Below are 57671 nucleotides of genomic sequence, written 5' to 3' on the forward strand. Positions count from 1 at the left end.
GGCGAACACGCTGAACATTCCGGGCCCGCTGATGGACCGTATGGAAGTGATCCGCATTGCCGGTTACACGGAAGAGGAAAAGGTGGAAATCTGCCGCCGTCACCTCATCCCGAAAGCCGAGAAGGATCATGGCCTGCGCGAAGGTGAGTTCACCATCGAGGATGAAGCACTTCACTTCATCGTGCGCCGCTACACCCGCGAAGCCGGTGTGCGTAACCTTGAACGTGAAATGGCAACCCTGGCCCGTAAAGCGGTCAAGGACATCCTGATGAGCGACAAGGAAAGCATCACGGTGACCAGCGAGGTCGTTGAGAAATACCTTGGTGTGCCGCGGTATCGCTACGGCGAAGCCGAACTGGAAGACCAGGTCGGTGTGGTTACCGGCCTTGCCTGGACCGAAGTCGGCGGTGAGCTTCTCACCATCGAAGGCGTGATGATGCCCGGCAAGGGCAAGATGACCGTCACCGGCAACCTGAAGGACGTGATGAAGGAATCGATTTCTGCGGCGGCATCTTATGTCCGCTCGCGTGCGATCGATTACGGCATTGAACCGCCGACCTTCGAGAAGAAGGACATTCACGTTCACGTTCCGGAAGGGGCAACCCCGAAGGATGGTCCGTCCGCAGGTATCGCGATGGCTACGGCCGTGATCTCGACCATGACCGGCATTCCGGTTCGCCGGGACGTTGCCATGACCGGTGAAATCACCCTGCGCGGTCGCATCCTGCCGATCGGTGGTCTGAAGGAGAAGTTGCTTGCTGCCCTTCGTGGCGGAATCAAGCTGGTTATGATCCCGGAAGACAACGCCAAGGATCTGGCGGATATCCCGGACTCGGTCAAGAACTCGCTTGAGATCATCCCGGTTTCGGGCATGGAAGAAGTGCTGAAAAACGCTCTTGTCCGCTTGCCGGAGGCTATCGAATGGGATGAGTCAGCTCACGAAGCCGCAACCAAGGCGCGAGAAAAGGACGATGACACCTCCGGTGTTCTTGCCCACTAATCGCGACATTGCAGCGCACAAATTGGAAAGCCCCGGGAAAACCGGGGCTTTTCTTTTGAATAATCGGTCAAAATGGCTGTTTTCTGCGAAAAAACCACTTGCGTTTCAGTTCAATTCAACCGAATTTCGCGCAACGGCGCTGACAGGAATCGTCGGCACTCTGCCGTTTCTTAGAAAGGTATCTGCTATGAATAAGAACGATCTGATCGCAGCTGTTGCAGAAAAGACCGGCCTCACCAAGGCGCAGGCAGGCGAAGCAGTTGACGCAACTTTCGAAGCTGTCACCTCTACGCTGAAGAGCGGCGACGAAGTCCGCATCATCGGCTTTGGTAACTTCACCGTTTCCGAACGTGCAGCAACCGAAGGCCGTAACCCGCGGACTGGCGAAACGATCCAGATCCCGGCTTCTAAGACGCCGAAGTTCAAGGCCGGCAAAGGCCTGAAGGACGCCGTGAACGCCTAATAGCGCTCACGAGCGATTTCTTCGCTCAACCCCGTATCCGGAAACGGATGCGGGGTTTTTCCTTGTCTATTTTCTATTTTTGATTGAGCTCTGGCGAATTGCCATTGCCACATTATATTGCGTTTGTCGTGAGGTGATGCCAATTGCTCGACAGGAGTTGGAATGTCACTGCAAGCCTTGATCCGCAGGCGCCAACGCGCGCTATTTGATGCCTGGGTCCGTAACCCTCTGGTGCAGGTTCAGGTTGAACACCCCGAGGCGCTTGGACGCCTCGTGTTCCTCGATGATTTCGACGAGGACGTTCAAACAGCAAAAGCTGGCAGAAGCAGCCTGAAGAACGTCGCCATCGTGCAGAAACCCGGCAACGTGGACGAGAATGCCAGTGTGTGGGTGAGGGCAGGGTATTCGTCCTATCAGAAAGCCTGGCTGCGCTTTGTCGAGCAGGTCTACGGCATCAAGGCCGCACCGTCGGATCTTGCCGGTTACAATATCGACCACCTGCTCAACAAGGCGCGCAGTCCCAATCAAGCCGGGTTCATTCGCATCGAGGCCATCAACGATGCCGTCAATCAGGCGTGGGGCGGTTTGTTCGAGCGAGCAGCCAGCAATCCAGAATTCAGTGCCAATCAGAATCGCCTTCGCCGGACGATGTCCTGGATCATCGCCGCCAAGCTCATGGATCAGCCGCCGCCAAGAGGACCGAACGACCAGCAGGGCATTGCCCGTCTGGTGCAGTTCTTCAATCAGAACGGACTTGCCGCGGACAACCCGCAGCGCGGGCTCACCGACATGCTCCAGTTTGCCTACAAGTTCCAATAGACTTAGCGGGCAATTGCGATCACATCGCGCGCGGAGCGTTGGCCGGAAAGCCAGGCGCCGTGCACTGTTGCCGGAAAGTTCGGCGCGGTGGCTTCTCCGGCAAAGAAGACCCTGCCATTGAGGTCGGCAGCCAGTGCTTTTCTTGCTCGCGGCTCCACCCCGACAGGCAGGAACGAGTAGGATCCTCGCGTTCGTTCGTTCTGCTGCCAGGTGGAACTTATGCTGGCGTCAGGCGGCGGTATATCGCGACCGAACATGGTCTGAAGGGCTTCGAAGGCGACCTGTCTGCGGTTCTCTTCACCAAGTTTCTCAAGGTCCTGAGCAAATTCGCCGACGTTCAGAGCACACAGAATCGGTTTTCCGGTCACGGGCGAAAGATTCGGCCAGAAGGCAAAAGTGTCGGGCTTGCCGGATATGCGGCCGAAGTTGTGGACAGTTTCATCCCAGAATGTTTCCGGGAACGAGAGATAGATTTTATCAAGCAAGCCCATGCGCAGGGAACTGACGGCGTTGCGCTTGTTGTCGGGAAGACCAGGTGAAAAGACGATGTCGCCAGCCTTCAGGACACCCAGAGACACTGCGCAGATTGCAAATTCGGCCTCCAGTACCCCGTTCTCAGTTCTTACCGACACGCCCCTTTGGGAATGGTCGATTTGGTTCACGACGGTTTCGGTCTGGATGGTCAATCCATCCGCCACCCCAAATGCAATCTTGTCATAGCCCTGCGGAAGCACGGCGTCGGGTCCATCGAAGGCACCGCCTTCTGCAACGGCTGCAAGCGAAAGGTCGCTCGCTGGCGCCGCAAATTCCTGTTCCAGCAGAATATGCGCCATGAAGCCGAGTTCAGCGTCAGTGAGTGTCGACAGGGCCCGTTGCCGGCGTATCTTTTCAATGGCATTGGCTGCCGATATCCGGGTGAGGGAGGTTTCAGTGTCGTCCAGAAAATCTTCCAGGGCGTTCGCGAAAGTCTCGAAACGTTCGGCCGCTCTGCCACCGTTGCCGGTCAGGTCGAAGACCTCCTCGTTGTCGTAGTCCCACTCGAACATCGGCTGTGCGAAGCGCTGCGCGAGCGCTGCGATGGGGTTGGACCGTGTTCCATGGATCCAGCTTGCTCCAAGGTCGAGAGGTGCCCCCAACGATCTGTCCGTGTGCAGACGCCCGCCAATCCGGTTACCAGCCTCAAGCACGGTTACGGAGAAGCCTGCGTCTGCAAGTGTTCTTGCGGCCGCCAGACCGGCGATGCCGGCACCGACAACAACCACTCTCTGTCCGGCCACGGGTTGTGATGAGCTTGTTCTGGTCAACAGCGGCAGGCCGGTGAGGGCAGCCAGAATTCCAGTCAGAAACAACCGGCGGGATGTCACCATGAGTGCGGCTTTCTCACGCTTTTGAAGCGGTCAGTTTGCCTGTTTTCGGAGCCGTCATCCACAGGCTTTATCTTTGAAACGGAAATCTGAGATTTTGCTCTTGCCAAGCAGCAAACGAGCCCCTAAAACGCGTCTCACCTCGTTGAGGGCGATTAGCTCAGTTGGTAGAGCGCTTCGTTTACACCGAAGATGTCGGGAGTTCGAGTCTCTCATCGCCCACCATTCCCCTTATGAAATCCGCCACTTGTAACCAGGGTGTCTGCGCACCGGGGTGTTTTCTGCTGTTTGCTGCCGCTCTCACATTGCCCGGCGGTTCGCTGTTGCGGAATTTCGCACAATTACAGTCATTTCGCTTTGCCGCTGTTGCTGGGTATCCCGGTGGCGGGGTGATTTCGTTTGGCCTTCGAATGGTGAGTTTTCTTTTTCCTTTTTGTCCGATAAACTTCTGCGGCTAAATAAAAAACTCGTTTAAAGGTAGCTACTTGGCAAGATGGGAATCCTAGTTTTCATCAAGATGTTCGGGGCAGTCATGCTGCTCCTTTACGCGGTTCGCATGGTTCGGACAGGTTTTGAAAGGGCGGCCGGGCCAACGTTGAGACGCGCCATCGGCAAGGCATCCTCCGGACCGGTTGCCGGCGCCTTGTCTGGAACAGCGGTTGCCATTTTGCTGCAAAGTGCGACGGCGGTTGCGATCCTGGCGGCGGGATTTGCGACATCCGGCTTTATTTCCACTGCTGCCGGACTGGCGGTTCTGCTGGGAGCCGATCTCGGGTCGGCGCTTGTCGTGCAGTTTCTGGTGTTCGATCTCAGCTGGCTGGTGCCGTTGCTTCTGGGTGGAGGGGCGTGGCTGTTCCTGAAGCTCGACGCTCGGTCCGCGAAGCAGATCGGACGCATTCTTCTGGGAATCGCTTTCATTCTGATTGCGCTGCAAATGATCGGCGAAGCGACGACGCCGTTGAAGGAAGCGCGGTTCATGCCGCAGTTTGCCGGCTTCCTTGCGCAGGACACACCGACGGCGATGGCGGTTGGGGCGCTTCTGGCGTTTCTGGTGCATTCCAGCGTGGCAGCCGTGCTGATGATCGCAGCCCTGGTGCAAAAGACGGGTTTGCCACACGAGGCCGCCATCCCACTTGTTCTGGGGGCGAACATCGGCGCTGGTATTGTCGCGCTTTGGCTGACACGCGGAATGGATCGCAAGGCCAAACTTCTGCCGCTTGGCAATTTTATCTTCAGGTCTATCGGTGCTGTGCTGGTGATGCTGGCGCTAAAATTCTACGATCTGCCTCTGGCTTCGATCAGCAATGATCCGGCTCAGCAGATCGTTGCCGTTCATGTGCTTTTCAATCTCCTGCTTGTTCTCGTCTGCCTGCCACTGACAAGACCGGTTGCCTGGCTGGTCGAACGCCTGGTGCCTGACAGAGAGGAACAAGAAGAGGCGGACCGGCTGACACCGCAAAGTGCGCTGGACAAGCAACTGGTCGGCAACCCCAGGCTTGCCCTGGCCAGTGCAACGCGCGAACTCTTGCGTATGGGGGAACTGGTCGAGGTGATGGCAAGACCGGTTCTCATGATGCTGGAGAAGGGCAGTGAGCCTGAAATCAGGCGCTTGCAGCAGTTGGATAAGCAGGTCAATGCGATCCACTCCTCGGTGAAACTCTACATCGCGGAGGTGAATCGCGGGGAGCTGACCGGCGAACAGGCTGAGCGCAGCATGGAACTGGTGGGATTCGCGGTCAATCTGGAGCGCGCTGGAGATCTTGTGGCAAAGAACCTTCTCGAACTTGCGCTGGAGTTGCAGAAGAACAAGATCAGCTTTTCGCAGGAGGGGCTGAAGGAGCTTACCTGGATGCACGACCGTGTTCTGGCGAACATGGAGCTTGCCCTCAATGTGCTCGTTTCGGCGGATGTCGCATCCGCGCGCGAATTGATTGCAGAAAAGGACAAGATGCGCACGCTGGAACGCGAAAGTCATAACCGGCATCTGGAGCGGCTGAAATCGAAAACGCTTCAGAGCATGGAATCGAGCAACGCCCATCTGGAGGTCATGCGCAGCCTGAAGGAAATCAATTCGCTGTTCGCAGCTGCTGCGGTGCCTATTCTTGCCAGAGAGGGCCTGTTGCGCGATACGCGGCTGGTGCCGGCTGAATAAAACACGGCTGAAGAACGAGAATCTGCATGGCGCAGGTCGTATTTATGAGCTGCCGAATGTGTTTGAGGCTAAGCCCATCGGAAAACAGCCCGTGGCAATGCGGATAATTCCGTTACGAAACAGGAAGTTATCCACATTGATCGGCAAGGCGGCTCTGGGGAAAACCTGCGATTGGGGGCTTCTTTGTCAAAAAACGGCAATTCGGACGGAATAGGGTGCTTGACTTCCAAAACCAGCCGCCGTACATCAGCGCCACTTCAGGGCGACAACGCGTTGCCTGACGAAGCGGGTGTAGCTCAGTTGGTTAGAGTGCCGGCCTGTCACGCCGGAGGTCGCGGGTTCGAGCCCCGTCACTCGCGCCACTTCCCATAGAAGTGCTTTGGTACTTTCGGGAATTGGCGCATATACCGTGAATGTGCGGGTGTAGCTCAGTTGGTTAGAGTGCCGGCCTGTCACGCCGGAGGTCGCGGGTTCGAGCCCCGTCACTCGCGCCACTCACGGTACCTCTTGTTTTCCCAGACTGTTCAATCGAAAACATCAAGCCTCGCGCAAAGCGAGTGCTTTGCCGCGCAGACAGGCAACCCCTTGGCATTGTCGCCAAGATGGCTATCATGCGTTCAAGGCAGGGCGACGCAGTCCATTCAAATTTCAGCTCTTTTGGTGTTTGTCTGGCGTTTGCTTCGATTCTGCGAGGGGGGTGGAAAACGAACGCAGGTGCGGCATATTTCCTGAAGGGTTGTGCAAAGTTTTTGCCTTCCTGCAAACTGGCTGAAATTAAGGATTTGTCGGGGGTAGGTGCGAAACAGGTGCAAACATGGCAAGAGTTTGACCGCATGTGGGTCTTGCGTTGCACCAAGTCGTAAGCTAAGCGTGCGCTCGCATGTTGGTTTCATAACGCCGACGGGCACAGCGTGACCTGCCGGTATAATGAAGGCAACGGGGCGCGCAGCCCTGGCACCGGATCGCCTCCCGATCCGCCTCCATATGCAAGGACGCGAAAGACATGGAAGAACTCTTGCGGGAATATGTCCCGATCGTCGTGTTCATCGGCATTGCGCTGGTGATCGGCCTTGCGCTGCTGATTTCGCCTTTCATCCTGGCCTACAAGAATCCGGATCCGGAAAAGCTGTCGGCCTATGAGTGCGGCTTCAACGCTTTCGACGATGCACGCATGAAATTTGACGTGCGCTTTTATCTGGTCTCGATCCTCTTCATCATCTTCGACCTGGAAGTCGCGTTCCTGTTCCCCTGGGCAACCGTGTTCGGTGACCTGGGCTGGTACGGCTTCTGGTCCATGATGGTCTTCCTCGGTGTCCTGACCGTCGGCTTCATCTACGAATGGAAAAAGGGAGCGCTGGAATGGGATTGACCACGACCGAGCCGCTCGTCGCACCGCAGCCGCAGGGTATTATCGACCCGAATACGGGCAAGCCTGTCGGCGCGGATGACGCATTCTTCCTGGAAGTCAATAACGAGCTGGCCGACAAGGGCTTTCTCGTAACCTCCACCGACAACCTCATCCAGTGGGCCCGTACCGGCTCGCTGATGTGGATGACCTTCGGCCTGGCCTGCTGCGCCGTTGAAATGATGCAGATGTCGATGCCGCGCTATGACGCCGAGCGTTTTGGTTTCGCGCCGCGCGCTTCGCCGCGCCAGTCGGACGTGATGATCGTTGCCGGCACGCTGACGAACAAAATGGCACCTGCGCTGCGCAAGGTCTACGACCAGATGCCCGAGCCGCGGTACGTCATTTCCATGGGGTCCTGTGCCAATGGTGGCGGCTACTACCACTATTCCTATTCTGTGGTGCGCGGTTGCGACCGCGTGGTGCCGGTCGATATCTACGTGCCAGGCTGTCCTCCGACAGCCGAGGCGCTGCTCTACGGCGTGTTGATGCTTCAAAAGAAGATCCGCCGCACGGGCACTATCGAAAGATAAGGATCTGCCGCCGAAGAGGCGGCGGATTTTTGAGGGAGTGGGCGCCTGGCGCCCGTTCAACTGACTCTCCGGGTCGCGTCCAGCGGGGCGCAACAAAGACCCGGCAAACTGGATCGATCGGCAGTCGGCACTCAATCGGAACCGGTTGAACGCTGCAGATCTACGAGTGAGGTCGAACACGATGGACGAGACGTTGAAGGAACTCGCTGAGCATATCGAGCTCGGTCTGGGTGAGTCCCTTGTGTCCTGGAAGGTCGAATACGGTGAGCTGACGCTGACCGTAAACGCGACCGACATTCTCGATGCGATCCGCTTTCTGCGCGACAACAGCTCGTGCAAGTTCGTCAATCTGACGGATATCTGCGGTGTGGATTACCCTTCGCGCGAGAAGCGCTTTGACGTTGTCTACCACTTCCTGTCTCCCGTTCAGAACCAGCGCGTTCGTGTGAAGGTCGCAACCGATGAAAACACGCCGGTTGCTTCGCTGACCCCGCTGTTTCCCGGTGCTGAATGGTTCGAGCGTGAAGCCTACGACATGTACGGCATTCTGTTCTCCGGCCACCCGGACCTGCGCCGCATCCTGACCGACTATGGTTTTGACGGATATCCGCTGCGCAAGGACTTCCCGGTTACGGGCTTTGTCGAAGTTCGCTATGACGACGAGAAGAAACGCGTTGTCTACGAACCGGTACGCCTGAACCAGGAAATGCGCTCCTTCGACTTCCTCTCGCCCTGGGAAGGCACGGACTACGTGCTGCCCGGTGACGAGAAGGCAACGACCAACTGAAGGGCGGGGCAGGGATGAGCGAACGGCTTTCAGGTGGGTGTCTTTGCGGCGAGGTGCGGTTTGCCGCAACGCCCGTAGACGGCGAAATGGGAGTCTGCCACTGCGCCATGTGCCGCCGCTGGACCGGTGGTACCTATATGGCTGTCAGCTGCGGATCGATGGACAGTCTGGACGTTCAAGGCAAGGATGCACTCGGCGTCTACAAGTCATCCGACTACGGCGAGCGGGTATTCTGCAGCAAGTGCGGTTCCTCGCTGATGTGGCGCATGGCCGACGGCTCGCACGTGAGCGTTTCCGCGCAAGCCTTTGACGATCCGTCCGTTTTCAAATTCACGTCCGAAATTTTCGTTGACGAACAGCCGGCAAACTACGCTTTCGCTAATGAAACCCGCAGAATGACCGGTCCCGAAGTCATCGCCTATTTCACGCAAAAAATGCAGGAACCTCAAAATGGCTGAGGCTCAGGTTCGTAACTTCAACATCAACTTCGGTCCGCAGCACCCGGCGGCGCACGGCGTGCTGCGCCTCGTGCTTGAGCTCGACGGCGAAGTGGTAACACGTGTGGATCCGCACATCGGTCTGCTGCACCGTGGAACCGAAAAGCTGATCGAGCAGAAGACCTATCTGCAGGCTGTGCCTTACTTCGACCGCCTCGACTACGTGGCGCCGATGAACCAGGAACACGCTTTTGCGCTTGCAGTCGAACGTATGCTTGGTGTGGAAGTGCCCAAGCGCGGCCAGCTGATCCGTGTCCTTTATTCGGAAATCGGTCGTCTGCTGTCGCATCTTCTGAACGTGACGACGCAGGCCATGGACGTGGGCGCGCTGACACCGCCGCTCTGGGGCTTCGAACCCCGTGAAGAGCTGATGGTGTTCTACGAGCGTGCTTGCGGTGCCCGCATGCACGCAGCTTACGTACGTCCGGGCGGGGTTCACCAGGACCTGTCTCGTGACCTGCTCGACGACATCTGGGACTTCTGTGATCCGTTCCTGCAGACGCTTGACGATATCGAAGGTCTCCTGACCGACAACCGTATCTTCAAGCAGCGCAACGTGGATATCGGCGTTGTCGACCTTGACGACGCCTGGGCCTGGGGCTTCTCCGGCGTGATGGTTCGCGGATCCGGCGCACCTTGGGATCTGCGCAAGTCGCAGCCTTACGAATGCTATTCCGAACTTGATTTCGACATTCCGATCGGCAAGAACGGCGACTGTTACGACCGCTACCTGATCCGCATGGAAGAAATGCGCCAGTCGGTCCGGATCATGAAGCAGTGCCTGGAAAAGCTGACGGTCGAAACCGGTCCGGTCTCGTCCATCGACGGCAAGATCGTGCCGCCGAAGCGCGGTGAAATGAAGCGTTCGATGGAAGCGCTCATCCACCACTTCAAGCTCTACACCGAAGGCTATCACGTCCCGGCTGGTGAAGTTTACGCAGCCGTTGAAGCACCCAAGGGTGAGTTCGGTGTCTATCTGGTCGCGGACGGTACCAACAAGCCGTACCGTTGCAAGATCAAGGCGCCTGGCTACAGCCACCTTCAGGCCATGGACTTCCTGTGCCGCGGGCACATGCTTGCCGACGTTTCGGCAGTGCTGGGGTCTCTGGACATCGTGTTCGGTGAGGTCGACCGCTGATGCGGACGGCACGCAACCAATTTTCGACCCTGGCAGCCGCCCGTCCGGCTCCGGTCATTTTGACAGAACGGGGATAACACCATGGCAGTTCGCCGACTTGCCGCGGAACAACCAGAAAGCTTCGCGTTCACCGAGAAGAACCTCGACTGGGCAAAGAAGCTGATCGACCGTTATCCGGCAGGCCGCCAGGCCTCCGCGGTCATTCCGCTTTTGTGGCGTGCGCAGGAACAGAACGAAGGTTGGGTGAGTGAGCCGGCAATCCGCTATATCGCGGACCTGCTCGACATGCCGAAGATCCGCGTTCTGGAAGTGGCGACGTTCTACACCATGTTCCAGCTGCAGCCGGTCGGCAAGAAGGCCCATATTCAGGTCTGTGGCACGACGCCGTGTCAGCTGCGCGGGTCGGAAGACCTGATCAAGATCTGCAAAAGCCGCATTGCCAAGCACATGCACGAGATTTCCGAGGATGGCATGTTCTCCTGGGAAGAAGTCGAGTGTCTTGGTGCTTGTGTGAATGCGCCGATGGTTCAGATCTTCAAGGATACCTATGAAGACCTCACGGAAGACAGCTTCAACCAGCTGATCGACGATATCGCCGCCGGCAAGGAAGTAACGCCGGGTCCGCAGAACGGCCGCCGTTTTGCAATGGCCGAAGGCGGTCAGACGTCGCTCACCGAAATCGATGACAACACGAAGGGCGAGCTGCCGGTTCCCCACCTGGTCGACGGTGCGGAAAAGGCGTCTCATGCTTTTGCCGGCGCACCGATCAATGCAGGTGGCAACGACTATGATGGCGTGCCGACACCTGCAGAAGATGCTGTTGCCAAGGTAAAGGCGGCGCATGCAGCCAAATCCGCCAAGGCGAGCGCAGCTCCGGCGGCAGCCGCGCCCAAGAAGGCTGAGGCAAAGGCTGAACCGGCCAAGAAAGCCAAGGCGGAAAAAGCAGCTACGCCTGCTGCGCGCAGTCAGAACAAGGGCAAGCCTGATTCCGACGACCGTGCCGAAGTTGAAGTTGCCCGCACAGCCGACACCAGTGGAAGCACCGACGGTCAGGAAAAAGAACCTGAACTTCTGAAGGAAGCGCGCGGCGGCAAGCCGGACGACCTGAAGAAGCTGAAGGGTGTCGGTCCGAAACTGGAAGCGACACTCAACGAACTCGGGTTTTTCCACTTCGATCAGGTCGCCTCATGGGGGCCGCAGGAAGTTGCCTGGGTCGACAGCCGCCTGAAGTTCAAGGGCCGTATCGAACGTGATGGCTGGATAGAGCAGGCCAAGGTTTTGGCATCCGGTGGTGAAACAGATTTTTCCAAGCGCGTGGAAGCCGGTGAAGTGGCCTCCTCCAAGAGCGAAGACTAGGGGGAAGAGATGCTGAAGGATCAGGATCGGATCTTCACCAATATCTACGGTCTCCACGACTGGGGCCTGGAAGGCGCCAAGAAGCGCGGACAGTGGGACAATACCAAGGGCCTCATCGACAAGGGGCGCGACTGGATCGTTCAGGAAATGAAGGATTCAGGTCTGCGTGGCCGCGGCGGTGCCGGTTTCCCGACCGGCCTGAAATGGTCGTTCATGCCCAAGGAATCAGATGGCCGCCCGGCATATCTCGTCGTCAACGCCGACGAATCCGAGCCGGGCACCTGCAAGGACCGCGAGATACTGCGCCATGACCCGCATACGCTGGTCGAGGGGTGCCTTGTTGCCGGTTATGCGATGGGTGCCATTGCTGCCTACATCTATGTTCGCGGTGAATTCATCCGCGAGCGCGAGCGTTTGCAGGCTGCGATCGACCAGGCTTATGACGCCGGTCTGATCGGCAAGAACAACAAGAACGGCTACGACTTCGACATTTATGTCCACCATGGAGCCGGCGCTTACATCTGCGGCGAGGAAACCGCGCTGCTGGAAAGTCTGGAAGGCAAAAAGGGCCAGCCGCGCCTGAAGCCGCCGTTCCCGGCAAACGTCGGTCTTTACGGTTGCCCGACCACGGTGAACAACGTTGAATCGATCGCGGTTGCTCCGACCATCCTGCGCCGCGGTGCTGCATGGTTCTCGGCGCTCGGCCGTCCGAACAACACCGGCACCAAGCTTTTCTGTGTTTCCGGCCACGTCAACAAGCCGTCGACCTTCGAGGAAGAGCTGGGCATTCCGTTTGCCGGAATGATCGACAAGCATTGCGGCGGTATCCGCGGTGGCTGGGACAACCTTCTCGCGGTTATTCCGGGTGGTTCGTCTGTTCCGTGCCTGACGGCAGAGCAGATCAAGGACGCGCCGATGGACTTCGACACGCTGCGCGGCCTTGGCTCCGGCCTGGGGACTGCAGCCGTGATCGTGATGGACAAGTCGACGGATATCATCAAGGCCATTGCCCGCCTGTCCTACTTCTACAAGCACGAGAGCTGCGGCCAGTGCACACCGTGCCGCGAAGGCACGGGCTGGATGTGGCGTGTGATGGAACGAATGGTCAAGGGCGAGTCCTCCTATGAGGAAATCGACATGCTGTTCAAGGTAACCAAGCAGGTCGAAGGCCACACGATTTGTGCACTCGGGGACGCGGCCGCCTGGCCGATCCAGGGTTTGATCAAGAATTTCCGGCCTGTTATCGAGCAACGCATCGATGACTATGTCGCCAAGTCGAAGTCTTCTTCGACCATGGTGGCGGCTGAGTAAGCGGAACGGGATTTGGAGAGCAACGGATGACGAAGCTCATCATCGACGGCAAGGAAGTGGATGTCCCGGCGGACTACACGCTGCTTCAGGCCTGTGAAGAGGCGGGCGCCGAGGTTCCGCGGTTTTGTTACCACGACCGGTTGTCTATCGCCGGCAACTGCCGCATGTGCCTGGTGGAAGTGAAGGGCGGACCGCCCAAGCCGACCGCCTCCTGTGCCATGGGCGTGAAGGACCTACGTCCGGGCCCGAACGGCGAGCCGCCGGTGGTCGAAACCAAGTCCGAGATGGTCAAGAAGGCCCGCGAAGGCGTGATGGAGTTCCTGCTCATCAACCACCCGCTGGATTGCCCGATCTGCGACCAGGGCGGCGAGTGTGATCTGCAGGACCAGGCGATGGCCTATGGCGTCGACGGTTCCAGGTTCCACGAGAACAAGCGCGCCGTTGAGAACAAGGAAATCGGTCCGCTGATCAAGACGATCATGACCCGCTGCATTCACTGCACGCGTTGTGTGCGGTTCACCACCGAAGTGTGTGGTGTCACTGACATGGGTCTGGTCGGCCGTGGCGAAGATGCGGAAATCACCACCTATCTCGAGGCAGCCCTGTCGTCGGAAATGCAGGGCAACGTGGCAGATCTTTGCCCGGTTGGTGCCTTGACCCACAAGCCTTACGAATTCCACGCCCGTCCGTGGGAACTGACCAAGACCGAAAGCATCGACGTGATGGACGCGGTCGGTTCCGCTATCCGTGTCGACACACGCGGCAAGGAAGTCATGCGGGTGATGCCGCGGCTCAACGAAGAGGTCAACGAGGAGTGGATTTCCGACAAGTCCCGTTACATCTGGGACGGTCTGAAGACCCAGCGCCTTGACCGGCCTTATGCCAAGAAGGACGGCAAGCTGCAGCCCGTTTCCTGGGGTGAAGCGTTCCAGATCATCGCGGAAAAGGTAAAAGGCGCGAGCGCCGACAAAATCGGTGCTCTGGCTGGACAGATGGCAGGCGTTGAGGACATGTTCGCGCTGAAGGCGCTGATGGACAAACTCGGCGTTGCCAACATCGACAGCCGTTTCCCGGGGTCTCCGCTGCATCCGAAGAACGGCCGCGCAAGCTATCTCTTCAACAGCACGATCCAGGGCATTGAAGACGCTGACGCGATCATGCTGATCGGCACAAATCCGCGTCAGGAAGCTCCGGTTCTGAACGCTCGCATCCGCAAGCGTTGGGTCCAAGGCGACGTGACCATCGGCCTGATTGGTGAAAATGCCGACCTGACCTATCCGGTAACTTATCTGGGTGCCGGTCCGGACAGCCTGAAGGAATTCGTGAACCACGCTCCGGCAAAGGCCGAACGCCCGATGTTCATCATCGGCCAGGGCGCGCTGAACCGTCCGGATGGGGCTGAAGTGCTCGCGACGCTTGCTGCAGCCGCCAAGGCGCTTGGTGTCGTCAAGGACGGCTGGAACGGTTTCAACATCCTGCATACCGAAGCGTCCCAGGTTGGCGCTCTCGATCTCGGTTTTGTACCGGGTGAGGGCGGCAAGGACACAGGCTCCATGCTGGAGCCGGGTGCGCTTGACGTGCTGTTCCTGCTGGGTGTCGATGAAGTTGAAGTCCCGGAAGGCGCATTCGTTGTCTACCAGGGAACGCATGGCGACCGCGGCGCGCACCGCGCCGACGTTATCCTGCCAGGCGCTGCCTATACGGAGAAATCCGCGATCTACGTCAACACCGAAGGTCGCGTCCAGATGGCCGACCGGGCTGCTTTCCCTCCGGGGGATGCCCGCGAAGACTGGGCGATCCTTCGCGCATTGTCCGCGGTGCTTGGCCAGACGCTTGAGTTCAACTCTCTTGCCGAATTGCGCTCAAAGTTGTTCGAAGCTGTTCCGCACATGACGGGCATCGATGCGATCGAGGCAGGTGATGCTGGCGATATCGCCAAGCTTGGCAACGCCAAGGCCAAGATGGATAGCGCGGGCTTTGCCAACGTGATCCGCGACTTTTACCTGACCAACCCGATCGCTCGCGCGTCCAAGACGATGGCCGAGTGCTCGGCGCTCGCCAAGACGCGAGCGGCAGAAGCAGCAGAATAAGGGGTAGGGGACCGATATGGCTGAGTTCATGACGACCTACGGTTGGCCGTTCCTCTGGATGGCATTCCAGAGCATTCTGCTGATGGTCGTGCTTCTGGTGATTGTCGCCTACGTGCTTTACGCGGATCGCAAGATCTGGGCTGCCGTGCAGATTCGCCGCGGCCCGAACGTGGTTGGTCCCTGGGGCTTGCTGCAAAGTTTCGCCGATCTATTGAAGTTCGTTCTGAAAGAACCGGTGATCCCGTCTGGATCCAACAAGGTTCTGTTCCTGCTGGCTCCACTGGTATCCGTGCTTTTGGCGCTGGCGGCCTGGGCCGTTATTCCGGTTGCCGACGGTTGGGTGATTGCCAACATCAATCTCGGTGTACTATTCGTCTTCGCAGTGTCGTCGCTGGAAGTCTACGGTGTGATTATCGGTGGTTGGGCTTCCAACTCCAAATACCCGTTCCTGTCAGCGCTGCGTTCGGCCGCTCAGATGGTCTCCTATGAGGTTTCCATCGGTTTCGTCATCGTGACAGTGCTGCTTTGTGCCGGCACCTTGAACCTGACCGGTATCGTGCAGGCACAGGAAACCGGCCTCGCCAACATGCTGGGTGTGCCGTGGCTATCGTTCCTGAACTGGTACTGGTTGCCGCTGTTCCCGATGTTCGTGGTGTTCTTCATCTCTGCACTGGCTGAAACCAACCGTCCGCCGTTCGATCTTGCGGAAGCGGAATCGGAACTGGTTGCCGGCTTCATGGTGGAATACGGCTCAACTCCGTACATGATGTTCATGCTCGGTGAATATGTCGCCATCTGCCTGATGTGCGCGCTTATGAGCATCTTCTTCATGGGCGGATGGCTGCCACCGTTCGATTTTGCACCGTTCACCTGGGTGCCGGGCATCGTCTGGTTCCTGCTGAAGTGTTTCCTTGGCTTCTTCATGTTCGCCATGGTGAAGGCAATGGTTCCGCGTTATCGCTATGACCAACTGATGCGCCTGGGCTGGAAAGTGTTCCTGCCGCTGTCGCTGGCCATGGTCGTGGTCGTCGCCGCAGTCCTGATGATCATGGGCTGGGCACCGGGCGCAGCGTGACGATCTCGCTCGCCGGTGCAATCGGTGCCGCCGTCGGTCTTTATGTCGGCTGGCTCGATTGGAAGATCCTGAAGGGGATGCTTCAGGCGGCGGAGACGAAAAACAGACAAGCTGGCGGCGACGGTGGTGTCGCGGCCAGACACAAGGCGCTCCTGGGCGCACTGGTTTTTGGAGTTCCGGTGTTCGGCTTCCCGATCATCGGCTATTGGGCCGCCAGTCAGCTGGCTGGTTGAGGAAAGAGAGGCTAAAAGCGATGGGACTTAGTCAAGCCGTCAAATCGCTGTTTCTGCAGGAGTTCGTGTCGGCCTTCGTTCTGGCGATGCGTTACTTCTTCAAGCCGAAACCAACGGTCAATTATCCGTTCGAGAAGGGCCCGGTGAGCCCGCGTTTCCGGGGTGAGCATGCCCTGCGCCGTTATCCGAACGGCGAAGAACGCTGCATTGCCTGCAAGCTGTGCGAAGCCATCTGCCCGGCACAGGCAATCACCATCGAGGCCGGACCGCGGCGCAACGACGGCACGCGCCGTACCACGCGCTACGACATCGACATGGTCAAATGCATCTATTGCGGCTTCTGTCAGGAAGCTTGCCCTGTGGATGCAATCGTCGAGGGCCCGAATTTCGAATTCGCCACGGAAACCCGCGAAGAGCTTTACTACGACAAGGAAAAGCTGCTTGCGAACGGCGACCGTTGGGAACGCGAAATTGCCCGTAACATTGAAATGGATGCTCCTTACCGTTAGGAGCATACCCAACAATGGTTTCCAGCCCGGCAATCCGGCCGGGCACCGCACTTCCGGCCGCAAGGCCACACGACAGGCAGGTCTTCGAAATGATCCTGAAAGCCCTCTTTTTCTACCTGTTTGCCGGCGTCACCCTGGCGTCAGCATTCATGGTGATCGCGTCGCGCAATCCGGTGACGTCGGTACTGTTCCTGATCCTGGCGTTTGTGAATTCCGCAGGTCTTTTCATTCTGCTGGGCGCCGAATACCTGGCCCTGCTGCTGGTGGTCGTCTATGTCGGCGCGGTGGCTGTGCTGTTCCTGTTCGTCGTCATGATGCTTGATGTGGACTTCGTCGAACTGCGACAGGGCTTCCTGCAGTATCTGCCGGTCGGCGCGCTGGTCGGCGTGATCCTGATGGTCGAGCTGCTGATGGGGCTGGGGGCCTGGATCATTGCACCGGGTGTTCTTGGACACGGCGCGGAGCCGATGCCGGCACTTAGCGACGTGAGCAACATCCAGGCGATCGGGTCTGTGCTCTACACCAAATACATCTACTTCTTCCAGGTCGCTGGCCTGGTTCTTCTGGTGGCCATGATCGGGGCAATCGTCCTGACCCTGCGCCACAAGCCGAATGTCAAACGTCAAAGCATTCCGGACCAGGTTGCGCGAAACCGCGAAGCCTCAGTTGAGGTCCGCAAGGTGGAAACGGGCAAGGGTATCTGACGCAACCTGGTTGCGTTTTCGAGAAAGTCCGGGAACCTGCACGCTCCTCCGTGCTGTTTCCGGTTGGGGTAAACGAGGGGAGCACGGCGAGGCGCCCATGGAAATCGGTCTGTCGCACTATCTGTCGGTCGCGGCGATCCTGTTCACGATCGGGATCTTCGGGATCTTCCTGAACAGGAAAAACGTGATTGTTATCTTGATGTCTATCGAACTGCTGCTGCTGTCGGTGAACATCAACTTTGTCGCCTTTTCGTCGTTCCTCGGCGACATGATGGGCCAGATCTTCACCATGCTGGTTCTTACCGTGGCTGCCGCAGAGGCCGCCATCGGCCTTGCGATCCTGGTGGTCTTCCACCGGAACCGCGGCTCCATCGCCGTGGAAGACGTCAACGTGATGAAAGGGTAGGAGCTGATGTATTCCGCAATCCTGTTCCTGCCGCTGATCGGCTTCCTGATCGCCGGTCTTTTCGGCCGCGCCATCGGCGCCAAGGCCAGTGAATATATTACCAGTGGTCTCCTGATCCTTGCTGCGCTGCTGTCCTGGATCACTTTCTTCGGGTTCTGGCTCGGCGGCTCGGAAATGCAGATCGTCGATCTGTTCCGCTGGATCGATACCGGTGATCTGAAGGTGTCCTGGTCCATCAGGGTCGACACGCTGACCGCCGTGATGCTGATCGTCGTGACCACTGTGTCCGCGCTCGTGCATGTCTATTCCATCGGGTACATGCACCATGACCCGCACCGGCCGCGTTTCTTCGCCTATCTGTCGCTTTTCACCTTCGCGATGCTGTCGCTGGTAACGGCAGACAACCTTCTGCAGATGTTCTTCGGCTGGGAAGGTGTGGGCCTTGCCTCCTATCTTCTGATCGGCTTCTGGTATCAGAAACCGTCCGCAAACGCGGCCGCCATCAAAGCATTCGTCGTCAACCGCGTTGGTGACTTCGGATTTGCGCTCGGCATCTTCGGCGTCTTCTATCTGTTCCAGAGCATCGAGTTCACCACCATCTTCAACGACGCGCCGTCCTTCATCCAGGAGCACGGCGAGGTGATGACATTCCTCGGCTACCATCTTGATCCGCATGCAGCGATGACGATTGTCTGCCTGCTGCTGTTCATGGGAGCCATGGGCAAGTCGGCGCAGTTCCTGCTGCACACCTGGCTGCCGGACGCCATGGAAGGCCCGACACCCGTGTCCGCGCTTATCCATGCCGCGACGATGGTGACCGCCGGTGTCTTCATGGTGGCTCGTCTGTCACCGCTGATGGAACTTTCGCACACCGCGTTGACGGTCATCGTGTTCTTTGGTGCGACGACGGCCTTCTTCGCCGCAACTGTCGGTCTGGTGCAGAACGACATCAAGCGCGTGATCGCCTATTCGACCTGTTCGCAGCTCGGGTACATGTTCGTTGCACTTGGCGTTGGCGCCTATTCGATCGGTATCTTCCACCTGTTCACCCACGCCTTCTTCAAGGCGCTGCTGTTCCTATGCGCGGGTTCGGTGATCCACGCCGTTTCCGACGAGCAGGACATGCGCAAGATGGGTGGTCTTCGGAAGCATATTCCGATTACCTATTGGACGATGATGATCGGGACGCTGGCCCTGACGGGTGTGGGCATTCCATTTACCCATATCGGTTTCGCCGGCTTCATTTCCAAGGATGCGATCATCGAGGCAGCCTTTGCCGGTTCCGTGGGTGAACACGCCAATCCGATGGCCCTCTACGGCTTCTGGATGACCGTTATCGCTGCTGCGCTGACGTCGTTCTATTCCTGGCGCCTGACGTTCATGACCTTCCACGGCAAGCCGCGTGCGCCTGTCGATGTGATGAAACACGTGCATGAATCGCCACTGGTGATGACCGTGCCGCTGTTCATCCTGTCCATCGGCGCTGTGCTGGCGGGCATGGTCTTCTACGGTTCGTTCTACGGCGAAGGTTATGCAGAATTCTGGAAGGGCGCACTGTTCAACAGTGAAACCAACCACATCCTGCATGCCATGCACGAAGTGCCTGGATGGGTGAAGGTTTCCCCGTTCGTCATGATGGTGCTCGGCTTCCTGGTAGCCTACCAGTTCTACATCCGCTCTCCGGAAATGCCGAAGCAGCTGGCGGAGCGCCATTCCGGCCTCTATCAGTTCCTGCTCAACAAGTGGTACTTCGACGAGCTTTATAACTTCATCTTTATCCGTCCTGCCATGTGGCTCGGCCGGGTCCTCTGGAAGAAGGGCGATGGCACCGTGATCGACGGCTATGGCCCGAACGGTGTTGCTTCCCGTGTTCAGAATGTGACCGCCTGGGTCGTCCGCCTGCAGACCGGATATCTCTATCACTATGCATTTGCGATGCTGATCGGTGTGGCTGCGCTTATCACCTGGTCGATGTTCACCGGTGCAGGCACCGGCGGGGGTGCACACTAATGATTGACTGGCCAATTCTGTCACTCACGACGTTCTTGCCGCTGCTGGGCGTGCTCTTCATTCTCCTGGTCCCGGGGAATGACGAGGGCAGCAAGAAGAACATCCGGATGGTCGCTCTTGTGACCACCTCGGTGACCTTCCTTCTGTCGCTGTTCATCTGGGGCAATTTCGACTACGCCAATTCCGGCTTCCAGTTCGTGGAACACCGGGAATGGCTTGGAAGCAACATCAGCTACCGCATGGGCGTTGACGGTATTTCCGTCCTCTTCGTGATCCTCACGACCTTCCTGATGCCGTTCTGCATTCTGGCCTCCTGGGACAGCGTTCAGAAGCGGGTGAAGGAATACATGATTGCCTTCCTCGTTCTGGAAACGCTGATGATCGGCGTCTTCTGCGCGCTGGATCTGGTCGTGTTCTACGTGTTCTTCGAAGCTGGCCTCATTCCGATGTTCCTGATCATCGGTGTGTGGGGCGGTGCGCGCAGGGTCTATGCATCCTACAAGTTCTTCCTGTACACGCTGCTCGGCTCGGTGTTGATGCTGATCGCGATCATGGCGATGTACTGGAACGCAGGCACCACCAACATTGAAGCGCTGCTGGCGCATCAGTTCCCGGGCGGGATGCAAACATGGCTGTGGCTGGCCTTCTTCGCGAGCTTTGCCGTGAAGATGCCAATGTGGCCGGTGCATACCTGGTTGCCGGACGCACACGTGGAAGCACCGACTGCCGGTTCCGTCATTCTGGCGGGCGTGCTCCTGAAGCTCGGCGGCTACGGCTTTCTGCGCTTCTCCCTGCCGATGTTCCCGCTTGCCTCCGACATGTTCGCACCCTTCGTGTTCACGCTGTCTGTGGTTGCGATCATCTACACGTCGCTTGTGGCGCTCGCCCAGGAAGACATCAAGAAGCTGATTGCCTATTCATCGGTCGCGCACATGGGCTACGTGACCATGGGCATCTTCACGATGACGGAGCAGGGTGTGCAGGGTGGTATCTTCCAGATGCTTTCCCACGGCATTGTCTCCGGTGCGCTTTTCCTTTGTGTCGGCGTGATCTACGACCGGATGCATACCCGCGAGATCGCTGCCTATGGCGGTCTGGTCAACCGGATGCCGAAGTATGCGGTTGCGTTCCTGATATTCACCATGGCCAACGTCGGCCTGCCGGGTACTTCCGGGTTCGTTGGGGAAATCCTGACGCTGATGGGGGCGTTCCAGGTCAATTCGTGGGTGGCGTTCTTTGCTACCACCGGTGTGATCCTGTCTGCCGCCTACGCGCTTTATCTCTATCGCCGCGTCGTCTTCGGCGCGCTGGAGAAGGAAAGCCTCAAGTCGATCCTCGACCTGAACCTCAGGGAAAAGGTTATCCTGATCCCCATGATCATCCTGACGATCTTCTTCGGCTTCTATCCGATGGCGATCCTGGATGTGACCCAGGGTGCGGTCGACAATCTCATCAATCAATACACCGCGGCGCTCGACGCGGCTGGCGTTGTCCAGCACGCAGCGACTGCCGCGGCGGCCCACTAGGTTTCGAGGACGAGACAGAGCTATGTCTGAATTGACCCTATTGCCAGATCTCAAGCCGGTTCTGCCGGAGATCATCCTGGCCCTCGGAGCCATGGTGCTGCTTATGATCGGCGCCTTTGGCGGCAAGCGCGTCAGCTACGCCGTCTTCGGTGGAGCAATGGGCCTGCTCGGCGGTACCTTCCTGGTGCTTCTGTTCGTGCCGGCCTTTGGTGAAACGTTCGGCGGTTCGTTCGTTCTGGACGATTTCGCCTACTTGCTCAAATTGCTGGTGCTGGCAGGTTCGTTCTTTGCCATCGCCATGTCCTGGGCCTATGCCAAGAGCCAGTCCTTCGACCACTTCGAGTATCCGATCCTGATCGTTCTTGCGACGCTCGGCATGATGCTGATGCTGTCGGCGAATGACATGATCGCACTTTATCTCGGCCTGGAACTGCAGAGCCTGTCGCTCTATGTCGTTGCCGCCATCAACCGGGACAGCGTGCGTTCGACCGAAGCCGGCCTGAAGTACTTCGTGCTGGGCGCGCTGTCGTCGGGCATGCTGCTCTATGGCATGTCGCTGGTTTATGGCTTCACCGGGCAGGTGGCCTTCGAGGGTATCGCGGAATCGCTGTCCCACGATGGCGCTTCCATCGGACTGGTGATCGGCCTGACCTTCATTCTTGCCGGTCTTGCCTTCAAGATTTCCGCGGTTCCGTTCCACATGTGGACGCCGGATGTCTATGAAGGTGCGCCAACCCCGGTTACCGCATTCCTCGCCGCTGCACCGAAGGTTGCCGCCATGGGCATGCTGGTCCGGATCGTGATCGAGGCCTTCCAGCCGGTTACCAACGACTGGCAGCAGATCATCGTGTTCGTGTCGATCGCATCGATGGCACTCGGCGCCTTTGCAGCTATCGGCCAGCACAACCTGAAACGGCTGATGGCCTATTCGTCCATCGGTCACATGGGCTACGCGCTGGTGGGTCTTGCTGCCGGCACCCAGACAGGTGTCGAAGGCGTCATTTTCTACATGATCGCCTACATGGGCATGACGCTTGGTGTCTTCGCCTGCATCCTGTCCATGCGCCGCAAGGATGGCATGGTCGAGGAGATCGGCGATCTGGCCGGGCTGTCCCAGACAAACCTGCCGATGGCAATCCTGCTGGGTCTGCTGATGTTCTCGCTCGCCGGTATTCCGCCGCTGGTCGGTTTCTTCGGCAAGTGGTACGTGTTCAGCGCGGCCGTCGAGGCCGGTCTCTTCCCGCTGGCCGTGATCGGCGTGGTCGCGTCGGTGGTAGGTGCCTATTACTATCTGCGGATCGTCAAGGTCATGTTCTTCGACGAACCAGTTGAAGGTTTCGAGGCCATGCCGATGGAGTTGCGCGTGGTACTGGGCCTGTCGAGCGTTTTCGTGATCTTCTTCTGGCTGGCACCGGGACAGATCGTCAGCGCGGCCAGCTCTGCTGCCCAGTCGCTGTTCTGATCGACCGCATGACAAGTTATGGACATGAACGTCCGGCGCCAGGTGCGCCGGACTTTCGCTTTGTGGAGCTGGAAACTGTCGGTTCCACGAATTCGCTGTGTTTTGACAAGGCACGGCAAGGGGACACCGGTCATCTGTGGATCAGGGCGGACGAGCAGACCACAGGTCGCGGGCGCCGCGGGCGTGACTGGTCCTCACCGATAGGCAACATGTTCGCCAGCCTGCTTCTGATCGACCCAAAACCGGCTGAACGGATCGGCGAATTGCCGCTCGCCGCTGCCGTTGCATTGGCGGAAGCCGTTGACAAAGCCGCAGGTACACTGCAACTGGTAAGCCTGAAATGGCCAAACGACCTGCTTGTAGAGGGCTCGAAACTGTCCGGCATCCTGCTGGAGGCTGAAACGCTTAACGATGGCCGGCAGGCAGTTGTCCTTGGTTTTGGTGTCAATTGCGTTTCCCACCCGCCGTTGTCCTTGTATCAGGCGACGGACCTCAGGAGCCTGGGCTATCAGGTAACAGCTGAACGGTTGTTCGAATGTCTTACGGAGACGCTGGCGGACAACCTGTCTCGCTGGCAGCAACCGGGCGGCTTTGATGGAATTCGCCGGGCCTGGCTGAAACGGGCGGCACATCTGGGCAAGACCATAACGGTTCGGACTGCCCAGGAAGAAATTACCGGCACTTTTGCCGATTTGGACGCGCGCGGCCACCTGGTCCTGAAACAGGATGGTGGCGGTGAGCGAACGATTTATGCGGGTGATGTGTTTTTGCCTGGCGCTTGAGCGCCGGGCCGTTGCCCGATCTGACGTTTAAAGGAGCAATCCATGGCTTCGGCCAAGAAAAACAACAACAACAACGATATCGTGTTTCTGCCCCTGGGCGGGGTTGGCGAAATCGGCATGAATCTCGGTTTGTACGGCTATGGTCCGGAAGATGACCGGACGTGGCTGATCGTCGACTGTGGTGTGAGTTTCGCCGGACCCGAGCTTCCGGGCATCGATGTAGTCGTTCCGGACATCAAGTTCCTGGAAGATGAAGTCGACAATATCGCCGGCATGGTGATTACCCACGCACATGAAGACCATTACGGCGGGATCCTGCATCTGTGGCCCTTCCTGAAGGTACCGGTCTATGCAACGGCCTTCACTGCCGGTCTGCTGGCAGCCAAGACGGAAAGCGAGCCGGGAGCAGAAGAGGTTCCGGTGACGGTGGTGAAGCAGGGCGAGCGCCACAAGATTGGTCCGTTTGATGTCGAATTTGTTGCGATGGCGCACTCCATTCCGGAGCCCTGCGCGCTGGCGATCCGCACGCCTGCCGGCATGGTGCTGCACACCGGCGACTGGAAGATCGACAAGACGCCTGGCGTCGGCCTTCCCATCGATCTGGACCGGCTTGCCGAGCTCGGCCGGGAAGGGGTGATGGCGCTTGTCTGTGACAGTACCAACGCAATCCGTGACGGTGTCAGCCCCAGCGAGGCAGATGTTGCTGTCGAGCTGAAAAAGGTGATGGCAAAGGCCAACAAGCGAATTGCGGTCACCACCTTTGCATCCAACGTCGCCCGCATTCGGGCGATTGCGGAAGCTGCCGCTACAAACGACCGCGACATGGTGATTGTCGGCCGCTCTATGCACCGGGTGATCGAGGTTGCCGGAGAGCTTGGCTATCTGGATGGACTGAAGCCGTTTCACGATGAAGAGGCCTATGGCTACCTGCCGCGGGAAAAGACCGTGCTTTTGTGCACGGGATCGCAAGGCGAAGCCCGCGCTGCCCTCGCCAGGATCGCAGCCGGCGACCATCGCAACATTGCGCTGTCAAAGGGCGATATGGTCATCTTTTCTTCGCGCACGATCCCTGGAAACGAGAAAGCCGTTGGTGAGGTGCTGAACAACCTCGCCGACAAGGATGTCGACATCATCACCGACCGTGACGCCCTTGTGCATGTGTCAGGTCACCCGCGCAGGGGCGAACTGGAGCAGCTTTACAAACTGGTCCAGCCGAAAGTCGTGCTTCCCGTCCACGGGGAACCGTTGCATCTTGCCGCCCACGCCGCGTTCGCAAAGGACCTCGGGGTGCCTGAAGTGGTGCGCGGCAAGAACGGGGACATCATCCGCCTGAGTGCGGGACGTGCCGGTATCATCGACGAGGCGCCGTCAGGCATTCTGGTGAAAGACGGCGATATCCTGGACGATCCGGAAGTCACCGGCGTCAAGGAACGGCGCAAGCTTTCGTTTGCGGGCGCCGCGGTGATCGCGCTGGTGGTCAACCGATCCGGGGAGCTGCTGGACGACCCCAATGTTGTCCTGTTGGGCTTGCCGGACACGGATGATGAAGGTGATCCGATGGAGGATATCGTCATCAAGGCTGTCAGGGGCGCTGTAACCAGCATCCCGAAGAACCGGCGCAAGGACAAGGATCTGGTTGCAGAGGCTGCGCGGCGTGCAGCCCGGTCCGAGATCCTGAACGTCTGGGGCAAAAAGACGCTCTGCAAGGTGATGGTGACCCAACTATAGTCATCACGGCGGCCTGAGTGGCCGCCGACAGCGGAGGTTTGCAAATGATCGGACGGCTCAATCACGTCGCCATTGCGGTTTCGGATATCGAGGCAGCAACGGCAGTCTACCGGGACACTCTCGGTGCAGAGGTTTCAGCCAGGGAAGAGCAGCCGGATCACGGCGTCAGCACGGTGTTCATCAACTTGCCGAACACCAAGATCGAGCTGCTTGAGCCGCTTGGCGAGAATTCTCCTATTGCAAAGTTCCTGGAAAAGAACCCCTCAGGTGGCATTCACCACGTTTGCTACGAGGTTGATGACATCATTGCCGCGCGCGACAAGCTGCTGGCAGATGGTGCCCGGGTACTTGGCGACGGTGAACCGAAGATAGGGGCGCATGGCAAACCTGTGCTGTTCCTGCATCCCAAGGACTTTCTCGGTACCTTGACCGAACTTGAAGAGGCTTAATTCATGTCCATCGCGTTTGGCATGGCCATCTATTTCATGCTCTGGTGGATCATTCTGTTTGCCATCCTGCCGTTCGGCATGCGCCGGACGCAAGAAGAAGCAGGCGAGGTTGTACCAGGAACCGAGCCAAGCGCTCCCGAGCAGCCGCGATTCCGTCGGGTAATTATCCTGACCACCATCGTGACAACTGTGGTTTTTGCCGGATACCTCGGTATGCGCAACTCGGGATTCGGGCTGGACGACATTCCGTTCCTCAACCCGCCAACCGGCAGCTACAGTCACCCGTCCAACTGACGGGTGCGCCTTCCGGGGTATATTTGTTCGGATCCCACGGCAAGTCCGCCAGGTTTGCAAGAAAACTGACGCTATTCCGCAAAGAAAAAAGGCAGAGCCAAGCTCTGCCTTTGTAAAGTTCCGCGTCTAAATTCGACCCTGTACCCTTACTGTCCGGTATTCCCGTACAGCTGGGCGGCTGCAAACCAAAAGGTGCGCCTGAGGGTCCTTCCTCCCAAGACTCAGACCGCGATGTCCTTGAGCCTCTTGGCATTTCTGCCAAGGCATCTTTTTGTTATGAAGATGGAAACTAGCGGATTGATTCAGCCTTGTCACCTATTTGTCGTGCACAGGCTATTTTTTTTGCTTGCCTATTTCCTTGGCGGTAATTGGTACTAAGGTCTTAGTTCTGAAGCCGGCAAAAAATTAGGCGGCAAACTTCAGCAAATGCCTGCATTTGCGCGCTATTTTGCCGTCATTTCTGTATAAGGCAGGCATGCCTGCGCAAAGGGCTTGTATTTGGTGGCAGCTTGCGCTTTGACTGCGCACAAAACAGGCGATGCCCAAGATTGAGAGAACATTCATGCGTCTTTCCCGTTACTTTCTGCCCATTCTGAAAGAAACACCCAAGGAAGCGGAAATCGTGTCCCACCGGCTGATGCTGCGTGCCGGCATGATTCGTCAGCAGTCCGCCGGAATCTATTCCTGGTTGCCACTTGGGTTGAAGGTCCTGCGCAAGATCGAACGGATCGTGGAAGAAGAACAGGCCAGAGCAGGCGCGATTCAGTTGCTGATGCCGACGATCCAGTCAGCCGATCTGTGGCGCGAGAGTGGCCGGTATGATGCCTATGGCAAGGAGATGCTGCGCATCACCGACCGTCATGAGCGGGACATGCTGTTTGGGCCGACAAACGAGGAGATGATCACCGACATCTTCCGTGGCTACGTGCGATCCTACAAGGACCTGCCGCTGAACCTTTATCACATCCAGTGGAAGTTCCGTGACGAGGTACGCCCGCGTTTTGGTGTCATGCGTGGCCGGGAGTTCCTGATGAAGGATGCCTATTCCTTCGATTTGGACAAGGAATCGGCCCGTCACGCCTATAACCGGATGTTTGTCGCGTACCTGCGCACATTCGCCCGCATGGGGCTGAAGGCGATCCCGATGAAAGCCGACACCGGCCCGATCGGCGGCGACATGAGCCACGAGTTCATCATTCTTGCCGACACCGGCGAAAGCGAAGTGTTCTGCGACAAGTCGTTGTTGGAGCTGCCGACGCCTGCGGAAGATACGGACTTCTCCTCCGACCTGACGCCGATCGTAACCGAATGGACGACGCCCTACGCGGCAACGGACGAAATGCACGACGAAGCCGCCTTCGGTGCACTGGCTGAAGACATCCGCGTGTCGGCGCGTGGTATCGAAGTCGGACATATCTTCTATTTCGGTACCAAGTATTCCGATGCGATGGGTGCCAAGGTTGCGACTGCAGAAGGCACGGAAGTGCCGGTCCACATGGGATCCTACGGTGTCGGCGTTTCACGCCTTCTTGGCGCCTTGATCGAAGCCAATCATGATGAAAATGGAATCGTCTGGCCGAAATCCGTCGCGCCGTTCCATGTCGGGCTGGTCAATCTGAAGCCGGGTGACGAGCTGACGGATCCGGTGTGTGAAGATCTCTATGCCAAGTTTGAAGCTGCTGGCATCGAGGTCCTTTACGACGATACGGACACCCGGGCCGGTGCCAAGTTCGCGACGATGGATCTGATTGGCTTGCCCTTCCAGGTCGTTGCCGGGCCGCGTGGACTGAAAGACGGCTTGCTGGAAGTCAAGGACCGGGCAACTGGGGAAAAGGAAATGCTTTCTCCGGAAGCCACATTGAACAAGCTGACGGCGGCATTGACGGACTAACCAAGTCCGGTGATCCTCTGTGTGGGGATTCGGTCGCGGCGTCTGCTGCGGCCAGCCGGCCTGCCGGAAATACTTCGGTCGGTGGGCTGTGCTGAATTTGGGGCTGTGCTGAACTGGATGGACAATGACAGCGGTAGATACGGCGGACATTGACGACGGTCGCAAACCGGCAGCCCCCACACGCGCCTTTTCCGCATTTGAATGGATGATTGCAGGGCGCTACCTGCGATCAAGGCGCCGCGAAACCTTCATATCCGTCATTGCAGGCTTTTCCTTTGCTGGCATCATGCTTGGCGTGGCAACGCTGATTATCGTGATGGCGGTGATGAACGGGTTCCGGACGGAGCTTCTCGGCAAGATCCTGGGTATCAACGGTCATATGCTGGTTCAGCCGATCGACCAGCCACTGACGGACTATGATGCGGTTTCCGCGCGGTTGCAGGGTGTGCCGGATGTGGTCAGTGCGATGCCCTTTGTGGAAGGTCAGGCGCTGGTTTCCGGACCTGCAGGGAATTTCGGAGCGCTCGTTCGCGGCCTTTACGAAAGTGATCTGCGCCGTGTGCCGCTTATCGCGAACAACGTGCGGGCCGGAACGCTTGACGGGTTCGACGAGGGCGAGGGGGTTGCCATAGGTTCGCGCATGGCGCAACAGCTCGGCATCACCCTTGGTGACAATGTCACCATTATCTCACCACGCGGTAGTGTGACCCCCATGGGCGTTACCCCGCGGCTGAAGGCCTATCCGGTCACCGCCATTTTCGAAATTGGCATGAGTGAATACGACGCGACCTTCCTGTTCATGCCACTGGAAGAGGCGCAGGCCTATTTCAACATGGATACCAAGGCGACCGGTATCGAAGTTTATGTCGCTGACCCCGATAGGGTCGGTATCATGAAGGACACGATCGAGGAGGCCGCAGATCGGCCGGCTTTCGTAACCGACTGGCGCCAGCGCAATGTCACCTTCTTTGCGGCCCTTGAGGTGGAGCGGAACGTGATGTTCATCATCCTGACGCTGATCGTCCTGGTGGCGGCGCTCAATATCGTTTCCGGCATGATCATGCTGGTAAAGGACAAGGGCAAGGACATCGCGATTTTGAGGACCATGGGCGCGACGCGTGGGTCGATTATGCGGATCTTCCTGATCACAGGCGCCAGCATCGGCTTCGTGGGTACTTTCGCCGGCTTCTTCCTTGGACTTTTGGTTTGCCTGAACATCGAGAGCATCCGTCAATTCGTTTCCTGGCTTACCAGGACGGAGCTGTTCGATCCGACGCTCTACTTTTTGTCTCAGCTGCCTGCGGAGATTGACTCCGGAGAGACGATAACAGTGCTTGTCATGGCGCTTGCGTTGTCACTGCTGGCGACGGTCTATCCTGCGTGGCGGGCTGCGCGGCTCGATCCCGTTGAAGCCCTCAGATATGAATAGGGAGACGGGAGATGAACATGGCCGTTGACCCCAACCAGGCACCGGGACTGGCGCCCGCCGCCCTGCAATTGTCTGGCATTACCCGCAGTTTCGACGAGGGTAATCGCGAACTTCATATCCTGAACGGTGCTGATCTGCGCATCGAGGCAGGCGAGATGGTTGCCCTGGTGGCGCCTTCCGGAACCGGCAAATCAACCCTTTTGCATATTGCCGGTTTGCTGGAGCGCCCGGACGAGGGCGATGTCTTCCTCGGGCCGGTCAACTGTTCGGATCTGTCGGATGATGAGCGCACGGCCATCCGGCGTAACGACATCGGGTTCGTCTATCAGTTTCATCACCTGCTGCCGGAGTTTACCGCACAGGAAAACGTGATGATGCCACAGATGATCCGTGGCTTGCCGCGAAAGATGGCAGCGGAGCGAGCAGACGAGCTTTTGAAATACATGCGTCTCGGTGAGCGTGGCAGCCATCGCCCTTCGGAGCTATCCGGTGGGGAGCAGCAGCGTGTTGCCGTTGCCCGTGCGGTTGCGAATGCACCACGTATCCTTCTTCTGGATGAACCGACGGGAAATCTGGACCCCAACACTGCAGGCTATGTATTCGATGCCTTGCAGGCATTGGTGCGGGCGTCCGGTGTTGCGACGCTGTTCGCAACTCACAACCTGGAACTGGCGGGCCGGATGGACAGGGCAATAACGCTGTCCGAAGGCCTGGTCAGGGACCTCTAGGTTTTTCCAGTCAGACAAACCAAGCCAAAAAATTGCTCCTAACCCGTGTGAGCGGGCTCCTCAGGGCTGCGGTTCCCCAGAAGAACAAAGCAAAAACCCAAAGTTTACAGCAAATTTGATTTGCTTGATGACAAGGGGAACAAAAAGGGCTTGCAATAGGAACAAAAATGGAACATCATCCAGTTACGCAATTAGCAACGGTTGGAGGGTGTGATGATCCATATCGCTCGTGATTTTGCCGCTTTCGGTGCAATGGTTTGCTTCTGCACGACGCTCGCCGTTTGGGGCGACGTGCTTCTGTCCGTCGGCTGATCAATCTCTGCTGAACGGTCGTTGTTTCGGCAAATGGTGCCGGAGTGCGTTTTTTGAGTGCCGGGCTTCAGTCGACTGCGGTGTGATGCGAAGTCAGGATTACAAAGAACAGCGGTAACAACTCCTTCGGCGTCTCGACACGCAATTCCGAACACGCTTCACTTGAGCGCTGATTCTGGAAGATGTTATGAGAGCCGCCATGTCTGCTTCAGATCCCAACAATTCTCTGTCTTCCGGTTTGTCAGAAAATGCCGGCGGTGAGGCTAGCGGTCCCGGCTATGTTCACCTCCGGGTCCATTCCGCGTTGTCGCTTCTGGAAGGTGCGTTGCCGATCAAGAAGCTTCTCGATCTCGCCAAGGCCGATGACCAGCCGGCGCTGGCGATTGCCGATACCAACAATCTGTTTGGCGCGCAGGAATTTGCGACCAAAGCGTGGGGATCCGGAATTCAGCCGATTGCGGCGTGTCAGCTTTCCGTCTTTTTCGACGATGGGCTTGAAAGCGGGCGGAGAGGGGAACCAGCGCTTTCGGACGTTGTTCTTCTCGCCATGACAGAAGCCGGTTACGGCAATCTGATGGAGCTGAGTTCTCGGGCCTTCCTCGATACGGAAACCGGTCTGAGGCCACATGTTTCCTCCGGGTATCTTCTATCAAAGTCCGAAGGCGTTATCATTCTGACCGGTGGTGTCGGCGGACCGATCGGGGCAGCGCTCCTTGCCGGACGCAAGGATCTCGCAAAAAGCCGGCTGCAAACACTGGCGGACCGTTTTCCCGGCCGTTGCTACGTGGAAATCCAGCGCCATGGCATGGAAGCCGAGCGCAAGACCGAAGACGCGTTTCTCGATCTGGCCTACGAATACGGGCTGCCACTGGTCGCCACCAACGAAGCCTTCTTTCCCAAGCGCGAAGACTATGAAGCTCATGACGCCCTGATCTGCATTTCCGAGGGCAGGGTGCTGATCGAGGATGACCGCAGACGCCTGACACCGGAGCACTACTTCAAAAGCCGCGCGGAAATGTGCGCACTCTTCGCGGATTTGCCGGAGGCACTTGTCTCAACGGTAGAGATTGCCCGGCGCTGCAGCTTCCGTCCGTTGAAGCGCGCGCCGATCCTGCCCCGGTTTGCCGGTGCGGATGCGGATCCGGAAGAAGCGGAGAAGGCAGAAGCGGAAGAGTTGATCCGCCAGGCACGCGAAGGATTGCAGGCGCGCCTTGATGCCCACGGACTGGCGCCGGGTCTTGAGGAGAAGGACTATTGGGACCGTCTCGACTACGAGACCGGTATCATCGAGCGCATGAAGTTTCCCGGTTACTTCCTGATCGTTGCCGACTTCATCAAATGGGCGAAAGGGCAGGATATTCCGGTCGGCCCGGGGCGCGGGTCCGGTGCGGGGTCCCTGGTCGCCTGGTCCCTGACCATTACCGACCTCGATCCCATGCGGTTCTCGCTGCTGTTCGAACGCTTCCTCAATCCCGAACGCGTTTCGATGCCTGACTTTGATATCGACTTCTGCCAGACCCGGCGTGAAGAAGTGATCCGTTATGTTCAGGAAAAATACGGCCGGCAGCAGGTCGCCCAGATCATCACTTTCGGATCGCTTCAAGCTCGGGCCGTGCTGCGCGATGTCGGCCGCGTACTGCAAATGCCTTATGGCCAGGTCGACCGGCTCTGCAAACTTGTTCCCGCCAACCCGGCAAATCCTGTAACGCTTGGTCAGGCGATCGAGGAAGAGCCACGCCTGCGCGAGGCAGCCAAGGAAGAGGAAATCGTCGAGCGGCTGCTGGGCATGGCTCAGAAGCTCGAAGGCCTTTACCGGCACGCTTCCACGCACGCGGCGGGCGTTGTCATCGGTGACAGGCCCCTGGAACAGCTGGTGCCGCTCTATCGAGACCCGCGTTCCGACATGCCGGTTGCTCAGTTCAACATGAAGATGGTGGAAGATGCCGGACTTGTTAAGTTCGACTTCCTCGGCCTGAAGACGCTGACGGTTATCGATACGGCGGTGAAGCTGATTGAACGGCGCGGTATCGATGTCGACGTGGCAGCCCTGCCGATCGACGACGAGAAAACCTACCAGCTGCTGGCGCGGGGCGAAACGTTTGGCGTGTTCCAGCTGGAAAGTCAGGGCATGCGCCGCGCGATTGCAGGCATGAAACCCGATCGGTTCGAAGACATCATTGCCCTTGTGGCTTTGTATCGCCCCGGACCGATGGAGAACATCCCGGTCTACAACGCGGTGAAACACGGCGAACAGGACCCGGACTGCTTGCATCCGCTGCTTGAACCCATCCTGATGGAGACGAACGGCATTATCGTCTACCAGGAACAGGTGATGCAGATTGCGCAGGTTTTGTCCGGCTACTCACTCGGGGAAGCTGACCTTCTGCGCCGCGCCATGGGTAAGAAGATTGCCGCGGAGATGGAAGTCCAGCGGGCACGTTTTGTCGACGGCGCGGTGGAGCGTGGGATCAACAAGAGCCACGCCGGAACAATCTTCGATCTTGTGGCGAAGTTCGCCAACTACGGCTTCAACAAGTCGCACGCTGCGGCGTATGCGCTGGTCTCCTACCATACGGCCTGGCTCAAGGCGAACCACCCGGTCGAGTTCATGGCCGCTTCCATGACACTGGATCTGGGCAATACGGAAAAACTGGGCGACTACAGGCAGGAATGTCGGCGCATGAAGATCGAGATCGAGCCGCCGTCAATCAACCGCGGGCAAGTCTATTTTGACGTTGCCGACGGCAAGATCCTTTACGCGATGGGCGCGATCAAGGGTGTCGGCGAGCAGGCTGTTGAACACATTGTTGAGGTTCGGGGCGACAAGCCTTTCAAGAGCCTTGGCGATTTTGCGCGTCGGATTTCACCCAAGGCCCTCAACAAGCGAACGCTTGAAAACCTGGTGGCCGCCGGAGCATTCGATGAGCTTGAGCCCAACCGGGCACGGGTTTTTGAAGGCCTCGACCGGATCATGGGCCTGGCTCAACGCACCGAGGAAAACAAGACGCTCGGCCAGGACGAGCTTTTTGGCGGCAGCGACAGCGAAGAACCCTTGCAGCTGGATGATGTCCATGGCTGGACAAACGAAGAGAAGCTGCAACGGGAACATTCGGCGATCGGATTTTACCTGTCAGCGCATCCGATCGACGAATACGCTTCCGTACTGGAAAAGATGCGGGCACAGCCGTGGAGCCAGTTTTCGGAAGCAGTCAAGAAGGGGGCGTCTCACGGCCGGCTTGCCGGCACCGTTGTGTCCATGCAGGAACGCAAGACCAAGACCGGCAATCGCATGGGAATCGTTCGCCTGTCCGATGCCACGGGCCAGTATGAGGCGTTGCTCTTCCGGGAGAAACTCGAACAGTTCCGGGATGCCTTGCAGGCTGGTCGTTCCGTTGTCGTGCTCGTCGGGGCCGACATGCGCGACGACGAACCATCCCTTCGAATCGAACAGGTCGATCCGATCGATCAGGTTGCAGCCCGCCTGCAGAAAAGCATGCGCGTCTTTGTTCGCGATGAACGTCCAATCCCGAGCCTTGCGAAGCAGTTGCAGGTGAGGGGGGAAGGTGACGTCACGGTGATTGTACTTCTGGAAAACGGTGCACGGGAAGTGGAAGTCAAGCTCCCCGGCCGGTTCCGCCTGTCACCGGAAATTGCGGGCGCGCTCAAGGCAGTGCCAGGTGTAACGGACGTACAGGTGGCGTGAGCGTCCAGGGGCGCTAACAATGCGATTCCACTGCGGGAGCGCTGGTGCGCCATGGTTTCAATGGTCCTGAATATGCTGGCTCTGTCAGTTGCCGATGCGGGCGCTGTGATAGTCCTTGAGCGCGGTGGCCAGCTGCAACGCAAAGCGCGCTGAGGCCACGGGAAGTGTACGCCCGCGCATCTGGCCCAGAATTAGGTTTCCGGGTGGCACGTCCTTGCTCGAGATCGGTTTGAAAACCAGCGAGCCGTCATCCTGCTCTCTGAGCCCCAGAGGGATCTGGAAGCCGATCAGTTTCTCACAGAGAACGTAGTGCCGGATCAGGTCGAAGCTTTCGGTCTCGACGGCCGGAGAAACGCGGCGGCTGCCACGCCGGGCAGCAAAGTCCAGCAGATGCCTGACGCCATATTTGGTTGTCGGGGCGACGTGGGGCACATCAAGACAATCCCGCAGGCGCACCTCCGCTTTTTTTGCCAGTGGGTGGTCGCTCGCCATGACCGCATAAACCTCCTGCGGGATGACATGAAGCACCTCGAAATCCACCAGATAGACTGGCTCGAACACCAGCGCCAGGTCGCTGGAATAGGACACGAGTTCCTGCTCGGCCTGGGTTCTGTCCCTGACGTTGACCGAAAACGTGACGCCCGGATGATCACGCCGGTACCGGGCGATCTGCTCGGGCAGGAAATAAGGAACCATGGCCTGGGAGCAGGCGATGGAAACGTGCCCTCTGCGTTCTCCCGCAAGATCCGCGACCTGGCTCTGCACACGAGCAAGGTCCGAAAGGCTTGCGCGATAGTGGTGGAGAAGAAGCTCTCCGGCAGGGTTGAGACGTACGCCCTTCGGAAGGCGCTCAAAGAGCTGGGCGCCAAACTCCTGCTCGAACCTTTGCACCCGACGTGTGAGCGCCGAGGCGGTCAGGTTCATGTCTTCCGCCGCTTTTCTGATGGAGCCCGCTCGGGCGACAGCCTCTATGAGCTGAAACGTGTATAAGTGTCTCATTTCAATAGGCTTTGTTTATAGCGTTGCATTTTTTTCATCGCATCTGTGAATTTATAGCATTTTTCGGAAACAGAAAACACCTGCAAGCTTCGGAAAGCCAATCGCACAGCGGAGTTTCCGAACATGTCCCTACACAGACGCGAATTCCTCAAAGCCGGAGCTGCCGTCGTCGGCGCCCTCCCGTTTTCCCGGTCCCTGTCTGCCTTCGCCGCAAGCGATACCCTGGTGGCGGTGACCGGTCAGACCATCAACAGTCTGGATCTTCACCGTACCGGTACCAACAGGGCCAGCTATCAGGTTGCCATCAACAGTTATGACCGGTTGATTACGTTCGGCAGCAAGACCCTGGAAGATGGCAGCGTTTCTTTCGACTATTCGAAGCTGGAGCCGGAACTCGCGGAAAGCTGGACAATTTCCGACGACGGTTTGACCATTACCTTCAAGCTGAAGCCGAACGCCGTCTTCTGGGACGGCAGCAAGGTGACTGCAGAGGATGTAAAATGGTCTTTCGACCGGGCCGTGTCAGTTGGCGGGTTCCCGAGCACGCAGATGAAAGCTGGCGGCCTTGTGCGGCCGGATCAGTTTGAAGCCGTCGACGAGGAAACCTTTGTCGTCAAGCTCGACAAGCCATCAAAGCTATCCTTGCCGGATCTGGCAGTTCCTGTGCCATTCGTCATCAATTCGAAAGTCGCCAAGGAACATGCGACAGCCGATGATCCCTGGGCGACTGAGTATCTTCACACGACACCTGCCGGGTCCGGGGCCTACAAGGTTGCCCGTTGGGATTCCGGCCAGCAGATCGTTTACGAACGCTTTGACGAATGGGCTGGTGGACCATTGCCCAAGGTTCGCAGAATCATTGTTCGAGAAGTGCCGAGCCCGGCAACGCGCCGCGCCCTGATCGAACGTGGTGATGTGCAGGTGTCATTCGACATACCGGATAAGGATGCTGCTGAGCTCGCTGAAAAGGTGAAGGTGTATTCCACACCGATTGCCAACACCATGCATGTGGTTGGCCTGAATTACACTTTCGAACCTTTCCAGGATCCGAATGTGCGCAAGGCTATCGCCTATGCGATTCCCTACAAGGACATCTTCGATACTGCAGCTTACGGCCGCGGCGCACCGTTGTGGGGCGGTGGCGAGACCATTGAAGACACCTCCTGGCCGCGTAAGTCGCCCTATAGCCATGACATGGAGAAAGCCAAGGAGTTGCTTGCGGCATCCGCCTATCCTGATGGCTTCGAAGTCCCTCTGTCGATCAGCACAGACCTTGCTTCCTGGATGGAGCCAACGGCGCTGCTGATTCAGGAAAGTCTCGGCAAACTCGGCATCAAGACGGAAATCGAGAAGATCCCCGGGGCAAACTGGCGCACGGCGGTGCTCGTGGAAAAGCGCCTGCCACTACATCTTGAAAACTTCGGCGGCTGGCTGGACACACCCGACTACTACTTCTTCTGGGCGTATCAGGAAGGCAACCTTTTCAATTCCTCGAATTATCGAAACGAGGAAATCGAGACCCTGACCTCGGAAACGCTTCACATGGCGCAGGACGATCCGGAGTACGCGCCGAAGATCAAGCGGATGTTCGAGATCGCGATGGAAGACCTGCCGAGGATTCCGCTTTATCAGCCGGCGCTCAACGTCGCGGTCAACAGTGCCGACGGTTACGAGTTCTGGTTCCACCGCCAGCTCGATGTCCGCTCTCTGACGAACGTGGAGAGCTAGGTCATGGCGCGTCGCAGCTCAGCTACGCTTAACCGCATTCTGCAGGCGATACCGGTTCTGATTGGCGTTGTGGTGATCAGCTTCATCCTCACACGTGCCTTGCCCGGTGACCCAGCGGTGCAATTTGCCGGAGCTGCGGCAACGCCTGAATCCATCGAAGAGGTTCGACGGTCTCTGGGTCTCGACAAACCGTTGCCGGAGCAGTTCCTGATCTATGTAGGAGATCTGCTGCAGGGAGACCTGGGACAGTCGGTTTCCACCGGCCGGCCCGTTGCGACGGAACTCGCGTCCCGACTGCCGGCCTCGCTCGAATTGACGCTGTCCGCCCTGATCCTGTCCTGCCTGATCGCCGTTCCACTCGGCGTTCTGGCAGCGACACGGCCGGGAACCTGGATTGACCAGCTATGCCGGATCCTTGTCACCGCCGGCGTATCTCTGCCGACTTTCTTCACCGGCATCGTCCTGATCTATGTTTTCTATTACCTCCTGGGCATCGCACCGTCGCCCCTCGGCAGGCTCGATTTCATCTATCTTGATCCGCCCAGGATTACCGGGTTCTTCCTGATCGACGCTGCAATTGCCGGAGATTGGGAAACCTGGTTCGGGGCGCTGAAGCAGCTGGTCTTGCCAGCAACGACGCTAGCCCTCTTCACCCTTGCCCCGATCGCGCGCATGACTCGGGCGGCGATGCTGTCTGCATTGGCGGCCGACTATGTCAGGACCGCACGGGCAGCAGGCCTCGGGCCAGGAATGGTGCTTTACGGCTACGCTTTCCGCAACGCCCTGCTTCCGGTCGTGACCACACTGGGGATGGTGTTTTCCTTTGTGCTTGGGGCGAATGTGCTGGTCGAGAAGGTCTTCGCCTGGCCAGGTATCGGATCCTATGCGGTAGAGGCGCTTGTGGTTTCCGATTACGCCGCGGTTCAGGGATTCGTTCTGGCGATGGCATTGCTGTTCGTCATTCTCAACCTGTTGATCGATCTGTCCTATTCGCTGATTGATCCACGTTTCGGGACATCTTCGAAATGAGTGATACGACGTTGCCTCCAACCGTCGCGGAGCGGAAGACCGGCTCCGGTGCACTGGCCCATACGATCTATGTCCTTCGGGAAAATCCGGTCACGGCCCTGTCTTTCGCCATGTTCGCTTTTTTCATCGGATCAGCAGTGCTCGGACCTGCGCTGGTTCCCTACGATCCGCTGCAGACGAATGCGGCCAATGCATTGCAGGCCCCCAGCTGGTCTCATTGGTTCGGAACCGACAATCTTGGCCGCGATGTCTTTTCAAGGGTGATCGTTGCAACGCGCCTTGATCTGATCATCTCGGTGTCCGCAGTTGCGCTTTCCTTCGTCATCGGTTCGGTCCTTGGCGCCGTGGCCGGTTACCGTGGAGGCTGGCTGGATGTAGTGCTCAACCGGTTTCTCGACACCATCATGGCCTTTCCATTGTTCGTGCTGGCCATGGGCATTGTGGCGGCGCTCGGGAATTCGATTTCCAACATCATTCTGGCCACTGCGATCATCAACATTCCGTTCTACGCCCGTCTTGTTCGTGCGGAGGTCAACATCCGGCGGGAAGCCGGCTTCACGCTTGCCGCAAAGCTTGCCGGCAACTCGGATACCAGGGTGCTCGCGTTTCACATATTCCCGAATGCCCTGCCGCCGATGATGGTGCAGGTCTCGCTCAATCTGGGGTGGGCGATTTTGAACGCGGCCGGGTTGTCCTTTATCGGCCTTGGTGTTCGTCCGCCCACACCGGAGTGGGGCATCATGGTTGCCGAAGGCGCGAATTTCATCGTGTCCGGCGAGTGGTGGCTGGCGTTGTTTCCGGGGCTCTGGCTGATGCTGGCAGTCTTTACCTTCAACCTGATGGGAGACGGTCTTCGCGACATCGTCGACCCGCGTCGCCGGACCTGAGGAGCTTTGCCATGCTGACCATCAAGGATCTCAAAGTTGCCTTCAAGACGCGCCGAGGTGACGTTCAGGCCGTCAAAGGTATCAGTTTCGACCTGGCCAAGGGTGAACGTCTGGGCATTGTCGGGGAAAGCGGATCGGGAAAATCCGTTACATCCTATGCCCTTATGCGCATTCTGGACGCCGGTGGCCGGATCAAATCCGGTGAGGCGGTATATGACGGTATCGATCTCAAGCAGGCGGCGGAGCGCGACATGCGTGAAATCCGCGGTCGGGAGATCTCGATGATCTTTCAGAACCCGCGTGCGGCACTCAATCCCATTCGGAAGGTTGGGCACCAGCTTGAGGACGTCCTTCGCCAGCATGGCCGGGCGACCAGGCAAAATGCGAAAGCAAAAGCAATCGAGGCACTGGAAGCGGTGAAGATCAACGAGGCTGCTGAGCGTTACGAAGCCTATCCCTTCGAGCTGTCGGGTGGCATGTGCCAGCGCATCGTGATTGCCATTGCGCTTGCCTGTGACCCCAAGCTTCTCATCGCGGACGAGCCGACCACCGGCCTCGACATCACCACCCAAAAGGCCGTCATGGACCTTGTCGATGATCTTGTTCGGGCGCGTGAAATGTCGTCGATCCTGATTACGCACGATCTCGGCCTGGCGTCCGAATATTGCGATCGTATCGTCGTGATGAAGGACGGTGTCATTGTGGAGGAGGGCAGGCCGGCGGACCTGTTTTCAAACCCTCGACATGCCTATACCAGAAAACTGGTGGACGCGACGCCGCGGCGCGGAGCCAGCATCCGTTCATTGCTGCCGGAAGATCAACGCGCACCGCTGGCCGCACGGACAATCGGCAACTCTCCGATGATGGAAGTCGTCAACCTGACCAAGACCTACCAGGGAAAATCCGGTCCGGTGTACGCCGTCAAGGGCATCAGCTTCACTATTCGCGAAGGCGAAAGCGTGGGACTGGTCGGCGAATCCGGCTGCGGAAAATCCACCACGTCTTCCATGATCGTGCGTTTGCTTGATCCAACGTCAGGTCACCTGCTTTTCAGGGGCGAGGATATTGCCAAGCTCCCGTCGGAGAACTTCTCCCGGCATCCATTGCGGCAGAAAATCCAGATGGTCTTCCAGGATGCGACGGACAGTCTCAATCCCAGACATACCGCCCGCCAGTCGATAGCTGAACCCTTGAAGCGTCTGACAGGATTGAAAGGCGCCCCCTTGGGCGAGCGGGTGGAAGAGCTGGCCGCATTGACAGGCTTGCCGAGCCATCTTCTTGATCGGTTTCCGCACCAGCTGTCAGGGGGACAGAAGGCGCGCGTCGGCATAGCCAGGGCAATCGCCCCGGATCCCGATCTCCTGATCCTTGATGAACCGACTGCCGCTCTGGATGTTTCCATTCAGGCCGTTGTCCTGAACCTGCTTGCAGACCTGCGGGCCCGGCTTGGCATGAGTTACCTTTTCGTCAGCCATGATCTCAATGTCGTGCGTCTGCTGTGCGACCATGTCGTCGTCATGAAGGGCGGCAAAGTTGTTGAGGCGGGAGCCGTCGAGACGGTCATGGATACACCCCAGAACCCCTACACTCGCGAATTGCTTACGGCTGCGCCCCAGGCGCCGGCGCGCAAAACCGCCGCCTAAGACATTTTGGAAGGACTAGACATGATCCGCGATCTTCCCTTCACGCTCGCCGAGCTCCGGCAGGCCTACGCCGAAGGTTTGTCTGTTGAGGCCGTGATCGAAGAAGCCTTCAGGCGGCTTGATGCCACCGGCGACCCGGGGATCTTCATTCACCAGGCACGAGAAACGGCACTCGCTGAGGCCCGTAGTCTTGGCAATCCCGATGGCCGGCCCCTTTGGGGAATTCCCTATGTGGCCAAGGACAATATCGACGTGGCTGGCATGCCGACGACCGCGGCGTGCCCGGATTTCGAGTATTTCGCTGATAGCGATGCTTTTGTCGTTGGGCGTCTTCGGCAAGCGGGTGCAATTTGTCTTGGCAAGACCAATCTCGATCAATTCGCGACTGGCCTCGTCGGAGTGAGAACACCATACCCCGTGCCATTGAACGCGGTGGATCCGGAAATCGTTCCCGGTGGCTCTTCCTCAGGCTCGGCTGTTGCTGTTGCCCACGGGTTCGCGTGTTTCTCGCTGGGAACCGACACGGCAGGGTCCGGGCGTGTGCCGGCAGCCCTCAACGGCATTGTGGGGCTCAAACCAAGCCTGGGCGTTCTGTCCGGCTCAGGTCTGGTCCCCGCATGCCGGACCCTCGATACGATCTCGATTTTTGCCATGACCGTTACGGATGCTTGGGCCGTATTCGAGACTGCTGCAGGCTACGACCCGGCAGATGCCCATTCCAGGCAGCTGCCGGTCCAGAAACTGTCTGCCAGTCCGGGAACTGTACGGATCGCGGTCCCTGACGATGCTTCACTGAAAACCTTCGGTGACATGGCTCAGGCGGACCATTTCAGGGCAACGATCGCATCGCTGCGTACGCAGGGAGCCGTCGTGCAGGAAATCGATTTTCAGCCGTTTTACGATGTGGCTAGCCTGCTCTACGAGGGGGCCTGGGTCGCGGAACGCACGGCTGCTGTCGGCAATCGTCTGATTGATGCGCCGCAGACGCTTCATCCGACGACCCGCGCAATTATTGAACCAGGTCTTTCTTTAACCGCTGTCGACGCATTCCGCGGACTTTACAAGCTGCAGGACCTGCGCCGGATCTGTGATGAGCTTTTGGCAGAGATCGATTTCCTCTGCGTTCCGACGATACCGACATTCGTCTCGGTAGAAGAAATTACCGCTGACCCCATTGGCCCGAATTCGGGCCTTGGCACCTACACGAATTTCGTCAACCTTCTCGATCTTTGCGGTATTGCGGTTCCAACAGGTTTGCGACAGGACGGCCGGCCTGGAAGCCTGACGGTTCTGGCCCGCTGCGGTCAGGATGCAGCCGCCGCAGCGCTTGCAGCTACAGTTGAAACTGGTCCGCTTGGAGCAACGAACTGGGCTCGGCAGAAATCTGCGCTGACCACAAGCGAGATCGCTGTCGGTGAAATAGCCGTTGCGGTCTGCGGCGCCCACATGTCGGGACTGCCGCTAAACAAGGAGCTGATTTCTCACGGCGCACGCTTTGTAAAATCCAGCAAGACAGCACCGGAATACCGTTTCTTCGCACTTGCAGGCGGGTCTCCGAAGCGGCCGGGCCTTGTGCAGGTTGGGGCTGGCTCGGGCGGATCAATCAATGTGGAGGTCTGGGCAATGCCGCTTGAGACCTTCGGCAGTTTCATGACGGGTATTCCGGCACCGCTGTGCATCGGCACGGTGAAGCTGGAAGACGGAACCGGCGTAAAAGGATTTTTGTGTGAAGGACATGCAGTTGAAGGGGCTGTTGAAATCACCGAACTGAGTTCCTGGCGAACCTATCTTTCCTCAGTGGTTGCTTCCGTTCCCCAGCCGGATGTCTCTGACGAGAAGCTGACCGCGCATGCAAGCTGAACTTCTGACATACGAGGTTTCAGTCAATGCGGGATATAGAGGGTAGGTGTCATGTCTCTTCTGATTGCTGTTTGCCAAGCTCTTCGCAGGCCAGCGTCCCCAGGCGGTAAATAGCGGATTCAAGCGTGTCCGACCAAACGTCGCCGCAACTGATGCGAAGGCAATGTGCATAAAGGCCTGATGCGGTGAAAAGACTGCCAGGAGCAAAGCAAATATTTTGATTTAAGGCCTTGTAATAAAGCTTTGTTGTGTCGATTTTTTTGTCCATTTCTATCCACAAGACGAAACCGCCGTCCGGATGTGTGACCCTGGTACCCGCCGGAAAGGACTGTGCAATGGCCCGGCGTGCGCGCGCGACATTGGTTTCCATTGTCCGGGCCATGCGAGACACATGGCGCTCGAAGTCCCGGGATGACAGGAATTCAGCCAAAGCCAGTTGAGGTGCCAACGGGTTGCAGATTGAGGCGGAGAACTTGGCCTTGTTGATTTGGGCAATGCGGCCTGGAGCGCGGATCCAGCCGGTTCGGTAACCTGGGGCGAGGGTTTTCGAGAAAGAGCTGCAATAGAAGATCTCGGTCTCGTGCGGCAGACTGAAAAACGGTGCCGGACGGCATCCGCCAAACCCGAGGCCGCCGTAGGTATCATCTTCGATCAGGGGTGTCTTGTAACGGTCCAGCAGCTTCAGGACAGAACGTTTCACCGGCTCCGGCATCATGGTGCCGAGTGGGTTGGTGAAGCTGGACGACAAGGCAACGGCAGTTACGGTACCCGATTTCAGAGCCAGCTCGAGTGCGGACGGATCGATGCCGTCCCGCGAGGTTGGCAACTCCCAGGCCTTCAGTTTCAGGCGTTCGAGCACCTGCAGTAGTCCGAAATAGGCGGGCGATTCGACGGCAATCGTATCGCCCGGCTGTGTGAGCGTTTGAAGTGCGAGCCCCAGAGCTTCGGTGCAGCCACTGGTAATGACAATTTCATCCTGGGAAACTGTGCTGCCATGCAAGCACATAAGCTTTGCGATTTCTCTCCTGAGTTCCGGTAACCCCTGAGCAGACCCATAGGCGTTGAGTTGCTGTCCTTTCGAGCGGAGGAGTCGTGCCTGCAAGGCGTTCAGCGGCTCTGCGGCCAGCAGAGACGGGGCGGGAATGGCGCAGCCAAGCGGCACATATGCCGGGTTTGACGCATGTTCGAGCATCTCCAGGTAAGGAGCTTGAAACACGACACTGCGGCTGGTCTCGGGTGGCGTTGTTTTACTGGGCTCGATGAGCCTGTGGCTTGCTGGACGGGTGACGAAATAGCCGGACTTTGCCTGTGCCCGGATATAGCCTTTGTCTTCGAGATGGGCATAGGCCTGGTTGGCGGTCGACAGGCTAACGGAATAACTGCGCATGGTGCGCCGGAGGGAAGGGAACCTCTCCCCGGGCTTCAAGGTGCCATTGTCGATCAGCTGCGCCAGGGACTGGGCAACGGACTGGTATTTGAACGAAACCATTTCAACTGTATCTGTTAATTTTCGAGTTTTTGTATCTGTTTTGATTTTAGGAGAGATGTCAAACCGGGCCGGACATTTCATCAGTCAGGAGTGCCGGACATGGCAATGGAACATCCGATCCGTTTCACGGAAAAACTTGCAAGGCTCGAAGGGTTATGGTCGCCTCGCGTCATTGCGGAAATGAACGATTACCAGTTCAAGATCGTCCGCATTCAAGGAGACTTCGTCTGGCATGATCATCCTGAAACGGATGAGACCTTCATCGTTCTCAAGGGCGAAATCCGCATCGATTTTCGCGATCGAGCCGTTGTACTGGGCGAAGGGGAAATGTACGTCGTGCCGAAGGGCGTCGAGCACAAGCCCTATGCGGAATCGGAAGCCGAGCTGCTGCTGATCGAGCCGAAGGGTATTCTCAATACCGGCCATGCGGGCGGAGACAGGACCCAGGAAAACGATCTCTGGATCTGACAAAGTGGTTCGGGCCGGGACTTTTGTGCGTTCCGGCCCGGCCGGTGAGGCGATTCTTGGCGCGCTGTTACTGACCTGCGGGCCAGATAAATTCGACGCGGATTCCACCGGGTTCAGCCAGCATCATGTGCCTGCGTGGGCCCCCGCCGAGAGGCTCCGGCATAAATTCGATCTCTACTCCGGGCCAGGCCTTCACCTTTTCGGCGATTTCCAGCAGCTTTTCTTCGCTTGAGACTTCAAGGGCCAGATGGTGGAGGCCGATATTGGTTTTCCTGTCGAAGCCCGTCACAGGCCTTGTGCGATCTGCCTGCCAGAGCGTCAGGCGGGCGGTGCCGTCGGAAACGGTTGTTCGCGGGTAGTTGTCATCACGTGCCAGCAGTTGCCAGCCGAGCAGCTCGGTAAAAAAGGCGGTGGTCTGTTCCAGATCTCGGACTGTGAGGCCCAGGTGGTTGATGCCTTTGGTGGTCACGATGGAGTGTCCTTGCTGTGGCGAGTTCAAAATAGGTATAAATGACATGATTGAACGTCAACACGTGTCGCTGCTTATCGAGGTATCGAAACGTGAGCTTGCGCCAGAGCGGAAAAATTCGATTTTCAAACGGCGAGTGTGTTGAAGAAAACCGGCCCTTGGGCCTTGAAATAAAATTTCTTCCCAACTATAAGGCGCGCATTCCACACGCAAGGGGCGGAAACCGAGCTTATCGGGGTCCTTCCGGTGGCCGAAGGGAATTCTCTCCGGTCCACATCCTCTTGCGGAGGTCAAACCGGAAAAACTCAGGAGATAAGGGCCATGTCTTTGCCCGATTTCACCATGCGTCAGCTGCTGGAAGCTGGCGTTCACTTTGGTCACCAGAAACACCGTTGGAACCCGCGCATGGGTCAGTACATCTTTGGTGTACGCAACGATGTTCATATCATGGACCTGTCCCAGACCGTTCCGCTTCTGCACCAGGCTCTGAAGGCCGTGTCCGACACGGTTGCCGGCGGTGGCCGCGTTCTGATCGTAGGTACCAAGCGCCAGGCACAGGAATCTGTCGCATCTGCAGCGCGCAACTCCGCTCAGTATTACGTCAACGCACGTTGGCTCGGCGGCATGCTGACGAACTGGAAGACCATCTCCCAGTCCATCCAGCGCCTGCGCAAGCTGGAAGAAACCCTGTCTTCCGACGCTGCCAACGCTCTGACCAAGAAAGAGCGTCTGTTCATGGACCGCGAGCGTGAAAAGCTCGAGCGGAACCTTGGCGGTATCAAGGACATGGGCGGTATTCCGGACCTGATCTTCGTGATCGACACCAACCGCGAAGCCATCGCCATCCAGGAAGCCCGTCGTCTGGGTATTCCGGTTGCCGCGATCCTCGATTCCAACTCCAATCCGGAAGGCATCACCTATCCGGTGCCGGGTAACGACGACGCTGGCCGCGCTCTGTCGCTGTACTGCGACCTGATCGCTCGTGCCGCCATCGACGGTATCTCCCGTGCACAGGGCGCTTCCGGCATGGACATCGGCGCTTCCGAAGAAGCTCCGGTTGAAGAAGTTCTTGCTGAAGCTTCTGAAGAAGCTCCGGCTGAAGCAGCAGCTGCCGAGGCTTAAGCCTCTCCTGCCGCGGTCTGCCGCGGCAGAATATTGTTGAAATTCGCAAGGCGGGCTGCATTTTGTTGCAGCCCCGTCATAAAGGCGCGGAAGGCCATGGGCTAAACCGTGTCTCATCTGAAACCCCCATGCACGAGGCAATCGATGAGCATTACCGCTGCGATGGTAAAAGAGCTCCGCGAGAAATCCGGCGCTGGCATGATGGACTGCAAGACCGCCCTGACTGAAGCAGGCGGTGATATGGAAGCAGCTGTTGACTGGCTGCGCACCAAAGGTCTGGCCAAGGCTGCCAAGAAGGCAGGCCGTGTGGCTGCTGAAGGTCTGGTCGGCGTTGCCGCTGATGGCAACAAGGCTGCCGTGATCGAGCTGAACTCCGAAACCGACTTCGTTGCACGCAACGAAGGGTTCCAGGAGCTGGTCTCCAATGTGGCCAAGGTAGCCGTCGGCACCGATGGTTCCGTTGAAGCCGTTTCCGCTGCAAACCTCGGCGGCAAGCCGGTTGCAGAAGCGATCACCGACGCGATCGCCACGATCGGCGAAAACATGACCCTGCGCCGCACTGCGGTTCTGGCCGTAAACGAAGGCGTTGTCGCGACCTACGTTCACAGCGCTGTTTCCGACGGTCTCGGCAAGATCGGCGTTCTGGTGGCCCTGGAATCCGCTGGTGACAAGGACAAGCTGAATGGCCTTGGCCGTCAGATTGCCATGCACGTTGCAGCAACCAGCCCGCTGTCGCTGAACACCGAAGAACTGGATCCGACGGTTGTCGAGCGTGAGAAGTCTGTCTTCTCCGAACAGGCACGCGAATCCGGCAAGCCGGAAAACATCATTGAAAAAATGGTGGAAGGCCGTTTGCGCAAATTCTACGAGGAAGTTACCCTCGTGAAGCAGGCTTTCGTGATCAACCCGGATCAGACGGTTGAGCAGGCCGTAGAGGCGCTCGCTAAAGAAATCGGCGCTGAAGTCAAACTTACCGGCTTTGTCCGCTTCGCAATCGGCGAAGGGATCGAGAAGGAAGAGCAAGACTTCGCCGCAGAGGTGGCAGCAGCCACCGGGCAGTAAGCTCAAGGAAAAGCGCCGGCAAGTCCGGCGCTTTTTTTTTAGAAAGACAATTTCAAAAAGGGTGCACCCATGACGAATTCCTTGCGCTGGAAACGGATCCTTCTGAAACTCTCCGGCGAGGCCCTGATGGGATCGCAGGCTTTTGGAATTGACCCGGCCATCGTGCAAAGGATCGCCAAGGAAATCGCCGACGCAGTGGCTCTTGGCGCTCAGGTCGGCGTTGTCGTCGGGGGAGGGAACATCTTCCGCGGTGTTGCCGTCGCCGCCAAGGGTGGCAACCGCGTCACGGGCGACCACATGGGTATGCTGGCCACCATCATGAACAGCCTGACGCTTGCGGATGCCCTGCGCCGCCTGAAGGTCAATGCCCGTGTTCTGTCCGCCGTATCCGTTCCCTCGATTTGCGAAACCTTTTCGCAGCGTGTCGCTGACCGCTACATGGAAGACGGCGATGTGATCGTCTTTGCAGGAGGCACCGGCAACCCGTTCTTCACCACGGACAGCGGTGCGGCTCTGCGGGCTGCCGAAATGAAGTGCGACGCCTTCCTGAAGGGGACACAGGTGGATGGCGTCTACTCCGAAGACCCCAAGGTCAACCCGAACGCAGAGCGCTATGACACCCTTGGTTATGACGAAATCATAACCCGCAACCTGAAAGTCATGGACACGACGGCCATTGCCCTGGCCCGTGACAATTCCATCCCCGTCATAGTGTTTTCCATTCACTCACCCGGCGCCCTCGTCAGTGTGCTTCAGGAAACCGGCACCTACACTGTCGTGGGTGACTGAAAGTTTTAAGAACCAATCCCGGTTCAAGCTCTTGTGTTTCGGTGCGTTTATGCCATGTTGGCGCGCGCCGAGACTCTATTAAGCCAAGCACAAAACAACAGTGAGGATAAAATGTCGGTAGAAGGTGTGGACCTTGATGATCTGAAGCGCCGCATGCAGGGAGCCTTGTCGGTTCTGAAAACGGAATTTGCCGGACTGCGTACCGGCCGCGCCTCTTCTTCCATGATGGATCCGATTACTGTTGATGCCTATGGCCAGTCCATGCCGATCAACCAGGTCGCCACCGTCTCCGTTCCCGAACCTCGCATGCTGGCTGTTCAGGTCTGGGACAAGAGCATGGTGTCGGCCGTTGAAAAGGCGATCCGCGAATCCAATCTTGGTTTGAACCCGGTTGTAGACGGCATGCTGCTGCGGCTGCCGATTCCCGAGCTCAACCAGGAACGCCGCCAGGAACTCATCAAGGTGGCCCACAAATATGCCGAACAGGCAAAAGTTGCGATCCGTCACGTCCGCCGCGATGGCATGGACGCTGCCAAAAAGGCCGAAAAAGACGGTGACATTTCCCAGGACGACAGCCGTGTCGCATCCGATGAAGTGCAGAAGCTGACCGACCAGATGATTGCTGAAGTCGACGGCATGCTGGAGAAAAAAGAGCAGGAAATTTCCCAGGTCTGATTGACCTGGGGAGTGTGAGTTGGGGGAGCACATGAGCGTCAGCCCGGACCGCAACCTGCATGCACCTGCTGCGGATGAAACCGGTGCGAAAATGCCCCGCCACGTTGCCTTCATCATGGATGGCAACGGGCGATGGGCAACTGCGCGCGGTTTGCCACGGACAGAGGGACATCGACAGGGGCTGGCCGCACTGCGCAAGGTGATCCGCCATGCCGGCCGTGTCGGCATCGAAACCATCACGATCTACAGCTTCTCCTCCGAAAACTGGAACCGGCCCCAGGCTGAAGTCTCTTTCCTGATGGGGCTGCTGCGCCGTTTCGTGCAGCGCGATCTCAGCGAGCTTCACGAAGCCAATGTGCGTATCCGCATCATCGGCGGGCGCAGTGATCTGGAACCGGGAATTTTGGCGCTTCTGAAAGAAGCGGAAGACCTGACCCGTCACAACACCGGCCTGAACCTGGTCGTTGCGTTCAATTATGGTGCTCGGTCGGAAATCGTGCGGGCGGCACAGGAGCTGGCAGCAAAGGTTCAGGCTGGAGACATGCAGCCGGCCGATATAACCGAAGACGCGATCACGGCGGCACTGGATACCTCCGGTTTGCCGGATCCCGATCTCATTATCCGCACCAGCGGAGAAATGCGTCTTTCCAATTTCCTGCTGTGGCAGGCGGCCTATTCCGAGTTCTATTTCTGCGATCTTTACTGGCCGGACTTCGATGAGGCGGCCTTCGACAAGGCTTTGAGCTGCTTCTGCAGCCGTGAGCGCCGGTACGGCGGCCTTGACGCCAAGGCCAACTGACCCCCGGCTTGAGCAATGGCAGAACCAGATCAGAACCCGAAAAAACTGTCCGACCTTCGCCTCAGGTTCATTTCGGCACTCGTTCTGGGGCCTCTTGTTCTTCTGATCACCTATCTGGGCAATCTGCCCTTTGCTGCGCTGACGCTGGTCGCGTCCGGACTGTTCCTGTGGGAATGGTTCACGATCACCGGGACACAGGCAAAGTCACCCAGTTCACTCACCGGGTTCGCCACGCTGTTTGCCATTGGGGTGCTGACCGTAGCCGGACATCCTGACCTTGGTCTCGGGGCCATGGTTGCTGGTGCTTTGATCGCTTATGCGCTTGGTGGTTTCTCCAAGGCTGGACGATGGGCCATCGAAGGGATCCTCTACAGCGGGCTTGCACTGTTCTCGCTGCTTGTACTTCGTGAAGGAAGCAACGGGCTTCTGGTCGCGTTTTTTCTGCTGTTTGTTGTCTGGGCAACCGACATTTTCGCCTATTTTACCGGCCGAGCATTGGGTGGGCCCAAGCTCTGGCCACGTGTATCACCTAAGAAGACCTGGTCTGGTGCCATCGGCGGGCTGGTGCTCGCCACGGTTTTCGGCGCTGGCGTTGCTTTTGTCGCAAATGCGCAGGACCTGATGCTTTGGGCTTTACTGGCGGCCGGGCTCTCGGTCGTCTCTCAGGCAGGGGACCTTCTGGAGTCTGCCATCAAGCGGCGGTTCGACGTCAAGGATTCCAGCAAGCTGATCCCCGGGCATGGCGGCATCATGGACCGGATCGACGGTCTGGTGGCCGCAGCCATATTCGCCGTGCTGATTGGCCTTGTCGCTGGGGGCAGTCTTGCAGACCCTATTGCCGGCCTCGGTCTGATTTGAATTTGGAGTAACAGGCATGGCAGCTGCCTCTGCAGCCCGCGGCCCTGGCGCGAAAACCCGGATAACCGTTCTAGGGGCCACTGGGTCCATCGGCCAGAGCTTGGCGGATCTCATTCAAAGAAATCCGGACAGCTATGAAGTCGTCGCGCTGGTTGCGAACCGGAACACCGCGGGTCTTGCCGACATGGCAAAAGCGCTAAAGACCGGTTCCGCGATCCTTGCCGAGGAAACCTGTTATCCGGAACTCAAGGAGCGGCTTGCCGGCAGCGGCATTGCAACCGGGGCCGGTGAGGCTGCCGTTCTGGAAGCGGTCACGCAGGATACGGATATCGTCGTCGGTGCCATTGTAGGATCTGCGGGATTGAAGCCGACCATGGCCGCGATCCGGCCAGGGCGCCGCATTGCACTTGCCAACAAGGAATGCCTGGTTTGCGCGGGTGATCTGTTCATGGCCAAGATCCACGCGACCGGCGCGGAACTTTTGCCCGTCGACAGCGAGCACAATGCCATCTTCCAGGTTTTTGAAACCGACAAGGCCGACATGGTCGAGAAGGTTATTCTGACGGCGTCGGGCGGACCGTTCAGGAGTGTCTCGAAAGCCGATATGGCACGGGTAACACCGCAGCAGGCGCTCAAGCATCCGAACTGGGACATGGGCGCACGCATTACGATCGACAGCGCAACGATGATGAACAAGGGCTTCGAGGTTATAGAAGCGTCCCATCTTTTTCCGGTCGCCCACGATCAGCTTGGCGTTCTGGTCCATCCGCAATCGACGGTTCACGGACTTGTGCAATACAAGGACGGATCCCTGCTGGCTCAACTCGGCAGTCCGGACATGCGCACGCCGATCGCCCACTGCCTTGCCTTTCCCCGCCGGATGAACGTTCCGGTGAAACGTCTGGATCTGGCCGAACTCGGCACACTCACTTTTGAAGCCCCGGACCTGGACCGGTTCCCGGCGCTCCGGCTTGCGCTGGAAGCCATGCGGGCAGGGGGAATGGCACCGGCTGTGCTTAACGCTGCAGATGAGGTTGCCGTGGACGCTTTTCTGAAGGGTCGGATCGGCTTTATGGACATTCCGGCTGCCATTGAAGAGGTGCTGGATGCGATGGGGGCAGGCGGTAAGCTGACGGACGCTGCCAGCGTCGAGGATGTTCTTGCCATCGACGCAGAAGCACGGCAGAAGACTGGTGAATGGATAAGAACACGGTAATCGGGGTGTTGAAGGCCCCGAATTTTTGGTTTCCCACCATTAACACGCCGTAATTTTCTTTTTAGTACAATCCTTCAAAACAATCCTAGCTGCGCAGGATCGGACACAGTTCATGGACCTTCTCGTTTCCGCCTATTCCCTGATAGTCGGCACAATCATTCCCTTTCTTTTTGTGCTTACAATCGTCGTCTTCTTCCATGAGCTCGGCCATTTCGCTGTGGCTCGTTGGTGCAACGTAAAGGTGGATGCTTTTTCCGTCGGCTTCGGACGTGAGCTATTCGGTTTTAATGACCGGAAGGGAACACGTTGGAAACTCTGCTGGATTCCGCTTGGTGGCTACGTCAAGTTCGCCGGCGATGAAAATGCGGCAAGCATACCAAGCCGCGAGGCGATTGCGCAGATGAGCGAAGAGGACCGCAAAACGGCTTTCATCGCCAAACCGGTCTGGCAACGCATGGCCGTTGTGGCCGCTGGGCCCATCGCCAACTTCCTTCTCGCGATCGTGATCTTTACCGCTCTCTTCGTAACCTCCGGCAAGCAGGGGTTCGAGCCTGTCGTCGAGCAGGTTTTTGCGGGTGGTGCAGCTGAGCGCGACGGGCTTCTGGCCGGCGATATCGTGAAGGAAATTGACGGCAGGCCTATCCAGACGTTCGGCGAGATGCGTCAGATCGTCCTGATGAACGCCAATACGCCTCTCGTTTTCGAAGTCGAACGGGGCGGGCAAGACGTCACTTTGACCGTTACGCCCGACGCGAAGGAAAAAGAAGTCTTTTTCGGTGAGAGGCAGGTGGCCGGCGATATCAGCCTTCGCGGCGTGTCCGACCCGTCTCATCTCATTCACATCAAATACGGGCTTGGCGAAGCGGCTCTTGAAGGGACTGCGGAAACCTGGCGTATCATCGAAAGCACGGTCAGCTATATCTGGGGCATTATTTCCCAGCGGCAGTCGGCAGACCAGCTTGGTGGTCCGATCCGGGTGGCCCAGATTTCCGGACAGGTCGCGGATCTCGGATTCCTGCCGCTCATTTCTCTGGCGGCCGTACTTTCTGTCAGCATCGGTCTGATCAACCTGGCACCGGTGCCGATTCTCGACGGCGGACACCTCGTTTACTTCGCTGCAGAAGCCCTGCGTGGCAAACCGCTCAGCGAAAGAGTTCAGGACGTTGGTTTCCGGATCGGTCTGGGACTTGTTCTCATGCTGATGGTGTTCGTCACATGGAAGGATATCATGCGGCTCGTGGGAACCAATTCATGACACCCGTGACATTGACGCAACGTCTTCAGACTAAATCGCTTTCCGCCCGGAAGGGCGGTTGCGTTATCGGTAAAAACCTATAAAACACTCGTCGGTTCCGAGAATCTGCTGGGGTGAGTGCGGATTCTCGGGAGGGGTATTAAAAACAAAGGCATAGCGCAATAATGCAGCGATTGCAGAGACTTACACGGGCCGTACTGTTGGCGGTGGCCGTATTTTCGATCGGGACGGTTTTGCCGAAAGCTTTCGGGCCGGTGTCCCTGGTTTCACAGGCACAGGCAGCGGTGGCCAGAAGCATTGACGTGCGTGGCAACACCCGTGTCGAGGATGAAACCGTTGTCAGTTACATGACCATCGTTCCCGGACGCTCCTACAGCGCGTTCGATGTCGACGAGTCACTGAAGGCGCTCTACGCAACCGGCCTTTTTGCAACGGTCGACATCACCCCGCGTGGAAGCGTTGTCGTTGTAACGGTTACCGAGAACCCGATCATCAACAGGGTTTCTTTCGAAGGTAACCGGAAGATCAAGGACAGCGCGCTGGAAACCGCTGTACGGTCTCAGCCGCGTTCGATGCTGTCCCGTGCCAAGGTTCAGGCTGACGTCCAGAATATTCTTGAAGCTTATCGTCGCTCCGGTCGCTATGGTGCGTCCGTCGAGCCGCAGATCATCGATCGTGGTCAGAACCGCGTCGATCTTGTTTTCGAGATCAACGAAGGTGCAAAGACCGGCGTCGAGCGCATCAGCTTCATCGGCAACTCCGCATTCAGCGACGGCCGCCTGCGCGATGTCATCCGTACACGCGAAAGCGGCCTTCTGAGCTGGCTTCGCAGCACCGATACCTATGATCCGGACCGTTTGGCTGCGGACGAGGAGTTGCTGCGTCAGTACTACAACAAGAAGGGCTATGCGGACTTCCGTATCGTCTCCACCAGTGCAGACCTCGATCGCGAGCAGAACATCTTCTACGTGACGTTCACGGTGGAAGAGGGTGAGAAATACGAGATTGGTGATGTCGAGATCGTTTCCACGATTGCCGACGTTGATCCGGAAGATCTTCGCCGCCTGATCCGCACCAAGAGTGGTCAGACCTTCAACTCGCTGCGCGTCGAGCAGTCTGTCGAAGACATCACGCTTCGCGTGTCGGAAGAAGGTTATGCCTTTGCTCGTGTCCGTCCGCGCGGTGCTCGTGACTACGACAACAACACGATCTCCCTGATCTACTACATCGAAGAAGGTCCTCGTGCCTACATCGAGCGGATCAACGTGATTGGCAACGACCGTACCCGCGAGTATGTCATTCGCCGCGAGTTCGACATTGCTGAAGGCGATGCGTTCAACCGTGCGCTTGTCGACAAGGCGGAGCGCCGTCTGCGCAATCTCGGTTTCTTCGAGAAGGTTTCCATCACGACGCAGCAGGGCAGTGCGCCTGATCGCGTGGTGGTGAACGTTCGCGTCGAAGAAAAGCCGACTGGCGAAATCTCCTTCGGTGTTGGTTATTCGACGGTTGACGGTGTCATTGGTGACATTTCGCTGACCGAGAAGAACTTCCTGGGCCGTGGCCAGTTCGTGAAGCTCGCTGTTGGCGGCGGTACGGACACCCAGTCCTACGAGTTCCGTTTTGTAGAGCCGTTCTTCATGGGGCGTCGTGTTGCCCTGGATCTGGACCTCTATCGCAAGGTCGATGATGCCAACGACTACCGTTCCTTCGATCAGAAGAAGACCGGTGGCGGGTTCGGTTTCACTCTGCCGCTTCGGGAAGATGAGCTGACTGTCCGTCTGTTCTACAACATCTTCCAGGAGAAGAACTCCGATCCGGACAACAACTCGACCAACATCAACAACTGTGACACCGCAAGCCTTTCCCTGGCGGTCTGTGACTCCCTCGGCACCTACCTGACGTCTCTGGTTGGCTACGAGCTGCGTTACAACACGCTCGACCGGATCTTGGACCCGTCCGATGGCATCTATGCTTCCTTCGGTCAGGAAATTGCTGGTCTGGGTGGCGACAGCTTCTACATCAAGACCGAAGCTCAGGCTCGCGCCTACAAGGAAATCCTGGCTGACTACGGTCTGGTCGGTAGCCTGTCGGTGCGTGGTGGTAACATCATGGCCCTTGGTGATGAGCGTCTGCGTGTGTCCGAACAGTTCATGCTTGGCGGCACTCTCGTTCGTGGCTTTGAGAACCAGGGTATCGGCCCGCGTGACGCAACGACCGAAGACGCTATTGGTGGTCGGTTCTACTTCGCGGCAACTGCCGAAACCCGGTTCCCGTTCCCGGTCCTCCCGAAGGAATTCGGCCTGAGCGGGGCAGTGTTTGCCGATGCGGGTTCCCTGTGGGATGCCGACAGCAGTCTGGTGAACCTGGTGGAAACCAACGGTGGCCAGATAGACTCGAACGACTTCAACGTTCGTGCGTCGGTCGGTGCAGGTATCCGCTGGAACTCTCCGTTCGGACCTCTGCGGGCAGACTTTGCTTACCCGATCGTCAAAGACGACTCCGACAAAACGCAGATTTTCCGGTTGAGCGGCGGTACGCGCTTCTAAACTGCGGTCACATAGGATAAAAAACGGCCGCCGACACGTTCGGCGGCCGTTTTTGTTGGCTGGCAAGAAGGATAACATCATGTCCGAGCCAAAATTTTTTGAGTCTCCGGCTCCGGTCTCTCTTTCAGACATCGCAACGTGGGCGGAAGCTGAGATCGCTCGCGGCGAACCTACCCTGGAAATAACAGGTGTAGCGCCATTGGAAGATGCCACGCCCGGCGCTCTGGTGTTCTTCGACAACACCGCTTACCTGAAGCAACTGGACGGGACCACGGCAGCTGCATGCCTGGTCAACCGGAAACACAAGGACAAGGTGCCGGAGGGCGTTGCTGTTCTTGTATGTTCAGATGCCTATCGCTCCTGGGCGAAGGTTCTCGCCAAGCTTTATCCTGCAGCCATGGTTCCGGTAGAACCTGGCGCTGCAGTCATTTCAGAACGGGCTGTAATCGATCCGGCTGCGTCACTGGAAGACAATGTCACGGTAGAACCTGGTGTCGTGATCGGCGCGGGGGCAGAGATCGGTGCGGGCACGGTGATCCGGGCCAACGCTGTCATCGGACAGGGCGTCAAGATTGGCCGGGACTGTGTAATCGGTTCGAATTGCACGGTTCAACACACTGTGCTTGGCAACCGCGTCTATATGCATCCTGGCGTTTGCTGCGGTCAGGATGGCTTTGGCTATGCGATGGGGCCGATGGGGCATCTCAAGGTTCCCCAGGTCGGCCGCGTGATCATTCAGGATGACGTTGAAATCGGCGCCAACACCACCATCGATCGTGGCGCAAACCGGGATACCATCATCGGCGAAGGCACGAAGATCGATAACCAGGTTCAGATTGGCCACAATGTTGTGGTCGGCCGTCACTGCGTGATCGTTTCTCAGGTCGGTCTTTCCGGAAGCTGCACACTCGAGGATTTCGTCGCCATTGGCGGGCAAACCGGTGTGCGTGGTCACGTAACGATCGGCATGGGGTCGCAGGTGGCCGCGGTGAGCGTAGTCAACGATGATTTGCCTGCCGGGGGACGCTACGGCGGCACGCCCGCAAAGCCGGTCAAACAGTGGTTCCGTGAAGTCGCTGCCGTCAGAAAGCTTGCAGAGCGTGGCGGCGGATCGTAAACGGAATACAAACAGGACTTTGCGGCGGTAATTCGCCAAGGGGTATTATATGGAAGACGCAGAAAACAAAACACTTGCCAGCGCAGACATCATGCGGATCATGAAGCTGCTGCCGCACAGGTATCCTTTTCTTCTGATCGACAAGATCATCGAGATGGATGGCGACAACAGCTGCATCGGCATCAAGAACGTCACCATCAACGAACCGCACTTCACCGGACATTTTCCGGAGCGGCCCGTATTCCCGGGTGTTCTTCTGATCGAAGCCATGGCACAGACTGCCGGGGCTCTTTGCGTGCATGCCCGTGGTGACGATGCGCCGCCGCAGCTTGTCTATTTCATGACCATCGACAAGGCGAAGTTCCGCCGTCCTGTGGAGCCTGGTGATCAGGTTCATTTCCACGTCAAGAAGATCAAGCAACGCTCCAACATCTGGAAGTTCGACGCCGTTGCCAAGGTCGATGGCAACAAGGTCGCAGAAGCTGAAGTCAGCGCCATGCTGGTAGATGCGTGAGGAAATATGACTGACATACATCCAACGGCCATAGTCGAAGACGGGGCCGTAATCGGCGAGGGCGTTCGAATCGGGCCTTATTCTACAGTTGGCCCGAATGTGAAACTTGCTGACGGAGTTATCCTGGAATCGCATGTCGTCGTCACGGGCCACACGAGTGTGGGTGCCAAAACGCATATCTTTCCCTTCGCCAGCATTGGTCACAAGCCACAAGATCTCAAGTTTGCGGGTGAAGTGAGCTTTTTGGAAATCGGCACCAACAACCAAATCCGTGAACATGTCACCATGAGCCCCGGTACGGAAGGTGGCGGAGGCTATACCAGGGTCGGTGACAATTGCCTGTTCATGATGAGCTCGCATGTCGGCCACGATTGTCAGGTCGGCAATCACGCAATTCTGGCGAACAACGCCACGCTTGCAGGTCACGTCGAGCTTGACGACTTCGTCATTCTGGGCGGCTTGAGTGCGGTCCGGCAATGGTCTCGCGTTGGAACAGGTGCGATCGTCGGCGGAATGACCGGCGTCGAATTCGACGTCATTCCCTATGGTTCCGTGATCGGTGACCGCGCACGTCTTGCCGGTCTCAATCTGGTTGGTCTCAAGCGCAAGGGCTTGCCTCGGGAGCAGATCCACGCTTTGCGGGCAGCTTATCGCGCACTGTTTGAGAGCAACGAAGGAACCCTGCGCAGCCGGGCAGAAGCTGTTGCTGCAGAAGGTGCCGATCAACCCCTGGTCAAGACGGTTACCGACTTCATCCTTGAAAAGGAAGACCGCCGGTTCTGCACGCCGCGCAGCGATGACTGACGGATGAACGGGGCAGATACGGGACTGGAGCCACGCCTTGCCCTGATCGCAGGCAATGGCAGTCTGCCCTGTCAGATTGCTGAAGCGCTCAGAAGCGCCGGACGTGAATTCAGGATTATCGCCATCAAGGGCGAAGCTGATGAACGCACGCGGGCACAGGCCGATACCGAACTCGGCTGGGGCGAA

General features: G+C 58.1%; 51 protein-coding genes and 3 tRNA genes (2 of these 54 running past the window's edge). 50 read left to right on the forward strand and 4 right to left on the reverse strand.

Features of this window, described 5'->3' with window-relative positions; translation table 11 throughout:
- The 3 genes from lon to FIV03_RS19310 form a co-directional block, all read left to right on the forward strand.
- Window positions 1-1000, forward strand: partial view of an endopeptidase La gene (lon, locus tag FIV03_RS19300; RefSeq protein WP_031268409.1) — the 3' end only. It extends 1430 nt beyond the left edge of the window; only the last 1000 of its 2430 coding nucleotides appear in the window; its start codon lies off the left edge, out of view; its stop codon occupies window positions 998-1000.
- Between the two features lie 187 nt (window positions 1001-1187).
- Window positions 1188-1463: an HU family DNA-binding protein gene (locus FIV03_RS19305; RefSeq protein WP_031268410.1), complete on the forward strand. Its 276-nt coding sequence runs from the start codon at window positions 1188-1190 to the stop codon at window positions 1461-1463.
- Between the two features lie 162 nt (window positions 1464-1625).
- On the forward strand, window positions 1626-2282 hold the full coding sequence (locus FIV03_RS19310; protein ID WP_152510654.1) for a hypothetical protein: 657 nt from the start codon (window positions 1626-1628) through the stop codon (window positions 2280-2282).
- Window positions 2283-2284: 2 nt separating this feature from the next.
- On the opposite strand, the gene FIV03_RS19315 is transcribed toward FIV03_RS19310, so the two are convergent.
- Window positions 2285-3649 (reverse strand): FAD-dependent oxidoreductase, encoded by a 1365-nt coding sequence (locus FIV03_RS19315; protein ID WP_152510655.1) that lies wholly within the window; start codon window positions 3647-3649, stop codon window positions 2285-2287.
- A gap of 146 nt (window positions 3650-3795) precedes the next feature.
- On the opposite strand from FIV03_RS19315, the gene FIV03_RS19320 reads away from it, so the two are divergent.
- From FIV03_RS19320 to dnaE, 28 genes are all read left to right on the forward strand, one after another.
- Window positions 3796-3871: transfer RNA gene (locus tag FIV03_RS19320), tRNA-Val, on the forward strand.
- 268 nt (window positions 3872-4139) lie between these two features.
- The gene (locus FIV03_RS19325; protein WP_152510656.1) at window positions 4140-5798 is read left to right on the forward strand and encodes a Na/Pi cotransporter family protein; all 1659 of its coding nucleotides are present in this window, start codon (window positions 4140-4142) and stop codon (window positions 5796-5798) included.
- Window positions 5799-6083: 285 nt separating this feature from the next.
- A tRNA-Asp gene (locus FIV03_RS19330) sits at window positions 6084-6160 on the forward strand.
- 55 nt (window positions 6161-6215) lie between these two features.
- Window positions 6216-6292, forward strand: a tRNA-Asp gene (locus tag FIV03_RS19335).
- A gap of 509 nt (window positions 6293-6801) precedes the next feature.
- Window positions 6802-7167, forward strand: coding sequence for an NADH-quinone oxidoreductase subunit A (locus tag FIV03_RS19340; protein WP_006934719.1), 366 nt, complete (start codon window positions 6802-6804; stop codon window positions 7165-7167).
- Entirely contained in the window at window positions 7158-7736 is a 579-nt protein-coding gene (locus FIV03_RS19345; protein ID WP_006934718.1) for an NADH-quinone oxidoreductase subunit B, read from the forward strand. Before FIV03_RS19340 ends, FIV03_RS19345 begins: the two co-directional genes overlap by 10 nt.
- Before the next feature lie 181 nt (window positions 7737-7917).
- Window positions 7918-8523, forward strand: coding sequence for an NADH-quinone oxidoreductase subunit C (locus tag FIV03_RS19350; protein WP_022998427.1), 606 nt, complete (start codon window positions 7918-7920; stop codon window positions 8521-8523).
- 14 nt (window positions 8524-8537) lie between these two features.
- Window positions 8538-8981 carry a GFA family protein gene (locus FIV03_RS19355; RefSeq protein WP_077292762.1) on the forward strand — a complete coding sequence of 148 codons (444 nt, stop codon included), beginning with the start codon at window positions 8538-8540 and terminating at the stop codon, window positions 8979-8981.
- On the forward strand, window positions 8974-10158 hold the full coding sequence (locus FIV03_RS19360) for an NADH-quinone oxidoreductase subunit D (protein WP_022998429.1): 1185 nt from the start codon (window positions 8974-8976) through the stop codon (window positions 10156-10158). Before FIV03_RS19355 ends, FIV03_RS19360 begins: the two co-directional genes overlap by 8 nt.
- Window positions 10159-10239: 81 nt before the next feature.
- Window positions 10240-11514, forward strand: coding sequence for an NADH-quinone oxidoreductase subunit E (locus FIV03_RS19365; RefSeq protein WP_152510657.1), 1275 nt, complete (start codon window positions 10240-10242; stop codon window positions 11512-11514).
- A 9-nt stretch (window positions 11515-11523) separates the two neighbouring features.
- Window positions 11524-12825, forward strand: a complete 1302-nt coding sequence (gene nuoF, locus FIV03_RS19370; protein WP_152510658.1) for an NADH-quinone oxidoreductase subunit NuoF — start codon at window positions 11524-11526, stop codon at window positions 12823-12825.
- 26 nt (window positions 12826-12851) lie between these two features.
- The gene (gene nuoG / locus FIV03_RS19375; RefSeq protein ID WP_062488657.1) at window positions 12852-14915 is read left to right on the forward strand and encodes an NADH-quinone oxidoreductase subunit NuoG; all 2064 of its coding nucleotides are present in this window, start codon (window positions 12852-12854) and stop codon (window positions 14913-14915) included.
- A gap of 16 nt (window positions 14916-14931) precedes the next feature.
- The gene (nuoH, locus tag FIV03_RS19380; RefSeq protein ID WP_031268412.1) at window positions 14932-15990 is read left to right on the forward strand and encodes an NADH-quinone oxidoreductase subunit NuoH; all 1059 of its coding nucleotides are present in this window, start codon (window positions 14932-14934) and stop codon (window positions 15988-15990) included.
- Complete coding sequence (locus FIV03_RS19385; RefSeq protein WP_006934710.1) at window positions 15987-16223, forward strand: hypothetical protein; 237 nt, start codon at window positions 15987-15989, stop codon at window positions 16221-16223. The genes nuoH and FIV03_RS19385 overlap by 4 nt, the downstream gene beginning before the upstream one ends.
- A gap of 20 nt (window positions 16224-16243) precedes the next feature.
- Window positions 16244-16732, forward strand: coding sequence for an NADH-quinone oxidoreductase subunit NuoI (gene nuoI, locus FIV03_RS19390; RefSeq protein WP_006934709.1), 489 nt, complete (start codon window positions 16244-16246; stop codon window positions 16730-16732).
- 89 nt (window positions 16733-16821) lie between these two features.
- Window positions 16822-17436 (forward strand): NADH-quinone oxidoreductase subunit J, encoded by a 615-nt coding sequence (locus FIV03_RS19395; protein WP_031268414.1) that lies wholly within the window; start codon window positions 16822-16824, stop codon window positions 17434-17436.
- A 97-nt stretch (window positions 17437-17533) separates the two neighbouring features.
- On the forward strand, window positions 17534-17842 hold the full coding sequence (gene nuoK, locus FIV03_RS19400; protein WP_006934707.1) for an NADH-quinone oxidoreductase subunit NuoK: 309 nt from the start codon (window positions 17534-17536) through the stop codon (window positions 17840-17842).
- A 6-nt stretch (window positions 17843-17848) separates the two neighbouring features.
- Complete coding sequence (gene nuoL / locus FIV03_RS19405) at window positions 17849-19852, forward strand: NADH-quinone oxidoreductase subunit L (protein ID WP_152510659.1); 2004 nt, start codon at window positions 17849-17851, stop codon at window positions 19850-19852.
- Window positions 19852-21378 (forward strand): NADH-quinone oxidoreductase subunit M, encoded by a 1527-nt coding sequence (locus FIV03_RS19410; protein ID WP_152510660.1) that lies wholly within the window; start codon window positions 19852-19854, stop codon window positions 21376-21378. The genes nuoL and FIV03_RS19410 overlap by 1 nt, the downstream gene beginning before the upstream one ends.
- A gap of 22 nt (window positions 21379-21400) precedes the next feature.
- Entirely contained in the window at window positions 21401-22840 is a 1440-nt protein-coding gene (nuoN, locus tag FIV03_RS19415; RefSeq protein WP_022998437.1) for an NADH-quinone oxidoreductase subunit NuoN, read from the forward strand.
- Between the two features lie 8 nt (window positions 22841-22848).
- The gene (locus FIV03_RS19420; protein ID WP_173013889.1) at window positions 22849-23622 is read left to right on the forward strand and encodes a biotin--[acetyl-CoA-carboxylase] ligase; all 774 of its coding nucleotides are present in this window, start codon (window positions 22849-22851) and stop codon (window positions 23620-23622) included.
- A 42-nt stretch (window positions 23623-23664) separates the two neighbouring features.
- Complete coding sequence (locus FIV03_RS19425; RefSeq protein ID WP_152510661.1) at window positions 23665-25350, forward strand: ribonuclease J; 1686 nt, start codon at window positions 23665-23667, stop codon at window positions 25348-25350.
- Between the two features lie 44 nt (window positions 25351-25394).
- Complete coding sequence (gene mce, locus FIV03_RS19430; RefSeq protein ID WP_006934701.1) at window positions 25395-25799, forward strand: methylmalonyl-CoA epimerase; 405 nt, start codon at window positions 25395-25397, stop codon at window positions 25797-25799.
- Window positions 25800-25802: 3 nt separating this feature from the next.
- The gene (locus tag FIV03_RS19435; RefSeq protein ID WP_022998440.1) at window positions 25803-26093 is read left to right on the forward strand and encodes a DUF1467 family protein; all 291 of its coding nucleotides are present in this window, start codon (window positions 25803-25805) and stop codon (window positions 26091-26093) included.
- A 562-nt stretch (window positions 26094-26655) separates the two neighbouring features.
- Complete coding sequence (gene proS, locus FIV03_RS19440) at window positions 26656-27984, forward strand: proline--tRNA ligase (protein WP_152510662.1); 1329 nt, start codon at window positions 26656-26658, stop codon at window positions 27982-27984.
- A gap of 124 nt (window positions 27985-28108) precedes the next feature.
- A complete protein-coding gene (locus FIV03_RS19445) occupies window positions 28109-29413 on the forward strand; it encodes a lipoprotein-releasing ABC transporter permease subunit (protein ID WP_022998442.1) in 1305 nt (434 codons plus the stop codon).
- Window positions 29414-29424: 11 nt separating this feature from the next.
- Window positions 29425-30141, forward strand: coding sequence for an ABC transporter ATP-binding protein (locus tag FIV03_RS19450; protein ID WP_022998443.1), 717 nt, complete (start codon window positions 29425-29427; stop codon window positions 30139-30141).
- 538 nt (window positions 30142-30679) lie between these two features.
- The gene (gene dnaE / locus FIV03_RS19455; protein ID WP_209010084.1) at window positions 30680-34156 is read left to right on the forward strand and encodes a DNA polymerase III subunit alpha; all 3477 of its coding nucleotides are present in this window, start codon (window positions 30680-30682) and stop codon (window positions 34154-34156) included.
- An 84-nt stretch (window positions 34157-34240) separates the two neighbouring features.
- Here dnaE and FIV03_RS19460 read toward each other — a convergent pair whose 3' ends face one another.
- Window positions 34241-35080 (reverse strand): LysR substrate-binding domain-containing protein, encoded by an 840-nt coding sequence (locus tag FIV03_RS19460; RefSeq protein WP_286202208.1) that lies wholly within the window; start codon window positions 35078-35080, stop codon window positions 34241-34243.
- Window positions 35081-35278: 198 nt separating this feature from the next.
- Between FIV03_RS19460 and FIV03_RS19465 the strand changes: the two genes are divergently transcribed.
- From FIV03_RS19465 to atzF, 5 genes are read left to right on the forward strand one after another with little or no spacing between them, the layout of a single operon-like run.
- Entirely contained in the window at window positions 35279-36883 is a 1605-nt protein-coding gene (locus tag FIV03_RS19465; protein ID WP_152510664.1) for an ABC transporter substrate-binding protein, read from the forward strand.
- A 3-nt stretch (window positions 36884-36886) separates the two neighbouring features.
- Complete coding sequence (locus tag FIV03_RS19470; RefSeq protein WP_022998448.1) at window positions 36887-37912, forward strand: ABC transporter permease; 1026 nt, start codon at window positions 36887-36889, stop codon at window positions 37910-37912.
- Window positions 37909-38799, forward strand: a complete 891-nt coding sequence (locus FIV03_RS19475) for an ABC transporter permease (RefSeq protein WP_022998449.1) — start codon at window positions 37909-37911, stop codon at window positions 38797-38799. The genes FIV03_RS19470 and FIV03_RS19475 overlap by 4 nt, the downstream gene beginning before the upstream one ends.
- 11 nt (window positions 38800-38810) lie before the next feature.
- Entirely contained in the window at window positions 38811-40442 is a 1632-nt protein-coding gene (locus FIV03_RS19480; protein WP_152510665.1) for an ABC transporter ATP-binding protein, read from the forward strand.
- 21 nt (window positions 40443-40463) lie between these two features.
- Window positions 40464-42302, forward strand: a complete 1839-nt coding sequence (atzF, locus tag FIV03_RS19485; protein ID WP_152510666.1) for an allophanate hydrolase — start codon at window positions 40464-40466, stop codon at window positions 42300-42302.
- 49 nt (window positions 42303-42351) lie between these two features.
- On the opposite strand, the gene FIV03_RS19490 is transcribed toward atzF, so the two are convergent.
- Entirely contained in the window at window positions 42352-43872 is a 1521-nt protein-coding gene (locus FIV03_RS19490; protein ID WP_152510667.1) for a PLP-dependent aminotransferase family protein, read from the reverse strand.
- Window positions 43873-43896: 24 nt separating this feature from the next.
- Between FIV03_RS19490 and FIV03_RS19495 the strand changes: the two genes are divergently transcribed.
- Window positions 43897-44259 (forward strand): cupin domain-containing protein, encoded by a 363-nt coding sequence (locus FIV03_RS19495; RefSeq protein ID WP_152511992.1) that lies wholly within the window; start codon window positions 43897-43899, stop codon window positions 44257-44259.
- A 67-nt stretch (window positions 44260-44326) separates the two neighbouring features.
- Here the strand turns inward: FIV03_RS19495 and FIV03_RS19500 are convergent, their stop codons facing one another.
- Complete coding sequence (locus tag FIV03_RS19500; RefSeq protein WP_209009715.1) at window positions 44327-44728, reverse strand: VOC family protein; 402 nt, start codon at window positions 44726-44728, stop codon at window positions 44327-44329.
- Window positions 44729-45049: 321 nt separating this feature from the next.
- Between FIV03_RS19500 and rpsB the strand changes: the two genes are divergently transcribed.
- The 13 genes from rpsB to lpxI form a co-directional block, all read left to right on the forward strand.
- Window positions 45050-45850 (forward strand): 30S ribosomal protein S2, encoded by an 801-nt coding sequence (gene rpsB / locus FIV03_RS19505; protein ID WP_031268422.1) that lies wholly within the window; start codon window positions 45050-45052, stop codon window positions 45848-45850.
- A 144-nt stretch (window positions 45851-45994) separates the two neighbouring features.
- A complete protein-coding gene (tsf, locus tag FIV03_RS19510; RefSeq protein WP_055654498.1) occupies window positions 45995-46912 on the forward strand; it encodes a translation elongation factor Ts in 918 nt (305 codons plus the stop codon).
- A 69-nt stretch (window positions 46913-46981) separates the two neighbouring features.
- Window positions 46982-47701 (forward strand): UMP kinase, encoded by a 720-nt coding sequence (pyrH, locus tag FIV03_RS19515; protein ID WP_022998459.1) that lies wholly within the window; start codon window positions 46982-46984, stop codon window positions 47699-47701.
- Between the two features lie 111 nt (window positions 47702-47812).
- Window positions 47813-48376, forward strand: a complete 564-nt coding sequence (gene frr / locus FIV03_RS19520) for a ribosome recycling factor (RefSeq protein WP_022998460.1) — start codon at window positions 47813-47815, stop codon at window positions 48374-48376.
- A gap of 31 nt (window positions 48377-48407) precedes the next feature.
- A complete protein-coding gene (locus tag FIV03_RS19525; protein WP_152510669.1) occupies window positions 48408-49175 on the forward strand; it encodes an isoprenyl transferase in 768 nt (255 codons plus the stop codon).
- Window positions 49176-49190: 15 nt separating this feature from the next.
- Complete coding sequence (locus FIV03_RS19530) at window positions 49191-50033, forward strand: phosphatidate cytidylyltransferase (RefSeq protein WP_152510670.1); 843 nt, start codon at window positions 49191-49193, stop codon at window positions 50031-50033.
- A 16-nt stretch (window positions 50034-50049) separates the two neighbouring features.
- Window positions 50050-51249: a 1-deoxy-D-xylulose-5-phosphate reductoisomerase gene (locus FIV03_RS19535; RefSeq protein WP_152510671.1), complete on the forward strand. Its 1200-nt coding sequence runs from the start codon at window positions 50050-50052 to the stop codon at window positions 51247-51249.
- A 112-nt stretch (window positions 51250-51361) separates the two neighbouring features.
- On the forward strand, window positions 51362-52504 hold the full coding sequence (gene rseP, locus FIV03_RS19540) for an RIP metalloprotease RseP (RefSeq protein ID WP_152510672.1): 1143 nt from the start codon (window positions 51362-51364) through the stop codon (window positions 52502-52504).
- 164 nt (window positions 52505-52668) lie between these two features.
- Window positions 52669-55050 (forward strand): outer membrane protein assembly factor BamA, encoded by a 2382-nt coding sequence (gene bamA, locus FIV03_RS19545; protein ID WP_152510673.1) that lies wholly within the window; start codon window positions 52669-52671, stop codon window positions 55048-55050.
- Window positions 55051-55129: 79 nt separating this feature from the next.
- Window positions 55130-56167 carry a UDP-3-O-(3-hydroxymyristoyl)glucosamine N-acyltransferase gene (lpxD, locus tag FIV03_RS19550; RefSeq protein WP_055656567.1) on the forward strand — a complete coding sequence of 346 codons (1038 nt, stop codon included), beginning with the start codon at window positions 55130-55132 and terminating at the stop codon, window positions 56165-56167.
- Window positions 56168-56216: 49 nt separating this feature from the next.
- A complete protein-coding gene (gene fabZ, locus FIV03_RS19555; protein WP_022998467.1) occupies window positions 56217-56681 on the forward strand; it encodes a 3-hydroxyacyl-ACP dehydratase FabZ in 465 nt (154 codons plus the stop codon).
- Window positions 56682-56687: 6 nt separating this feature from the next.
- On the forward strand, window positions 56688-57485 hold the full coding sequence (lpxA, locus tag FIV03_RS19560; RefSeq protein ID WP_152510674.1) for an acyl-ACP--UDP-N-acetylglucosamine O-acyltransferase: 798 nt from the start codon (window positions 56688-56690) through the stop codon (window positions 57483-57485).
- A 3-nt stretch (window positions 57486-57488) separates the two neighbouring features.
- Window positions 57489-57671 carry the beginning of a UDP-2,3-diacylglucosamine diphosphatase LpxI gene (gene lpxI / locus FIV03_RS19565; protein WP_152510675.1) on the forward strand. Its footprint extends 723 nt past the window's final position, so 183 of the gene's 906 nt are visible here — the first part of the coding sequence; the start codon lies at window positions 57489-57491; its stop codon lies off the right edge, out of view.

Origin of the sequence: Labrenzia sp. THAF187b, assembly GCF_009363375.1 — a bacterium.
In the GTDB taxonomy this organism is placed as follows: Bacteria; Pseudomonadota; Alphaproteobacteria; order Rhizobiales; family Stappiaceae; genus Roseibium; species Roseibium algicola.

Excerpts from the sequence above, each read along its gene's own strand:
- lpxA (WP_152510674.1), top strand. The coding sequence starts at position 56,688 with ATGACTGACATACATCCAACGGCCATAGTCGAAGACGGGGCCGTAATC.
- FIV03_RS19360 (WP_022998429.1), top strand. The coding sequence starts at position 8,974 with ATGGCTGAGGCTCAGGTTCGTAACTTCAACATCAACTTCGGTCCGCAG.
- FIV03_RS19305 (WP_031268410.1), top strand. The coding sequence starts at position 1,188 with ATGAATAAGAACGATCTGATCGCAGCTGTTGCAGAAAAGACCGGCCTC.
- FIV03_RS19490 (WP_152510667.1), bottom strand. The coding sequence starts at position 43,872 with ATGAAATGTCCGGCCCGGTTTGACATCTCTCCTAAAATCAAAACAGAT.
- FIV03_RS19460 (WP_286202208.1), bottom strand. The coding sequence starts at position 35,080 with ATGAACCTGACCGCCTCGGCGCTCACACGTCGGGTGCAAAGGTTCGAG.
- frr (WP_022998460.1), top strand. The coding sequence starts at position 47,813 with ATGTCGGTAGAAGGTGTGGACCTTGATGATCTGAAGCGCCGCATGCAG.
- FIV03_RS19475 (WP_022998449.1), top strand. The coding sequence starts at position 37,909 with ATGAGTGATACGACGTTGCCTCCAACCGTCGCGGAGCGGAAGACCGGC.
- FIV03_RS19325 (WP_152510656.1), top strand. The coding sequence starts at position 4,140 with ATGGGAATCCTAGTTTTCATCAAGATGTTCGGGGCAGTCATGCTGCTC.
- lpxD (WP_055656567.1), top strand. The coding sequence starts at position 55,130 with ATGTCCGAGCCAAAATTTTTTGAGTCTCCGGCTCCGGTCTCTCTTTCA.
- FIV03_RS19395 (WP_031268414.1), top strand. The coding sequence starts at position 16,822 with ATGATCCTGAAAGCCCTCTTTTTCTACCTGTTTGCCGGCGTCACCCTG.
- nuoF (WP_152510658.1), top strand. The coding sequence starts at position 11,524 with ATGCTGAAGGATCAGGATCGGATCTTCACCAATATCTACGGTCTCCAC.
- FIV03_RS19495 (WP_152511992.1), top strand. The coding sequence starts at position 43,897 with ATGGAACATCCGATCCGTTTCACGGAAAAACTTGCAAGGCTCGAAGGG.
- mce (WP_006934701.1), top strand. The coding sequence starts at position 25,395 with ATGATCGGACGGCTCAATCACGTCGCCATTGCGGTTTCGGATATCGAG.
- FIV03_RS19470 (WP_022998448.1), top strand. The coding sequence starts at position 36,887 with ATGGCGCGTCGCAGCTCAGCTACGCTTAACCGCATTCTGCAGGCGATA.
- FIV03_RS19525 (WP_152510669.1), top strand. The coding sequence starts at position 48,408 with ATGAGCGTCAGCCCGGACCGCAACCTGCATGCACCTGCTGCGGATGAA.
- FIV03_RS19450 (WP_022998443.1), top strand. The coding sequence starts at position 29,425 with ATGAACATGGCCGTTGACCCCAACCAGGCACCGGGACTGGCGCCCGCC.
- nuoH (WP_031268412.1), top strand. The coding sequence starts at position 14,932 with ATGGCTGAGTTCATGACGACCTACGGTTGGCCGTTCCTCTGGATGGCA.
- FIV03_RS19435 (WP_022998440.1), top strand. The coding sequence starts at position 25,803 with ATGTCCATCGCGTTTGGCATGGCCATCTATTTCATGCTCTGGTGGATC.
- FIV03_RS19465 (WP_152510664.1), top strand. The coding sequence starts at position 35,279 with ATGTCCCTACACAGACGCGAATTCCTCAAAGCCGGAGCTGCCGTCGTC.
- bamA (WP_152510673.1), top strand. The coding sequence starts at position 52,669 with ATGCAGCGATTGCAGAGACTTACACGGGCCGTACTGTTGGCGGTGGCC.
- nuoN (WP_022998437.1), top strand. The coding sequence starts at position 21,401 with ATGTCTGAATTGACCCTATTGCCAGATCTCAAGCCGGTTCTGCCGGAG.
- rseP (WP_152510672.1), top strand. The coding sequence starts at position 51,362 with ATGGACCTTCTCGTTTCCGCCTATTCCCTGATAGTCGGCACAATCATT.
- FIV03_RS19410 (WP_152510660.1), top strand. The coding sequence starts at position 19,852 with ATGATTGACTGGCCAATTCTGTCACTCACGACGTTCTTGCCGCTGCTG.
- tsf (WP_055654498.1), top strand. The coding sequence starts at position 45,995 with ATGAGCATTACCGCTGCGATGGTAAAAGAGCTCCGCGAGAAATCCGGC.
- fabZ (WP_022998467.1), top strand. The coding sequence starts at position 56,217 with ATGGAAGACGCAGAAAACAAAACACTTGCCAGCGCAGACATCATGCGG.
- FIV03_RS19480 (WP_152510665.1), top strand. The coding sequence starts at position 38,811 with ATGCTGACCATCAAGGATCTCAAAGTTGCCTTCAAGACGCGCCGAGGT.
- FIV03_RS19365 (WP_152510657.1), top strand. The coding sequence starts at position 10,240 with ATGGCAGTTCGCCGACTTGCCGCGGAACAACCAGAAAGCTTCGCGTTC.
- FIV03_RS19350 (WP_022998427.1), top strand. The coding sequence starts at position 7,918 with ATGGACGAGACGTTGAAGGAACTCGCTGAGCATATCGAGCTCGGTCTG.
- FIV03_RS19420 (WP_173013889.1), top strand. The coding sequence starts at position 22,849 with ATGACAAGTTATGGACATGAACGTCCGGCGCCAGGTGCGCCGGACTTT.
- pyrH (WP_022998459.1), top strand. The coding sequence starts at position 46,982 with ATGACGAATTCCTTGCGCTGGAAACGGATCCTTCTGAAACTCTCCGGC.
- nuoG (WP_062488657.1), top strand. The coding sequence starts at position 12,852 with ATGACGAAGCTCATCATCGACGGCAAGGAAGTGGATGTCCCGGCGGAC.
- FIV03_RS19345 (WP_006934718.1), top strand. The coding sequence starts at position 7,158 with ATGGGATTGACCACGACCGAGCCGCTCGTCGCACCGCAGCCGCAGGGT.
- FIV03_RS19340 (WP_006934719.1), top strand. The coding sequence starts at position 6,802 with ATGGAAGAACTCTTGCGGGAATATGTCCCGATCGTCGTGTTCATCGGC.
- rpsB (WP_031268422.1), top strand. The coding sequence starts at position 45,050 with ATGTCTTTGCCCGATTTCACCATGCGTCAGCTGCTGGAAGCTGGCGTT.
- FIV03_RS19355 (WP_077292762.1), top strand. The coding sequence starts at position 8,538 with ATGAGCGAACGGCTTTCAGGTGGGTGTCTTTGCGGCGAGGTGCGGTTT.
- FIV03_RS19535 (WP_152510671.1), top strand. The coding sequence starts at position 50,050 with ATGGCAGCTGCCTCTGCAGCCCGCGGCCCTGGCGCGAAAACCCGGATA.
- atzF (WP_152510666.1), top strand. The coding sequence starts at position 40,464 with ATGATCCGCGATCTTCCCTTCACGCTCGCCGAGCTCCGGCAGGCCTAC.
- FIV03_RS19310 (WP_152510654.1), top strand. The coding sequence starts at position 1,626 with ATGTCACTGCAAGCCTTGATCCGCAGGCGCCAACGCGCGCTATTTGAT.
- FIV03_RS19315 (WP_152510655.1), bottom strand. The coding sequence starts at position 3,649 with ATGGTGACATCCCGCCGGTTGTTTCTGACTGGAATTCTGGCTGCCCTC.
- FIV03_RS19425 (WP_152510661.1), top strand. The coding sequence starts at position 23,665 with ATGGCTTCGGCCAAGAAAAACAACAACAACAACGATATCGTGTTTCTG.
- proS (WP_152510662.1), top strand. The coding sequence starts at position 26,656 with ATGCGTCTTTCCCGTTACTTTCTGCCCATTCTGAAAGAAACACCCAAG.
- nuoL (WP_152510659.1), top strand. The coding sequence starts at position 17,849 with ATGTATTCCGCAATCCTGTTCCTGCCGCTGATCGGCTTCCTGATCGCC.
- FIV03_RS19445 (WP_022998442.1), top strand. The coding sequence starts at position 28,109 with ATGACAGCGGTAGATACGGCGGACATTGACGACGGTCGCAAACCGGCA.
- nuoK (WP_006934707.1), top strand. The coding sequence starts at position 17,534 with ATGGAAATCGGTCTGTCGCACTATCTGTCGGTCGCGGCGATCCTGTTC.
- FIV03_RS19530 (WP_152510670.1), top strand. The coding sequence starts at position 49,191 with ATGGCAGAACCAGATCAGAACCCGAAAAAACTGTCCGACCTTCGCCTC.
- nuoI (WP_006934709.1), top strand. The coding sequence starts at position 16,244 with ATGGGACTTAGTCAAGCCGTCAAATCGCTGTTTCTGCAGGAGTTCGTG.